Annotated in this window: 51 protein-coding genes (2 of these 51 cut by a window edge); 36 read left to right on the top strand and 15 right to left on the bottom strand. The window is 58.5% G+C overall.

Going from position 1 to position 57,671, the window contains the following annotated elements; genetic code table 11:
- The 6 genes from GOW56_RS00530 to GOW56_RS00505 all read left to right on the top strand — a co-directional run.
- On the top strand, nucleotides 1–117 hold the 3' portion of the coding sequence (locus GOW56_RS00530; protein ID WP_171204623.1) for a hypothetical protein. It extends 42 nt beyond the left edge of the window; 117 of the gene's 159 nt are visible here — the last part of the coding sequence; its start codon lies beyond the left edge, outside the window; its stop codon occupies nucleotides 115–117.
- A 237-nt stretch (nucleotides 118–354) separates the two neighbouring features.
- Entirely contained in the window at nucleotides 355–2,772 is a 2,418-nt protein-coding gene (locus GOW56_RS00525; protein WP_171204622.1) for an FAD-dependent oxidoreductase, read from the top strand.
- A 31-nt stretch (nucleotides 2,773–2,803) separates the two neighbouring features.
- Entirely contained in the window at nucleotides 2,804–3,403 is a 600-nt protein-coding gene (locus GOW56_RS00520) for an NTP transferase domain-containing protein (protein ID WP_171204621.1), read from the top strand.
- 750 nt (nucleotides 3,404–4,153) lie between these two features.
- A complete protein-coding gene (locus GOW56_RS00515; RefSeq protein ID WP_171204620.1) occupies nucleotides 4,154–5,590 on the top strand; it encodes a DegQ family serine endoprotease in 1,437 nt (478 codons plus the stop codon).
- A gap of 180 nt (nucleotides 5,591–5,770) precedes the next feature.
- Nucleotides 5,771–6,451 carry a response regulator transcription factor gene (locus GOW56_RS00510; protein ID WP_171204619.1) on the top strand — a complete coding sequence of 227 codons (681 nt, stop codon included), beginning with the start codon at nucleotides 5,771–5,773 and terminating at the stop codon, nucleotides 6,449–6,451.
- Nucleotides 6,444–7,814 carry an ATP-binding protein gene (locus GOW56_RS00505; protein ID WP_171116302.1) on the top strand — a complete coding sequence of 457 codons (1,371 nt, stop codon included), beginning with the start codon at nucleotides 6,444–6,446 and terminating at the stop codon, nucleotides 7,812–7,814. The genes GOW56_RS00510 and GOW56_RS00505 overlap by 8 nt, the downstream gene beginning before the upstream one ends.
- Here the strand turns inward: GOW56_RS00505 and GOW56_RS00500 are convergent.
- From GOW56_RS00500 to GOW56_RS00490, 3 genes are read right to left on the bottom strand one after another with little or no spacing between them, the layout of a single operon-like run.
- Entirely contained in the window at nucleotides 7,811–8,278 is a 468-nt protein-coding gene (locus GOW56_RS00500; RefSeq protein ID WP_171116304.1) for a CYTH domain-containing protein, read from the bottom strand. The two genes, GOW56_RS00505 and GOW56_RS00500, sit on opposite strands and share 4 nt — an antisense overlap.
- Entirely contained in the window at nucleotides 8,275–9,030 is a 756-nt protein-coding gene (locus tag GOW56_RS00495) for a ParA family protein (protein WP_171204618.1), read from the bottom strand. The genes GOW56_RS00500 and GOW56_RS00495 overlap by 4 nt, the downstream gene beginning before the upstream one ends.
- A gap of 3 nt (nucleotides 9,031–9,033) precedes the next feature.
- Nucleotides 9,034–10,554, bottom strand: coding sequence for a CHAD domain-containing protein (locus tag GOW56_RS00490; RefSeq protein WP_171204617.1), 1,521 nt, complete (start codon nucleotides 10,552–10,554; stop codon nucleotides 9,034–9,036).
- Between the two features lie 305 nt (nucleotides 10,555–10,859).
- On the opposite strand from GOW56_RS00490, the gene GOW56_RS00485 reads away from it, so the two are divergent.
- Entirely contained in the window at nucleotides 10,860–11,207 is a 348-nt protein-coding gene (locus GOW56_RS00485) for a TfoX/Sxy family protein (protein ID WP_171204616.1), read from the top strand.
- A gap of 54 nt (nucleotides 11,208–11,261) precedes the next feature.
- Here GOW56_RS00485 and ndk read toward each other — a convergent pair whose 3' ends face one another.
- Nucleotides 11,262–11,684, bottom strand: coding sequence for a nucleoside-diphosphate kinase (ndk, locus tag GOW56_RS00480; RefSeq protein WP_068334875.1), 423 nt, complete (start codon nucleotides 11,682–11,684; stop codon nucleotides 11,262–11,264).
- A gap of 114 nt (nucleotides 11,685–11,798) precedes the next feature.
- Nucleotides 11,799–13,001, bottom strand: a complete 1,203-nt coding sequence (locus GOW56_RS00475; RefSeq protein ID WP_171205019.1) for a multidrug effflux MFS transporter — start codon at nucleotides 12,999–13,001, stop codon at nucleotides 11,799–11,801.
- A gap of 106 nt (nucleotides 13,002–13,107) precedes the next feature.
- On the opposite strand from GOW56_RS00475, the gene GOW56_RS00470 reads away from it, so the two are divergent.
- The 11 genes from GOW56_RS00470 to GOW56_RS00420 all read left to right on the top strand — a co-directional run bounded on the left by GOW56_RS00470 (nucleotide 13,108) and on the right by GOW56_RS00420 (nucleotide 27,010).
- The gene (locus tag GOW56_RS00470; protein WP_171204615.1) at nucleotides 13,108–14,958 is read left to right on the top strand and encodes an ABC-F family ATP-binding cassette domain-containing protein; all 1,851 of its coding nucleotides are present in this window, start codon (nucleotides 13,108–13,110) and stop codon (nucleotides 14,956–14,958) included.
- Nucleotides 14,955–15,344, top strand: a complete 390-nt coding sequence (locus GOW56_RS00465; protein WP_171204614.1) for an ACT domain-containing protein — start codon at nucleotides 14,955–14,957, stop codon at nucleotides 15,342–15,344. The genes GOW56_RS00470 and GOW56_RS00465 overlap by 4 nt, the downstream gene beginning before the upstream one ends.
- A gap of 2 nt (nucleotides 15,345–15,346) precedes the next feature.
- Nucleotides 15,347–15,964 (top strand): MarC family protein, encoded by a 618-nt coding sequence (locus tag GOW56_RS00460; protein WP_171116313.1) that lies wholly within the window; start codon nucleotides 15,347–15,349, stop codon nucleotides 15,962–15,964.
- Between the two features lie 42 nt (nucleotides 15,965–16,006).
- Complete coding sequence (locus GOW56_RS00455) at nucleotides 16,007–16,588, top strand: TIGR02281 family clan AA aspartic protease (RefSeq protein ID WP_171116315.1); 582 nt, start codon at nucleotides 16,007–16,009, stop codon at nucleotides 16,586–16,588.
- Nucleotides 16,589–16,636: 48 nt separating this feature from the next.
- Complete coding sequence (locus tag GOW56_RS00450) at nucleotides 16,637–17,257, top strand: ImuA family protein (protein WP_171204613.1); 621 nt, start codon at nucleotides 16,637–16,639, stop codon at nucleotides 17,255–17,257.
- A gap of 62 nt (nucleotides 17,258–17,319) precedes the next feature.
- On the top strand, nucleotides 17,320–18,534 hold the full coding sequence (locus GOW56_RS00445; RefSeq protein ID WP_171204612.1) for a CynX/NimT family MFS transporter: 1,215 nt from the start codon (nucleotides 17,320–17,322) through the stop codon (nucleotides 18,532–18,534).
- A complete protein-coding gene (locus GOW56_RS00440) occupies nucleotides 18,531–19,127 on the top strand; it encodes a YceI family protein (protein WP_171204611.1) in 597 nt (198 codons plus the stop codon). Before GOW56_RS00445 ends, GOW56_RS00440 begins: the two co-directional genes overlap by 4 nt.
- A gap of 80 nt (nucleotides 19,128–19,207) precedes the next feature.
- On the top strand, nucleotides 19,208–20,428 hold the full coding sequence (locus tag GOW56_RS00435) for an MFS transporter (RefSeq protein ID WP_171204610.1): 1,221 nt from the start codon (nucleotides 19,208–19,210) through the stop codon (nucleotides 20,426–20,428).
- A gap of 291 nt (nucleotides 20,429–20,719) precedes the next feature.
- Nucleotides 20,720–22,465, top strand: a complete 1,746-nt coding sequence (gene metG / locus GOW56_RS00430) for a methionine--tRNA ligase (protein ID WP_171204609.1) — start codon at nucleotides 20,720–20,722, stop codon at nucleotides 22,463–22,465.
- Between the two features lie 303 nt (nucleotides 22,466–22,768).
- Nucleotides 22,769–23,869 carry an efflux RND transporter periplasmic adaptor subunit gene (locus tag GOW56_RS00425; protein WP_171205018.1) on the top strand — a complete coding sequence of 367 codons (1,101 nt, stop codon included), beginning with the start codon at nucleotides 22,769–22,771 and terminating at the stop codon, nucleotides 23,867–23,869.
- A gap of 3 nt (nucleotides 23,870–23,872) precedes the next feature.
- Nucleotides 23,873–27,010, top strand: a complete 3,138-nt coding sequence (locus GOW56_RS00420; RefSeq protein WP_171204608.1) for an efflux RND transporter permease subunit — start codon at nucleotides 23,873–23,875, stop codon at nucleotides 27,008–27,010.
- A gap of 71 nt (nucleotides 27,011–27,081) precedes the next feature.
- Here the strand turns inward: GOW56_RS00420 and glpD are convergent, their stop codons facing one another.
- A complete protein-coding gene (glpD, locus tag GOW56_RS00415) occupies nucleotides 27,082–28,671 on the bottom strand; it encodes a glycerol-3-phosphate dehydrogenase (RefSeq protein ID WP_371807863.1) in 1,590 nt (529 codons plus the stop codon).
- Nucleotides 28,672–28,845: 174 nt separating this feature from the next.
- Between glpD and GOW56_RS00410 the strand changes: the two genes are divergently transcribed.
- The 6 genes from GOW56_RS00410 (at nucleotide 28,846) to GOW56_RS00385 (ending at nucleotide 33,579) form a co-directional block, all read left to right on the top strand.
- A complete protein-coding gene (locus GOW56_RS00410; protein WP_171204607.1) occupies nucleotides 28,846–29,607 on the top strand; it encodes a DeoR/GlpR family DNA-binding transcription regulator in 762 nt (253 codons plus the stop codon).
- 109 nt (nucleotides 29,608–29,716) lie between these two features.
- Complete coding sequence (locus tag GOW56_RS00405; RefSeq protein ID WP_171116330.1) at nucleotides 29,717–29,872, top strand: DUF5993 family protein; 156 nt, start codon at nucleotides 29,717–29,719, stop codon at nucleotides 29,870–29,872.
- Nucleotides 29,873–29,882: 10 nt separating this feature from the next.
- Nucleotides 29,883–30,452: a disulfide bond formation protein B gene (locus tag GOW56_RS00400; protein ID WP_171204606.1), complete on the top strand. Its 570-nt coding sequence runs from the start codon at nucleotides 29,883–29,885 to the stop codon at nucleotides 30,450–30,452.
- A 35-nt stretch (nucleotides 30,453–30,487) separates the two neighbouring features.
- Nucleotides 30,488–30,850 carry a DUF3302 domain-containing protein gene (locus tag GOW56_RS00395; protein ID WP_171204605.1) on the top strand — a complete coding sequence of 121 codons (363 nt, stop codon included), beginning with the start codon at nucleotides 30,488–30,490 and terminating at the stop codon, nucleotides 30,848–30,850.
- Between the two features lie 21 nt (nucleotides 30,851–30,871).
- The gene (locus tag GOW56_RS00390; protein WP_152457734.1) at nucleotides 30,872–32,017 is read left to right on the top strand and encodes an HlyD family secretion protein; all 1,146 of its coding nucleotides are present in this window, start codon (nucleotides 30,872–30,874) and stop codon (nucleotides 32,015–32,017) included.
- An 11-nt stretch (nucleotides 32,018–32,028) separates the two neighbouring features.
- Nucleotides 32,029–33,579, top strand: coding sequence for an efflux transporter outer membrane subunit (locus GOW56_RS00385; protein WP_253284172.1), 1,551 nt, complete (start codon nucleotides 32,029–32,031; stop codon nucleotides 33,577–33,579).
- Between the two features lie 3 nt (nucleotides 33,580–33,582).
- Here the strand turns inward: GOW56_RS00385 and mprF are convergent, their stop codons facing one another.
- A complete protein-coding gene (gene mprF, locus GOW56_RS00380) occupies nucleotides 33,583–36,192 on the bottom strand; it encodes a bifunctional lysylphosphatidylglycerol flippase/synthetase MprF (RefSeq protein WP_371807862.1) in 2,610 nt (869 codons plus the stop codon).
- Nucleotides 36,193–36,309: 117 nt separating this feature from the next.
- Nucleotides 36,310–36,738, bottom strand: coding sequence for an Lrp/AsnC family transcriptional regulator (locus GOW56_RS00375; RefSeq protein ID WP_152457732.1), 429 nt, complete (start codon nucleotides 36,736–36,738; stop codon nucleotides 36,310–36,312).
- 86 nt (nucleotides 36,739–36,824) lie between these two features.
- On the opposite strand from GOW56_RS00375, the gene rocF reads away from it, so the two are divergent.
- Genes rocF through GOW56_RS00360 form a run of 3 tightly spaced genes read left to right on the top strand, consistent with a single transcriptional unit; the run spans nucleotide 36,825 to nucleotide 39,715 of the window.
- Nucleotides 36,825–37,745, top strand: coding sequence for an arginase (gene rocF, locus GOW56_RS00370; RefSeq protein ID WP_171168506.1), 921 nt, complete (start codon nucleotides 36,825–36,827; stop codon nucleotides 37,743–37,745).
- Entirely contained in the window at nucleotides 37,745–38,665 is a 921-nt protein-coding gene (ctlX, locus tag GOW56_RS00365; protein ID WP_171168508.1) for a citrulline utilization hydrolase CtlX, read from the top strand. Before rocF ends, ctlX begins: the two co-directional genes overlap by 1 nt.
- 9 nt (nucleotides 38,666–38,674) lie before the next feature.
- The gene (locus tag GOW56_RS00360) at nucleotides 38,675–39,715 is read left to right on the top strand and encodes an ornithine cyclodeaminase (protein ID WP_171204604.1); all 1,041 of its coding nucleotides are present in this window, start codon (nucleotides 38,675–38,677) and stop codon (nucleotides 39,713–39,715) included.
- 137 nt (nucleotides 39,716–39,852) lie between these two features.
- Here the strand turns inward: GOW56_RS00360 and GOW56_RS00355 are convergent, their stop codons facing one another.
- From GOW56_RS00355 to GOW56_RS00345, 3 genes are read right to left on the bottom strand one after another with little or no spacing between them, the layout of a single operon-like run.
- Nucleotides 39,853–41,256 carry a TRAP transporter large permease gene (locus tag GOW56_RS00355; protein WP_171204603.1) on the bottom strand — a complete coding sequence of 468 codons (1,404 nt, stop codon included), beginning with the start codon at nucleotides 41,254–41,256 and terminating at the stop codon, nucleotides 39,853–39,855.
- 3 nt (nucleotides 41,257–41,259) lie between these two features.
- Nucleotides 41,260–41,889: a TRAP transporter small permease gene (locus tag GOW56_RS00350; RefSeq protein WP_171204602.1), complete on the bottom strand. Its 630-nt coding sequence runs from the start codon at nucleotides 41,887–41,889 to the stop codon at nucleotides 41,260–41,262.
- A gap of 57 nt (nucleotides 41,890–41,946) precedes the next feature.
- Entirely contained in the window at nucleotides 41,947–42,963 is a 1,017-nt protein-coding gene (locus GOW56_RS00345; RefSeq protein ID WP_171116347.1) for a C4-dicarboxylate TRAP transporter substrate-binding protein, read from the bottom strand.
- Between the two features lie 428 nt (nucleotides 42,964–43,391).
- Between GOW56_RS00345 and acs the strand changes: the two genes are divergently transcribed.
- From acs to GOW56_RS00305, 8 genes are all read left to right on the top strand, one after another.
- Entirely contained in the window at nucleotides 43,392–45,356 is a 1,965-nt protein-coding gene (gene acs / locus GOW56_RS00340; RefSeq protein ID WP_171204601.1) for an acetate--CoA ligase, read from the top strand.
- A gap of 7 nt (nucleotides 45,357–45,363) precedes the next feature.
- Nucleotides 45,364–46,047 (top strand): adenylate kinase, encoded by a 684-nt coding sequence (locus tag GOW56_RS00335; RefSeq protein WP_171204600.1) that lies wholly within the window; start codon nucleotides 45,364–45,366, stop codon nucleotides 46,045–46,047.
- A gap of 181 nt (nucleotides 46,048–46,228) precedes the next feature.
- Entirely contained in the window at nucleotides 46,229–46,513 is a 285-nt protein-coding gene (locus tag GOW56_RS00330) for a DUF4212 domain-containing protein (RefSeq protein ID WP_152459845.1), read from the top strand.
- 5 nt (nucleotides 46,514–46,518) lie between these two features.
- A complete protein-coding gene (locus GOW56_RS00325) occupies nucleotides 46,519–48,303 on the top strand; it encodes a sodium:solute symporter family protein (RefSeq protein ID WP_171116353.1) in 1,785 nt (594 codons plus the stop codon).
- Nucleotides 48,304–48,411: 108 nt separating this feature from the next.
- Entirely contained in the window at nucleotides 48,412–50,235 is a 1,824-nt protein-coding gene (locus GOW56_RS00320) for a DUF294 nucleotidyltransferase-like domain-containing protein (protein ID WP_171116355.1), read from the top strand.
- A 27-nt stretch (nucleotides 50,236–50,262) separates the two neighbouring features.
- Nucleotides 50,263–50,781, top strand: coding sequence for a hypothetical protein (locus GOW56_RS00315; protein ID WP_171116357.1), 519 nt, complete (start codon nucleotides 50,263–50,265; stop codon nucleotides 50,779–50,781).
- A gap of 2 nt (nucleotides 50,782–50,783) precedes the next feature.
- Nucleotides 50,784–52,196, top strand: coding sequence for a PolC-type DNA polymerase III (locus GOW56_RS00310; RefSeq protein ID WP_171168521.1), 1,413 nt, complete (start codon nucleotides 50,784–50,786; stop codon nucleotides 52,194–52,196).
- Between the two features lie 88 nt (nucleotides 52,197–52,284).
- Complete coding sequence (locus GOW56_RS00305) at nucleotides 52,285–52,785, top strand: flavin reductase family protein (protein ID WP_171204599.1); 501 nt, start codon at nucleotides 52,285–52,287, stop codon at nucleotides 52,783–52,785.
- Here GOW56_RS00305 and GOW56_RS00300 read toward each other — a convergent pair.
- From GOW56_RS00300 to GOW56_RS00290, 3 genes are read right to left on the bottom strand one after another with little or no spacing between them, the layout of a single operon-like run.
- Nucleotides 52,782–53,261, bottom strand: coding sequence for a DUF6505 family protein (locus GOW56_RS00300; protein ID WP_171204598.1), 480 nt, complete (start codon nucleotides 53,259–53,261; stop codon nucleotides 52,782–52,784). The two genes, GOW56_RS00305 and GOW56_RS00300, sit on opposite strands and share 4 nt — an antisense overlap.
- On the bottom strand, nucleotides 53,258–53,956 hold the full coding sequence (locus tag GOW56_RS00295; protein WP_171204597.1) for a biotin/lipoate--protein ligase family protein: 699 nt from the start codon (nucleotides 53,954–53,956) through the stop codon (nucleotides 53,258–53,260). The genes GOW56_RS00300 and GOW56_RS00295 overlap by 4 nt, the downstream gene beginning before the upstream one ends.
- Nucleotides 53,953–55,014 (bottom strand): Mrp/NBP35 family ATP-binding protein, encoded by a 1,062-nt coding sequence (locus GOW56_RS00290; RefSeq protein ID WP_152457717.1) that lies wholly within the window; start codon nucleotides 55,012–55,014, stop codon nucleotides 53,953–53,955. The genes GOW56_RS00295 and GOW56_RS00290 overlap by 4 nt, the downstream gene beginning before the upstream one ends.
- A gap of 122 nt (nucleotides 55,015–55,136) precedes the next feature.
- Here GOW56_RS00290 and GOW56_RS00285 point away from each other — a divergent pair, with 122 nt between their 5' ends.
- The gene (locus tag GOW56_RS00285) at nucleotides 55,137–55,865 is read left to right on the top strand and encodes a cytochrome c (protein WP_171204596.1); all 729 of its coding nucleotides are present in this window, start codon (nucleotides 55,137–55,139) and stop codon (nucleotides 55,863–55,865) included.
- On the opposite strand, the gene GOW56_RS00280 is transcribed toward GOW56_RS00285, so the two are convergent.
- Nucleotides 55,859–57,671 carry the 3' portion of a 4Fe-4S binding protein gene (locus GOW56_RS00280; protein WP_171204595.1) on the bottom strand. It continues 140 nt past the right edge of the window, so 1,813 of the gene's 1,953 nt are visible here — the last part of the coding sequence; its start codon lies off the right edge, out of view — the gene reads right to left on this strand; its stop codon occupies nucleotides 55,859–55,861. The two genes, GOW56_RS00285 and GOW56_RS00280, sit on opposite strands and share 7 nt — an antisense overlap.

Genomic DNA, 57,671 nt, shown 5'->3' with positions numbered 1-57,671 from the left:
CCCAATTGCGCTGAACCGGGCGCGGATATTCCGATCATCGCAAAGTCCGGCCCAAGCACGGAGCTGGGCGAGATGGGCCAGTTTGATCACCCCGACTTTGTTTCAGCTGTGCAGTAAAGTGGAAAAGCAGCCTTCAAGGCCGAAAAACCACCGGGCGATGTCGTGCTGAACAAGGCGCAGGCCGTCTGTTTGTTTGCCCTCGGTTACAAGTATCGACGCACTTTGGCTGCGCGAGAAGGCTGTGCAATTCCAAAGCCGGCGCAATAGATGACATGCGACACTTGTTGTCGCTAACAGACGAGTAATATCCCCATCGGCTCGACAGTTTTTTCCATAATCATAGGGAGGAACACTGTGAAAACCACCTGTCAGGTTGCCGTCATCGGGGGCGGCGTCGTCGGTTGTTCGGTGCTCTATCACCTGACCAAGCTGGGCTGGTCCGACGTGATGCTGCTGGAGCGGTCCGAACTGACCAGCGGATCGACCTGGCACGCGGCGGGTGGGTTTCATACGCTCAACGGCGACACCAACATGGCCGCACTGCAGGGCTATACCATCCGGCTGTATAAAGAGCTGGAAGAGATCACTGGCATGTCTTGCGGGCTGCACCATGTGGGCGGCATTACGCTGGCCGACAACCAGGACCGGTTCGACATGCTGCTGGCCGAACGCGCCAAGCATCGCTTTATGGGGCTGGAGACAGAGATCGTCGGCCCCGACGAGATCAAGAAGATCGCCCCCATCACCAACACCGACGGCATCATCGGCGCGCTCTACGATCCTCTCGACGGGCACCTCGACCCCTCGGGCACGACCCACGCCTATGCCAAGGCCGCGCGCATGGGCGGAGCCACGATCGAGACCCACTGCATGGTGCGCGAGACCAACCAGCGCCCCGACGGCACATGGGACGTTGTGACCGACAAGGGCACCATCCACGCTGAGCATATCGTCAACGCCGGCGGCCTCTGGGCGCGCGAGGTGGGCGCGATGGCGGGCATCTACTTCCCGCTACACCCGATGGAACACCAATACCTGGTCACCGACAACATCCCCGAAATCGAGGCGATCATCGACGTAGGCGGCGAGCATCCGCACGTCATGGACCCGGCCGGCGAGAGCTATCTGCGGCAGGAAGGGCGCGGCCTGTGCATCGGCTTCTACGAACAACCCTGCAAGCCTTGGGCGGTGGACGGCACGCCGTGGGAGTTCGGCCACGAGCTGCTGCCCGATGATTTCGACAAGATCACCGACAGTATCGATTTCGCCTATCGCCGCTTCCCGGTTCTGGCCGAGGCCGGTGTAAAATCGGTGATCCATGGCCCCTTCACCTTTGCCCCCGACGGCAACCCGCTGGTCGGGCCGGTGCCGGGCGTGCGCAACTACTGGTCGGCCTGCGGCGTGATGGCCGGGTTCAGCCAGGGCGGCGGCGTCGGCCTGACGCTGGCGCAATGGATGATCGAGGGCGAGCCCGAGCGCGACGTCTTTGCCATGGACGTGGCCCGGTTTGGCGACTGGATCACCCCCGGATACACCCGCCCCAAGGTGATCGAGAACTATCAGAAGCGTTTCTCTGTCGCCTACCCCAACGAGGAACTGCCCGCCGCGCGGCCCAACCGCACCACGCCGATGTATGACATATTCAGCGATCTGGGCGCCGTCTGGGGCCAGCAATACGGGCTCGAGGTCGCCAACTATTTCGCGCAAGCGGGCGAGCCGAGCTATGAAACCCCGTCCTTCCGCCGCTCGGACGCGTTTGCGGCAACGGGCCGCGAGGCGCGTGCCGTGCGCGGGGGCGTGGGTATCAACGAGGTGCACAATTTCGGCAAATACCTTGTGACAGGTCCGCGCGCCCGCGACTGGCTGGATCGGATCTTGGCCGGGCGCATCCCCGCCCCGGGCCGCCTGTCGCTGACCCCGATGCTGTCGCCCAAGGGCAAGCTGATCGGCGATTTCACCGTGTCCTGCCTGGGCGAGGAGGAATTCCAACTCACCGCCTCATATGGTGCGCAGAACTTCCACATGCACTGGTTTCAGCAACATCAGGAAGACGGCGCAACCGTTGAAAACATCTCTGACCGCCGCACCGGCTTCCAGATCGCCGGCCCCAAGGCCCGCGAGGTTCTGGCCACCTGCACCCGCGCCGATGTCAGCGACATGCGCTTCATGGACGTGCGCCGCATGGTCGTGGGCATGACCGACTGCATCGTGCAGCGGGTCAGCTATACCGGCGACCTGGGGTTCGAGATCTATTGCGATCCGATGGCGCAGCGCCAGCTTTGGTGGACCCTATGGCAGGCCGGCCAACCGCACGGCATGGTGCCCTTCGGCATGCGCGCGATGATGAGCCTGCGGCTCGACAAGTTCTTCGGCTCGTGGATGCGCGAGTTCTCTCCCGACTACACAGCCGCTGAAACCGGGCTCGACCGCTTCATTGCCTTCAACAAGCCCGCTGATTTCATCGGCCGCGCCGCCGCCGAGACGGAACGTGCCGACGGCTCCGCGCGCAGGTTGGTGGCCTTCGAGGTCGACGCAGACGACGCCGACGTGAACGCCTATGAACCGATCTGGCTGGATGGCACTGTCGTGGGCTTTTGCACCTCGGGCGGTTATTCGCATTGTGCCCGCAAGTCCGTCGCCATCGGCTTTCTGCCAACCGAACGCGCAGCAGACGGGCTTGGAGTCAAGATCGAAATACTGGGTCAGATGCGCAAGGCAAAGGTCATCTCGACACCCTTGTTTGACGCAGATGGCGCCCGAATGAGGGGATGACTCGCGCTCGGGCCGACGGCATTGTACCGAAATGACTGAAATACCCATTATCCTTCTGGCAGCGGGTCAATCCAGCCGCATGGGCGGCATCGACAAATTGATGCAGCCGATCAACGGTATTCCGTTGGTCGCACGCTCGGCACGCACAGCCTCCGCCGTGGGTCCTGTGATTGTCGCCCTGCCCCCTGAACCAAATCCCAGATATGGCGCACTTGATGGCATGGATGTTCAGATCGTTCCGGTCCGGGATGCGGCAGAAGGCATGAACGCCAGTTTGCGCGCCGCAATCCAAAAACTGCCGCCGGATGCTCCCGCCGCGATGGTTTTGCTGGCCGATCTGCCCGATCTGACTCAGGCTGACTTGGCAACAATCCTGAAAGCGCGACTAACCCATCCCGACTACCTGATCTGGCGTGGTACAACCGAGGATGGAAAGCCCGGTCATCCGGTGGTGTTTGACAGATCCCTTTTTGGTCAACTGTCACAGTTGCAGGGGGACGACGGTGCACAAGAGATCGTGCGGGAGCATAAAGACTTTGTTCATCTGCATCCGCTCCCCGGCCGAAACGCACTTTTGGATCTGGATACCCTGGATGACTGGAAGGCCTGGCGCAAAAAACATGCCCCCTGAACAAACACGGCCCGGTCTTATCGACCGGGCCGGTGCCCAAAACAGGACTACCACTTTGCTCAATCTCCAAAGTGTGGCCAGTGTGCTTTCAGAAACACTCCGACTCCCAAACAGCCAAACCTAAACAAGACCCCCTCGTTAACACGCCGCTATCACTTTTGGTGATCGAGTTAGCCGCCAGCGCCCCCTAGCGCTTTTGGCTCCCCTCACTTGGGCACCTTCATCCTCACTTATCCGATCGCTCGAAACAACGTAAAATTGGAAGGAATGGTTAATTTGGGTCTTCTGCGAATGGCTTTTACGCAACATCGCGCGAGACTAGGATCAACTTAAAGGAGACTCTTCAAATTCGGAAGGGGTAGCGATTCGTGATTAAGCGCAAACTTATTCACCGATATCCGCACTCAAAAAGATTTTTAGTGTGTCAAGCCATGCCTCACACAAACCCACCCACAACCATTGGAAGAGCAGCTTTTTTCTCCATCATTCGGAAGGATGATTGTCAACAAAACAAAACAAATTCAATATTTTTGAAAGTTTGACGCCATTTTTAGCAACAATCCTCCGATTCGCTCTGGTGCGGATCGGTGAAATTCCGCGAATCCCCATCGACGTCGACCGCAACCCAACACCGGCTTTGTGGCAAAATTAAGATTTATTAATTGATCAGTCAGGAAACGCCAATTCTGAGCATGCAACTGTTGTCTCAACGCGCAGCCGCAACTGCGTGACGATAATCAGGAGACACAAATGAGCATCCGCAAATCCTCGCTTCTACTTCCCCGCACTTCCAACTGGGTCGGTGTCAGTACGCTCGGCGCGGCCCTACTGGCAACGACGGCTATCCCGTCCATGGCGGACGAGGCATTGGCCGATCTGGTTGAGACCGTTTCACCCTCGGTCGTAACCATCATCGCTGAACAAGATACAGCGCCGACCCCAACCCAGGGGCAAAACTTTGACTTCGAAGGACACCCTTTTGGTGAATTCTTCAAACGCTTCGGCGGCCCCGAAGGGTTCAACATGCCGCAACGCGGCCCGTCCCAGGGCCTGGGTTCGGGATTTGTTCTGGACGAAGCCGGATACATTGTCACCAATCACCATGTCGTCGACAATGCCTCGACCGTGACCGTAAGGCTCAGCGATGACCGTACCTTCGAAGCCGAAGTGGTCGGAACGGACCCGTTGACGGATATCGCGGTTCTGAAAATCGACGCAGGAACTGACCTGCAAGCCGTGGAGCTTGGCGACAGTGACGAGATCCGCGTAGGTGAAGATGTGGTCGCCATCGGCAACCCCTTCGGCCTGAGCTCGACCGTGACCACAGGCATCGTTTCGGCAAAAGGCCGCAACATCTCGGAAGGCCCTTATGCCGAGTTCATCCAGACAGATGCAGCGATAAACAAAGGCAACTCGGGCGGTCCCCTGTTCAACATGGATGGCGAAGTGGTCGGTGTGAACTCGGCCATCTATTCACCCAGCGGTGGTTCTGTGGGGCTTGGATTTGCCGTCACGTCGAACATCGTTGAACACATCGCGGCCGATCTGCGGGATGACGGACAGGTGAGCCGCGGCTGGCTGGGCGTGTCGATCCAGAACGTAAGCCCACAACTTGCGGCAGCGTTGGGAATCGAGGCTTCCTCGGGTGCGCTGGTGTCTGACGTGGTTGCCGGCAGCCCGGCAGACGGCGCCCTGAAGCAGGGAGACGTTATCCTGAGCTTTAACGACGATGCCGTGGAGTCCAGCGGTGACCTTCCCATCCTTGTGGGCACGACCAAGGTCGGCACCGACAGCACTCTGACCGTTTTGCGTGACGGCAAGATGGAAACTGTGACCTTGACGGTTGGCCAGCATCAGGCCGCATCGGCCGAGGCCGACAAACCGGTCGAGGCGGAAGTTGCGGGAACAACACTGGGTGTGACCGTGGCCCCCCTGACCGAAGCGGTTCGGGCAGAAAATGGTGTTGCTGAAACCGTCGAGGGCGTTGTCGTCACCGACCTGAAGCCCGACAGCCCTGCGGCAAAGGCCGGCCTGCAACGCGGCGATGTGATCGTCAAGCTCGGCAATCAGGACACTGTCACTCCGGATGCTTTGAAGGCTGCGCTGGACAGTGAAAAAACCGATCCTGCCCTGGTGCTGATCAACCGTGGCGGCAGCCAGATTTTTGTCGCGGTCGAACTGGCCTGACCTTGAACATGCGTGCGCCGCTTGATGGGGATTTTCGGCGCACGCCTCACCCGGCGGATCAGAGTTGTCCACTATCCGCCGGGCTTGCCGGGTGCCGGCCCAGCACCCGGCAAGAACTTCTTCTAACCATATGCTTTAGTTAAAATTTGTGTTTAAATATCAAAAGAAAGGATCCCGACCATGAGCCGCCGTCTGTTGATCGTCGAAGATGATGCTGACACCAGGGACTTCATCGCCAAAGGTTTTGGCGAAGAGGGGTATGTGGTCGAAACCGCTGCTGACGGTCGTGAGGGGTTGTACCATGCCACGGACGGTGGGTTTGACGCCATTATTCTTGACAGGATGCTACCCGGTCTGGACGGGCTGTCGCTGATCAAGTCGATGCGGGCCGCCGGTTTGAAAACCCCGGTTTTGATGCTGACGGCGATGAGCGCCGTGGACGAAAGGGTAAAAGGGCTGCGCTCGGGCGCTGACGACTACCTGGTCAAGCCTTTTTCGTTTCAGGAGTTGCACGCCAGAATCGAAGCCCTTTTGCGTCGCCCTCAGGAATCCGAAGAGACGCCGACATTGACTTGCAAAGACCTTCAGATGGACTTGTTGACTCGCAAAGTCACACGCGACGGGCACGAGATCACCCTGACACCGCGTGAGTTTCAGATTCTCGAATTTTTCCTGCGCCGCAAAAACCGTGTGGTGTCGCGCACCATGTTGCTTGAAGGGGTTTGGGATTATCATTTTGACCCGAACACCAACGTCGTGGACGTGCATATTTCGAAGCTGCGACGCCAGTTGGACGAAGGCGGTGACGCGCCGTTGATTGAAACTGTCCGCGGAGCGGGTTACATGATGTCCGATGGATAACCTTCGGCTTTCCCTGAACAATTCCCGCACAAGGCTGGTTGCAACCAGCATGTTTCTGAGCACGATTCTGACGGCGTCTGTACTCGCCATCGTCTATGTGACCGCCAATCGAAGCATCGAGGCCGAAACCCGCTCGGTCGTGTCAGCCGAGTTGACAGGGCTTGCGGATGAATACGAAAGGCGTGGGCTGATAGGTTTGATCACTGCAATTGAGCGCCGTTTGCCAAGTGCCGCCGAGCGGGACGCGCTGTATCTTTTGACAGACAGGTTGGGGGTCAAACTTGTCGGCAATCTCAAGTCTTGGCCGGTGAACATTGCCGCTGGAAGCGGTTGGGTGGACTTGGAATTGCGCCGGGCCGACAATGATCAGCTTGTGCCGGTTTCAGCTGCATCCATCCGCCTTCCGGGCGGCGAGCGCCTGCTGGTTGGACGGGATGCAGCGTCGCGCCAGCAATTCGACAGGGTTTTGTTTCGCTCGGTTGCGTTGGCGCTTGGGATTGCTTTGGTTCTGAGCGTCATCACCGGCTGGTTGTTCACGCGTTTGGTGTTTTCGCGCCTTTCGGATATCGCCAGTACGGCCGAGAATATCGTTTCAGGCGATCTGTCAAAACGGATGCCGCTGCGCGGAACCGGGGACGAATTCGATCAGGTTTCAGGCACATTGAACAACATGCTTGACCGGATCGAGGAGTTGATAAGCAACCTTCGGACCACATCTAATTCGATTGCTCATGATCTCCGCTCACCTTTGTCTCGCCTGCGCCAAAGGGTCGAGGCCCTCTCTGAACCCGACAAAAGCGACTTGGATCGCGAGATCGACATTGCGCGGGCGACGGGTGAAATCGATCACGTCCTGCGGGTTCTGGGGCAGCTCACCGAAATTTCTCGGGCCGAGGCCGGCCTGGGGCGCGAGCAATTCGAAACCATCGATTTGCAGCAACTTGTTGGTGATGTTGTCGAGCTTTATGACCCGGTAGCCGCCGATCAAGGCGTGCAGCTTGAAGTCAAGGGTTCCGCCCCTGCCATTCAGGGGCACCGGCCCCTTCTGTCGCAAGCTCTTTCCAATCTGTTGGAAAACGCAATGCGTTACGCGCCGGAACATACTGCAATCACGATCTCGATCGGTACTCGCGACGGTTTCACCCAACTGAGCGTCAGGGATCGTGGCCCCGGCGTGCCTCCTGAAGAACTGGATCGCCTTCAGCTTCCTTTCGTGACACTTGACCCCGCGCGGACGGAACGGAATGCGGGATTGGGCCTGGCTCTGGTGGCCGCAATCTCACATATGCACGGCGGAAAATTCGCCGCCCGGAACTGCGACCCCGGGCTGGAAACCACGATCAATCTGGCACAACTGCGTTAATCCGGAACGCCGTATATCGCCATGGTCTTGTTCTTGTATCGCGTGTCGGCGGTGACATCTGCACCGAACCAATCCGGTGGCACGTATCCTTTGGCCTGCTCCTCCGAGGTGAACTCTACCTCGACCAGGCGCAGCGGCGCCAGATCGCCTGAAAAGACGTCCAGCTCGAACAGCAAGCCATCCGGCAAATGGCCGGTGTAGCGCTCTTTTTCAACCCTGCGCCCTTCGGTTTCCGGCCAGAAGGTTTCGAACTGATCCGCGGTGATCTCTGCCTCTCGTTCTACCCGGACCAGGCCACCGACCCCTTTCAAGGTCAGGAAATACGCATCGTTCTTTTGCCTCAGCCGAAGCTCGGTGGAATCGTCGGGGGCCGTCAGATAACCCTGTCTTACAACGGCCTTTTTCGCTTCGCTCAGGTCCGGCAGGCTTGAAACCAGAAACTTGCGCTCGATTTCCTTGCTCATTGGTTCGAAATCACTCCGTTTTCCAGCTCTTCAAACAGCGCCCTGTAAGACGCACAGGCCGCACTGCGCCCGGCATAGGTACAGACCGGGGCACGATACTGACCCATCTTTTCAATATCCGCAGCGAAAGGAACCACCGTCTGCAAAAAGCGTTTCGGATACAGCTTGCGCATCTCCTTCATGGTTTCCTGATGCAAAACCTTCCGGTGTTGCACCATCGAAAAAAAGGCGCGCAGCTTTTTCTTGCGCAGCTTGTGTTGTTCAAAAAAGCTTACCAACTGATCGAAACTCCGCTCGGACAGGGTTGTCGGCATGACCGGCACGACGATTTCATCGGCAGCTTTGAAGACATTCTCGGACAAAGTTGAAAAGTTGGGCGGGCAATCCAGAATGATCACGTCATAGTCGCTGCCCGCGGCCATCAAAGCTTTTTTCAGCCGCGAGCGTTTGTTTCGCATCCGCGACAGGAACACGTCGAAGTCGCGAAAGGTCAGGTTCGCCGGCAGCACGTCCAGCCCTTCGAAATCACTGGCCCGGATTGCCTTGATAAACCGCCCCACATCATCGAAAAACCGCGCATCCTTCAGTTTTTTTGATGGCTTCACCCGAAAGTAGAACCCTGAAGCGCCCTGGGGGTCGAGATCACACAACAACACCTGTTGCCCCGCCTGCGCATAGGAATAAGCCAGGTTCACCGAAGTAGCGGTTTTGCCAACACCGCCCTTGTTGCTGTAACAGGCAATGATCTTCATTCCTCACTCCTCTTTTCGGTGAAACAAGTTCTGAAACAGGTGCCGGGTATCTGGACCGTCAAACTTCTGAAAGCTGGCAATCACGCGGCTCCGCTCGGCCTTTTGGCGCTGATCCAGAACCGCAATCAATCCCCCAACGGCCAAGCCCATCCGCGCATCCACATGGCCCCGCGTGTCGCTGTGCTGCGCGACAAAGGCCAACAAGGACTTTTGCTGAACAGAGCAGTCGTTGAACACGCCCAGATTGTCCTGTAGCTTTTTCAATGGCTTGATGATGTTCTTGAAGCTCTTTTCATCGAACAGAGGCCCAAATATCTCCATCAGATAGCGCAGTTTCTTGCAATCGATACGAAGGTCATGCACGATTTCGTCCGGAGTTTCGTCAGTGACACCGCGTGCGATTTTGCAGAGCTTGCGATACCGTTTCCAGATCAATGTGCACGCGTATTCATGTGCTGCCCGTTTCGCGTTTGATCCGGGCGTCAGGTGATCCGTTCCGTTGAACATCGCCGTCAGATCGGACATACGGGCGTTGTATTCGTCACTGCGCAACCGGCGGGACAAGCGTGACAGTTCCTTGGCGCGCTCCTTCTCGAAAAGGTCGAACATCTCTTGCAGGCCCGCGTGAAGACTGGGCGGCACAAGACTGAAGTATTTATCTTTTTCCAGAAGGTAGACATCCAGATCACGCATACGCCCGGTGGCGGCCATGAGATCGGAAAAGACACGCTTCAATTGCACTGTCTGCGCGTCTGAAAATACGCCTTTGAACAGGCTGATCACGGATCGGACCTTTCGCAATGACACCCGGTAATCATGCAGAAACTCTGTGTCGATATCGGCTATCACCCCATATTCGTTTTGCCGGGCAACTTGCAGATATGTTTGAATGATATCTGCCGCGACCTGAATAGATGGCTCAGCTTTTCCCAACTTGATCTCTGGCTTGGCGCGATAGGCGGCCATGCCCGGAAAAAGTCCGGCACAAAGCGCTTCGACACCCGGCCCGCCCCCGGACAAGGCGGATATCGCGGTGTTCACTTTTTGAAATTCTTTCTCATACCCCCGCAGCCGCTGAAGCTGAACGATTGCTGCCTGACCCGTCTGCGAAGACAGGCACCAAACCGTTCCCCTGACCAGTGTTTTCTCCAGCTCATCCAGTACGACGAGGGGTTTCGTCTGAATCTCTCCGGTTCCGATCTGCATCAGCGCACGCAGTTTGGGGAAACCCTTCAAAGCCCTTGTCACCGGACCCCGCGGCAGGTCTTGAACAAACCGCCCCTGCCCCTTGCCGCGTTGAGACAGCGGCGCACGGCCATTCTGGAAAAGCCACAGTGTTTCTGCGACCTCAACCAGAACACGACCTGAATTCCGCAACGATTGATCGTGGCAATCCAAAAGCACGAAAGATCTCGATTCCGTTGGTGGGTCGATCCTGATCGTGAACCCGGGAATGAGCTTTTCAACATGCGCTTTGTCAATGGATCGGGACAGAATGCACTGAACACCTGAAGGTTCGGTCATGATCCACCAATCCGGGGCGTTTTCAGGTGTTCAATGACATTTGTCTCAACGATCTTCTGCACGCTGGTTCCTTCTTCGACGGTTCTGATCCTTCATCACGTTCAGCGTATTCGGCTTTTACCTTGGTCAGCAGTTTGTCTGGCCCTGGACCCACCCGCTTTTGGTATCTGTTGGCTTTTGAAACCCGGACCGCCGAGGCAGCATGACTTCATGAGAGCGGAAACACCAGAAGACAGCAAGACATTATGTTTCGCCAACGCGCAAACATGGGTGACAGACCCCAGAGGTGCAATTAAGACAGGCTCATGAGCGATCCAGTTTCTTCGATCCGCAACCTTGGCCCGGCTTTCGAGCAGGCCTGCGCGCGCGCCGGCATCCGCTCGGCTGATGAACTGCGACAGCTGGGACCGGATGAAGCCTATGCCCGGCTTTTGCGGGCTGGTACCAAAGCACATTTCATCGGCTACTATGTTTTGGTGATGGGGCTTCAGGGACGCCCCTGGAATGATTGCAAGGGTGAAGAGAAAAAGAAGTTGCGACAACGTTTCGACGCGATCAAGGCCGGCAACAGCGCCGCGCCGGAAAACCGGATGGTTGCCGATCTGGATGCCATCGGGGTCCGCGTTGCACCCAAAGATCTAAAGCAGGTCTGAACAAAAAAAGGCCGCTCCTGGCGGAGCGGCCCGATCTTTCGGCAAAAAACCGGCTTAACCGACCAGTTCGATGCCCGAGAAGAAATATGCGATCTCAACAGCCGCGGTTTCCGGTGCATCCGAACCATGGACCGAGTTTTCGCCAACCGATTCAGCAAATTCCGCGCGGATGGTGCCCGGTGCTGCGTCCGCCGGGTTGGTTGCACCCATGACTTCACGGTTCTTCGCAATGGCACCTTCGCCTTCCAGAACCTGAACAACGACTGGAGCCGACGACATGAATTCGCACAGTTCGTCATAGAACGGACGCTCGGCGTGTACTTCGTAGAACTTGCCGGCTTGTTCCTTGGTCATGTGGATGCGCTTCTGCGCAACGATACGCAGCCCGGCTTCTTCGAACTTGGCGTTGATCTTGCCAGTCAGGTTGCGGCGCGTTGCGTCGGGTTTGATGATCGAGAATGTACGTTCCAGTGCCATGTCGGCCTCTCCTTACAATGTGGCGCGGGACCGCGCCGAAATCCATCGCGCGCCGCGTACCACGGTCTTTCGCTCATGAAAAGTGTTATGATGGTTTGCCTGCCGCTTTGGCGCTCAGAATGTATCCGGCAAAGGGTCTACCCGGTCCAGACGCCGAACGTAAAGCACTGCAAGCAAACCTGCAAAGCTGCTGGCCCACATCATGCCCAGAACCAGAAACGGCCCGTTTTCAGGGCTGACAAACGCACCCGTCATCGAGGTCAGGATCGCGCCAAGCCCGACCACCATCGCCCCAGACAACCCTGCCGCGCTGCCTGCCAGTTTGGGTCGCACGGACATGACCCCTGCCGAAGCGTTTGCATTGGTCAGCCCATTGCCGAACCCAACGCAGATGGCCGAACCGAAGAATACCCAGACTGACCCCAGCCCGGCGATGAACAGAAGCAATCCGCAGAATGGCCCGGTCGAAGCCACAACGCGGCCGATCAGGATCATTGTGGTCAGACGTGTCCGTGCCGCGATCCGACCAGTAACGAAGTTACCGACCATGAACCCGCCTGTTATGATACCAATCCCAAGTCCCAACATGGCAGGGCTCAGATCAAACCATGCGGCAGCAACCAATGGCGCGCCGGTGATGAAGCTGTAGAACCCACCAATCGAAAACGATGCGCATAAGGCATAGCCCCAGAATCGGCGGGCGCGGAACAGATCCGGATACTCGCGCAATTGGGCTGTAAAGGTTGAAGAGCGGTTTGTATTGGTCTCGCCCATGTCGAACCAAAGCAAAACCAGCAGCCCTGCCCCCAGCACAGTGTAAAGAACAAACCCCGAGCGCCAGCCAAAGAGCATGTCGAGTGTCCCACCCAGCATAGGGCCAAGCATTGGGGCCAAAGCCATGGCCATCGCCACATACCCCAGTTTGCTTGCAGCCTCGTTCGGCGGATACCGATCTCTGATCGATGCGCTGGAAAGAACCGACCCAGCCACCACCGCGGCCTGCAAAAGGCGAAAGCCCAGAAAGGTCCAAATGGCCTCGGCCAGAGAGCATCCGATTGAGGCGATGACGAAGATGGTGATGCACATCAAAAGTATCGGTCTGCGCCCGTAACGATCGGAAAGCGGACCCATGATCAGCTGCAACACGGCTGAGACCGCCAGATACCCGGCAACCGACAGGTTAACCAAGCCATAATCCACACCGAAATCCATACTCATGTGGGCCAAAGATGGCAGGAACATGTTCAGTGACAAAACCGACAGTGCCGTGGCAAAAATCAGAGTGACCAAGTGCGGAGGTGTCCGGGCCGCGCGCATGTGAAAACCGTTCTGAATAGCAAACGACACAGCGCTATCACATTGCTGAAAGATTGAACATGCCGAGCCGCTGGCGGAGGCAACACAGCTCTGCTAAGAGCGCCCCATGTTACGGATCGAAGACATCACTTATGCCGTTGAAGGTCGCCCGTTGTTTGACGGCGCAACCGCGACAATTCCCGATGGTCACAAGGTTGGCCTTGTCGGTCGGAACGGAACCGGAAAGACCACGCTGTTCCGCCTGATCCGGGGCGAGTTGGCTTTGGAATCGGGAAATATCTCGGTCCCGAAACGCGCTCGGATCGGTGGCGTGGCGCAAGAGGTGCCCTCCTCTGACGTCTCGCTGATCAATACGGTTCTGGCCGCAGATACCGAACGCAGTGCGTTGATGGCCGAGGCCGAAAGCGCCGAAGACCCGACACGTATCGCTGAAATTCAGACACGTCTGGCCGATATCGACGCCTGGTCCGCCGAGGCCCGCGCAGCTTCGATCCTCAAGGGGTTGGGCTTTGACGACGAAGACCAGCAGCGCCCCTGTTCGGATTTCTCGGGCGGTTGGCGGATGCGCGTTGCACTGGCGGCGGTGCTGTTTTCTCAGCCCGATCTGCTGCTGCTGGACGAACCGACCAACTATCTGGACCTCGAAGGCGCGCTGTGGCTGGAAAGCTATCTGGCCAAATATCCGCACACTGTGATTATCATCAGCCACGACCGAGGCCTTCTGAACCGCGCCGTGGGGTCGATCCTGCATCTGGAAGACCGCAAGCTGACCTATTACGCGGTGCCATACGACAAGTTCGCGGAACGCCGTGCGGAACGGCTGGCACAGGCGGAATCGGAAAACGCCAAGGCCAAGGCCCGCATCGCACATCTGCAAAGCTTTGTGGATCGGTTCCGCTACAAGGCCTCGAAGGCCGTTCAGGCCCAGTCGCGCCTGAAGATGATCGAACGCATCCAACTGGTCTCGACCCCGCAAGAGGCCGCCCTGCGCGCCTTCAGCTTTCCGGAACCCGAGGAACTGTCTCCACCGATCATCCAGATCGAAGGCGGCGTCACCGGCTATGGCGAAACCGAAGTGCTGCGCCGCCTGAACCTGCGTATCGATCAGGATGACCGTATCGCGCTGTTGGGCAAGAACGGACAGGGCAAGTCGACCTTGTCCAAGCTACTGTCGGACCGGCTGCCCCTCATGGCGGGCAAGATGACCCGAAGCAACAAGCTGCGCATCGGGTATTTCGCACAGCATCAGGTGGATGAGCTTTACGTGGACGAAACGCCGCTGGACCACCTGCGCCGTCTGCGCCCTGACGAAGCGCCGGGCAAGTGGCGATCGCGACTGGCCGGGTTCGGGTTGAATGCGGATCAGGCGGAAACCGAGGTCGGGCGCCTGTCGGGCGGACAGAAAGCGCGGCTTTCACTGCTGCTCGCCACGATCGACGCGCCCCATATGCTGATCCTTGACGAGCCGACCAACCACCTTGACATCGAAAGCCGCGAGGCGCTGGTCGAGGCGCTGACGGCTTATTCCGGCGCGGTGGTTCTGGTCAGTCACGACATGCACTTGCTGAGCCTTGTCGCGGATCGACTTTGGCTGGTTTCGGACGGTACGGTCAAACCTTTCGACGGCGACCTTGAAGCCTATCGGTCCCTGCTGCTGGCGCGCGACAGACCCGTCAGGGAAAAGCCCCGGGCGGTCAAATCGAAACGCCCCCCGCGCGAGACGATACTGGCCTTGCGTGCGGATCTGCGCAAATGCGAGGACCGGATCGAGAAGCTGACGGAAATGCATGACAAGCTTTCGACCAAACTGGCCGATCCGGAGCTGTACGAGGACGACAAGATCAACGATCTGGAAACCTGGAACCGCAAGTTCACCGAAGTCACCGAGGCCATGCAAAAAGCCGAGGCTTTATGGGTCGCCGCCGCCGAACGGCTTGAACAGGCAGAAACAGCATGAAAACACCCGTCAAAGACACCGACGCTATGATTGCCGGTATGCATCCCGATTTGCAGCCCGGTGAATTTGCCTTTGTCGTATGGCCAGAAGACAAGCCCTGGCCACAGGGCACGCGGTCCAGCTGCACCGAGGCCGAAGGGCTGTCTCTTGTCGTCCCGATCGCTGCGGCACCGCAAGATGCCGTCGCGATGCGGTGCATCACGTTGCAGGTTCATTCCTCGCTGGAAGGTGTTGGTTTGACCGCGGCCGTTTCCAGCGCGCTGGCTCGGGCCGGCATTCCCGCGAACATGGTCGCGGGGTATCACCACGATCACGTCTATGTCCCATCAGGTTGTTCGCAAGATGCCCTGCGTATCCTGCAAGACCTGCAACGGAGCAGCAGATAACAATGGACAGTGCATTTCTGATTACCGCGTTCACAACGCTTTTCGTGGTCCTTGATCCGCCCGCGCAAACGCCGATCTTCGTGGCGCTGACACAGGGTATGGACTGGCACACGCGCCGGTCCATTGCCATTCGGGCCTGCCTGACAGCAGGCTTCATCCTGGCCCTGTTTGCCGCCTTTGGCGAAGCCCTTCTGGGGTTTGTTGGCATCTCGATGGAAGCGTTCCGCGTTGCAGGAGGTGTCCTGCTGTTCCTGACCGCGCTGGATATGCTGTTTGAACGCCGCACCAAGCGACGCGAAAGCAGCGCCGAGGAAGAGGAACACCCGGACCCGTCCGTCTTTCCCCTGGGCATTCCGCTGATTGCAGGCCCCGGATCGATTGCAACGATGATTCTGCTTGCGGGCCAGCAGCCGGGCATTCAGGGCCTTGCCATTGTCATCGGCGTGATGCTGGTTGTGCTGGCGATGGTCTTCGTGATGTATCTGACCTCTGGCGCGGTCGCGCGGATTTTGGGCAAAACCGGGCTGAACGTGTTGACCCGGCTGCTGGGGATGCTGCTTGCGGCCTTGTCGGTGCAGTTCATTCTCGATGGCCTCAAGGCCTTTGGTTTTGCGTCTTAAACCCCCATATATGTGACGTGCAACTTGAGTGGGGTGAACCCTGTGGACAGCGTCGATATCGGACAATTGGTCTATCTGGTCGTGCTTGGGCTGGCCGTCGCGTTCTGGTTCGTTTCGCAAAACCGCCAGACCCTGAACAAGACGTTGCAGCAGGTGATGGCCTGGGTGTTCATTTTTGTTGGCGTCATCGCCGTCATCGGCCTGTGGGAAGACATCCGGTCTTCGGTTGGCCCTGCCCCGCAGATGACCGTCACCGGCAACGCGATCGAGGTGCCTCGTGCCTATGATGGTCACTATTACCTGCCGGTTTTGGTGAATGGTGAGCCGATCAACTTTCTTGTCGACACCGGCGCCAGCCAGATCGTTCTCAGTGCCCGGGACGCAGAACGTGTGGGCATCGATCCCGATCAACTGAACTATTTCGGCCGCGCCCTGACCGCCAACGGCGAGGTACGCACAGCGCCGGTGCGGCTTGACACCCTGACCGCAGGCCCCATTACCGACCAGAACGTATCGGCCTGGGTCAATGAGGGCGAGCTGGATAAATCGCTTTTGGGAATGGAATACCTGCATCGTTTCTCGAGCGTCCAATTTGCAAATGGCAAGTTGATCCTGTCTCGTTGACGGCCCTGACCACTTGAGAACAAAAATAGAACATGCTAATGTTCCGGCATGTCCACTCAGCTTCTTGGCCACAAACCTGCGCGTCAGGCACCGGGGGTAAACCTCCATCCGCAGATCACCCTGCAACTGGGCCGCGTGCACGAGGCATGCGGCCCCGCCCGGCGCAGCTTTGCCATGTGGCTGGCCAGTCAGACACAGGGGCCGGTCTTGTGGATTTCCCCCGCGTGGGAACCCGGCCAGCTGAACCCCGATGGGATGATGGCCTTTGCCGATCCGGCCCGGTTCATCTTTGTTCAGCCCACCCGTGCCGAGGATCTGCTGTGGTGTCTGGAGGAGGCGCTGCGCAGCGGGGCCATTCCGCTGATCGTCGGCGACCTGCCCGGCGCGCCGGGGCTGACACCGATACGCCGGATGCATCTGGCCGCCGAACAAGGGGGGGCGATGGGGCGGGCTCCGCTTGGTTTGCTGCTGACACCCGGAGACGGTGGCGCGCAAGGGGTTGAAACGCGCTGGCACATGGCGGCCACCCATCGGGATGAGGCTCGGATCTGGACCCTGACCCGCCGCCGCGCCCGCGCCCTGCCCCAGGTCACATGGCAGGCCACCATGACCGCCGCCCGTGCCGGGTTGCATCTGGAACGGATCGAAACCGAAGACACACCGGCATAAAGCCACGCGGATCACGCAAGATGTGACTGGTCAAAACCCGGGCCGCGCCCTAGCGTCACCACATGAGCCATCCGATCCATGACAGCCGCTATTCCTGGCTTCGCCTTCTGATCACGCTCGCCATTGCAACAGTGGCGAATGTGGGCATGTGGGCGGTAATCGTGGTCATGCCCGCAGTTGAAGCCGAATTCGGGGCCGGTCGTGCCGAAGCCTCGATGCCGTACACTCTGGCGATGATCGGTTTTGCCCTGGGCAATATGTGGTTGGGACAGGTGGTGGACCGGCTGGGCGTCACCAGCGCCCTGATCGGAGCAGCCGTCTTGAGCGCGATGAGCTATGTGCTGGCAACGCTGGCACCCAGCATAATGTTGTTATCCGCGGCGCATCTTTTGCTTGGGCTGGGCACGTCGATTGGGTTTGGCCCGCTGATCGCCGATATCTCACATTGGTTCATGAAACGGCGCGGCATTGCCGTCGCATTGGTCGCCAGTGGGAATTACCTGTCCGGCGCCATCTGGCCCACCATGCTGTCCGGAATTCTGGCGCGGGATGGGTGGCAACAGGTCTATCTGACGCTCGCCGTGCTGACGCTTGTCGTCGTCATTCCCCTGTCGCTGCTGCTACGCCGCAGGGTTCCGGTCGAGGCACACAGCACCGCCGCAGCATCCGCCCAAATCAATGCACGAAGTGTCGGTGTGTCACCGCGCGCGCTGCAATATATTCTGGGCCTGGCCGGGATCGGTTGTTGCGTCGCCATGTCGATGCCACAGGTTCATATCGTCTCCTATTGCGTCGGGCTGGGATATGGGCCCGCGGTCGGGGCCGAGATGCTGTCACTGATGTTATTGGGTGGTGTTGTCAGCCGGATCATCTCGGGTCTGCTGGCTGACCGGCTGGGCGGAGTCATGACGCTTTTGATCGGTTCGCTCCTGCAATGCATCGCCCTGTTCCTGTTCCTGCCCTACGATGGAATGGTGTCGCTTTATGCCATCAGCCTGCTCTTTGGTCTGGCACAGGGCGGCATCGTGCCCAGCTATGCGTTGATTGTCCGCGAATACATGCCGCCGCAAGAAGCTGGTGCGCGGGTCGGGTTCGTCATGATGATGACCATTCTTGGCATGGCACTCGGTGGCTGGATGTCAGGATGGATCTACGACCTCACCGGAAGCTACCAACTGGCGTTCGTGAATGGCATCTTTTGGAATGGTCTGAACATTGCGATCATTCTGATGCTGCTCAGAAGATCCCGCCCCACACGGGAAAGCGTCATGGCATGATCCTTCTGACCCGTCGCAACCTGCTTGCCGGGCTGGCAACCCTGCCCCTGACCCAGGCGGCACAAGCCGCATTGCGGCCATACATCCTGTCGGATGAAGGCACCCGGGTCGGGTTCACGTTTGATCTTGCGGGGGTGACACAGTCAGGGACGATGCCGATCCGGACCGCCAATGTTCAGATTGACACAGGTCGGCTACAGAACAGCCAGGTCACGGTGACACTGGACGTCAGTAAAGCCCAAACGCGGCTTCCCTTTGCCCGTATGCCCATGCTCAGCCCCAGCGTTTTGGACGCGAAGCAGCACCCAACGATCCGGTTTGTGTCAACGGACATACAGCTGGGCGCGGAAGGACGAATATCAGATGGCGCTCGGATCACGGGTGATCTGACGGTCTGCGGCGTGACCCGCCCGATCACGTTGGAGGCCAATCTGTACCGGCAGGCAGGAAGCGCAGTGAACGATCTGAGCCGTCTGACCATTGGCCTGAAGGGCGCTTTGAACCGGCACGACTTCGGAGCTTCGGGCTATCCTGACCTGGTTGACGACACTGTCGGCCTGGACATCCGCGCCGAGATCATACGCGCGACCTGATCGCCGAACGGCAAAAAACGACTCGTTAAAGTCGAATTGATGCGCGCATTGTGCGGCGACCCTGCCAATCTGAGACCACCATGCGCACGATCATTTCATTTGCCGCCCTGTTTCTTTCGGTCATTCTGCTTCAGCTTTCGACAGGAGGCGTCGGACCTCTCGATGCCATTTCCGGCATCACGCTGGATTTCACGACCGAACAGATCGGTCTTTTGGGGTCTTCGCACTTTCTGGGGTTTTTCATCGGCTGCTGGTGGGCACCACGTCTGATGGGCAATGTTGGTCATTCGCGCGCATTTGCAGTTTGCACCGCGTTGGGCGCGATGGGCCTCATCGGACATACGCTGACCGAAAACCCATATATCTGGGCCGCCCTTCGTGTGGCCTCGGGCACCTGCGTCGCAGGCGCATACACGGTGATCGAGGCCTGGCTGAACGCGAAGGTCACCAATGAAACCCGAGGGCGTGCAATGGGAACGTACCGGATCGCGGATATGGGTGCGTCCCTGTGCGCCCAGTTGATTATCGCCGTTCTGCCCCCGGCCTCTTACGTTTCGTACAACCTGCTGGCGATCCTGTGCTGTGCGTCACTGCTGCCGCTGACGCTGACCAAAGCAAGCCAACCCAAAACACCTGACGCGCCCCGCCTGAAACCCAAGCTGGCTTGGCGCAGCTCACCCTTGGCCGTGGCAGGCGTGATCGTGGCCGCGCTCAGTTCGGCCTCGTTCCGAATGGTGGGTCCGGTTTACGGGCAAGAGGTCGGACTTGGCGTCGATCAGATCGCATTCTTCCTAGCCTCTTTCGTACTGGGTGGTGCGCTTGCTCAATACCCCGTCGGCTGGCTGGCTGATAAATATGACCGGCGCTGGGTCCTTATCTGGCTGTCGGCTGCCGCGGTACTCAGCTGCGGCGTCACCATGGCAGCCAGCGGCACCGGAACGATCGGGGTTATGTCGGCGGCCGTGTTCTTTGGCCTGACAACCTTTCCGATCTTCTCGGTCTCATCCGCCCACGCAAACGACTTTGCCACGACCGAGGAACGGGTGGAACTCTCGGCTGCCCTGATGTTCTGGTTTGCCTTGGGGGCAATTGCATCGCCCTACATAACCTCGACCCTGATCCAGAAATTTGGCCCGGGTGCCCTCTTTGCCTTCGTGGCGTTCGGGCATGTCTTCCTGATCGTGTTTGGTCTGGCGCGGATGCGGTCACGCCCCACCCCCGAGGAACGCACGAATTATGTTTACGCCCCGCGCACCTCATTCACGATTGGTCGCCTTCTGAAACGGTCGCGGGAAGAGTGAAAAACTGGGCGCCCCCGCTGTTCTTTGGATGTCTTTTTTGATCACCCCGGCCTTTTCGGTTGGTTCGGTATGGAACAAGGACGGGGCACTGCGACTCGGATTTAAGGCGTTGGAGTCCCTCTGCTTGCCCCAAAAGCTTTGGGCATGTCCCCGGAACGCGATCCAGATCGTTGCGGCAGCACGATTTTCGTTGCCTTCGGGGTCTAAATCGACAAGCAGGTCAATGCCGGGCTTTTGCTGGGCGATCACATCATGTAGACGGGCGCGCAGACAGTTACGCGGAAACGGATCATGGCTCGGATTCTCATCACCTCGGCGATCCCCTACATCAACGGGATCAAACACCTCGGCAATCTGATCGGCTCGCAATTACCGGCTGATTTGTACGCGCGTTACCAGCGTGGCCGGGGGAACGAGGTCATGTTCCTGTGCGCCACGGATGAACACGGCACACCCGCCGAGCTGGCCGCCGCCAAGGCCGGCAAGCCGGTGGCGGAGTATTGCGCCGACATGTATGCGATTCAGGCTGATATCGCCAACCGGTTTGGCCTCAGCTTCGATCACTTCGGCCGTTCGTCCAGCGAGCAGAACAAGCGCCTGACCCAGCATTTTGCGGGCAAGCTGGATGACGCGGGCCTGATCCGCGAAGTCAGCGAGAAACAGGTGTATTCCAACGCCGATGGTCGCTTTCTGCCTGACCGCTATATCGAAGGCACCTGCCCCAATTGCGGCTATGATCGCGCGCGCGGCGACCAGTGCGAAAACTGCACCAAGCAGTTGGATCCGACGGACCTGATCGAGCCGCGCTCGGCCATTTCCGGATCGACCGACCTGGAAGTGCGCGAGACCAAGCACCTGTATCTGCGTCAATCCGCGATGAAGGACAATCTGGATGCGTGGATCGACAGCAAGACGGACTGGCCGGTCCTGACCACTTCGATTGCCAAGAAGTGGCTGCATGACGGCGACGGCTTGCAGGACCGTGGCATTACCCGCGATCTGGACTGGGGTGTACCGGTCAAGAAAGGCGATCAGGATTGGCCTGGGATGGAAGGCAAGGTCTTTTACGTCTGGTTCGACGCCCCCATCGAATACATCGCCTGCACCAAGGAATGGGCCGATGCCAACGGCAGGACCGAAGCGGATTGGGAACGCTGGTGGCGCACCGACAAGGGCGCGGACGACGTGCGCTATGTCCAGTTCATGGGCAAGGACAACGTGCCGTTCCATACGCTGTCCTTCCCGGCCACCATCCTGGGCACCAACGCGCACAATGAAGAGACCGGATCACCAGAACGCTGGAAGCTGGTGGATTACATCAAGTCGTTCAACTACCTGAACTATGACGGCGGCCAGTTTTCGACCAGCCAGGGCCGTGGCGTTTTCATGGATCAGGCGCTGGATATTCTGCCTGCCGATTATTGGCGCTGGTGGCTGCTGAGCCATGCGCCCGAAAGCAGCGACAGCGAATTCACCTGGGAGAACTTCCAGCAATCGGTGAACAAGGACCTTGCAGACGTTCTGGGCAACTTTGTCAGTCGGATCACCAAATTCTGCCGCTCGAAATTTGGTGAGGCCGTGCCCGAAGGTGGACAGTTCGGCCCCCGCGAGCAGGCCTTGATCGAAGAGCTCACCAAACGCGTCCGCGCCTATGAAGGCCATATGGAGGCGATGGAGGTTCGCAAATCCGCGCAGGAGCTGCGGGCAATCTGGGTCGCAGGAAATGAATATCTACAGGCCGCAGCTCCGTGGTCCACATTTAAAGAAGACCCCGAGCAGGCCGCCGCACAGGTACGTCTTGGCCTGAACCTGATCCGGCTTTACGCCGTTCTCAGCGCACCGTTCATCCCCGAAACCTCGGCCCGCATGCTGAGCGCGATGAACACGCTGGATACCAGCTGGCCCGAAGATGTTGCCACCGCGTTGAACGCCTTGCCGTCCGGCCACGACTTTACCGTGCCAGACGTTCTGTTCGCCAAAGTAACGGATGAACAGCGCGAAGAATGGCAGGACAGGTTTGCCGGAGCCCGCGACTGATCGGTCCGGCACAAATAACCCGGGGGGGCCCATTTCGGGCTTCTCTTGCTCAGGCCCCGCGGCCACGTCAGTGCCTAAGCCAGCATAAGTGCTTGAACTTTTGACATCCGTCCCGACCGGCGCGGGACTCATCACGCTTGAGATATCGGCGCAAAAAAGTCATCCTGAGACCAGGTTCCTCCGACTCACGTCGCCGTGGCGACTGGGTCGGCATCTTTTGTTTCTGCATCGAACGAGGCTTTCGCCATGTCCCCAGCATTCCTTTCACCCAACAAGATCAGCAGGCATTTGGCCGCCGCATTCATGCTGATGTCCTTGGGTTTGGCGCATCCGGCGACCGCGCAGGAAGAAGGGGCACCACCAAAGGTTTCCATAGCGGCGGCCTATACCGAGGAAATCACCGACGAAGCCACGTTCATCGGACGTGCCGAGGCAATCAACAAGGTCGATATCGTGGCGCGGGTGAACGGGTTTCTCAACAGCCGCGAGGTCGAGGATGGGGCGACTGTCAAAGAAGGCGATCTGCTGTTCACCATCGAACCCGACCTGTACGAGGCGACGCTTGAGGCCCGAAAGGCCGATCTGAACCGGGCCGAAGCAAATCTTGAACTGGCAAAGGTCGATCTGGCGCGTAAAGAAGAGCTCTACAAACGCGACGCGACGCCAGAGTCAGAACGCGACATTGCCCGCGCCAACGAACTGGTCGCCGAGGCAGAGGTGAAGGCGGCCAATGCTGCGATCCAGCAGGCCGAGCTTGACCTGAGCTACACGCAGATACATGCGCCATTCGACGGCCGTATCGGCAGGATCACGACCAGCGTCGGAGATGTGGTCGGACCAAACAACCCTCCTCTGGTCAATATCGTCAGCGAGACGCCCATATATGTGAATTTCTCGTTGAACGAAAAGCTCTTCACCTCAGTCTTACAGACTTATGGTGAAAACTCGGCATCGCTGGCGGAAAGCCCGCAAAGCCCGAACGTGCACGTCATCCTGCCCAATGGCACCGAGATGGATGAAGTCGGCAGACTTGTATTCGTTGACAACCGTATCGACCCATTGACCGGCGCAATTACCGTTCGCGCCCAGTTCGACAACGCGGACCGGCTGATTCTGGACGGCGCCTTTGTGAATGTGCAGATCGAAGCGCTGGAACCGACCTTGCAGGTTCTGGTGCCTCAAGCCGCCTTGCAGCGCGATCAGCGGGGCGAGTTTGTCCTGGTCGTCAACGACAAGCAGATGGTTGAACAGCGTTACATCACCACCGGTGACACGGTTGGAACCGCGATTATTGTGCTGGACGGGCTGCGCGAAGGCGAAAGCGTAATTGTCGAGGGCCTGCAACGGGTTCGCCCCGGCGTCGCTGTTGACGCAGTCGTCGCCTCTGAGCAACCGGGAGAGTAACAGATGTTCTCAGCCCTGTTCATCAGCCGGCCCAAGCTGGCGCTCGTCATTTCGCTGGTGCTGACCATCATGGGCGGTATCGGATACCTGGTGCTGCCGGTCGCGCAGTTCCCCGATATCACGCCGCCTGTGGTCAACGTCTCGACCACCTATACAGGCGCAAACGCCGAGACCGTTGAAAACACTGTTGCCGCGCCGATTGAGGCGCAGGTCAACGGTGTGGACGACATGATTTACATGACGTCCAGATCATCGGACAACGGGTCCTATTCGCTGGATGTGACCTTTGAGGTCGGCACCGATCCCGACATCGCATCGGTCAACGTTCAAAACCGGGTGGCGCAGGCCATGTCATCGCTGCCAGCCGAAGTGACTTCGTCCGGTGTGGTGACACAGAAATCTTCGACCAACATGCTGATGCTGGTCACTCTGACCTCACCCAATGGGACCTATGACAGTGTGTTCCTGTCGAACTATGCCTCGATCAATCTGCGCGATGCGCTGGCGCGGGTGCAGGGCGTCGGCAAAGCCGATGTTCTGACCAACCTTGAATACGCCATGCGGATCTGGATGGATCCGGACAAGATGGCGGCACTGTCCATCACACCGGGGGATGTCATCAATGCGATCCGGGAACAGAATATCGAAGTGTCCGCCGGTTCGATCGGTGCGCCACCCGTTCCCGAGGGGCAGACGTTTCAATACACGATCAAATCCAAAGGCCGCCTGACATCCGCAGAGGAATTCGGTGACATCGTGATCCGAACAGGTGACGCCGGTGCCATCGTCCGCGTCAAAGACATCGCCCGGGTAGAGCTTGGCGCAGAATATTATGCGGCTTCGGGCTATTTTCAGGCGGTTCCAGCCACGGTCATCGGCATCTATCAGGCCCCCGGTGCAAACGCTTTGGCGGTTTCAGAACGTGTGCAGGCGGAATTGGCGCGGCTGTCCCGCGCCTTTCCGACGGATGTCGAATATGATGTCCCCTTCAACACGACCGACTTTGTCGAGGCATCTTTGAACGACGTGGTCTCGACCCTGATCCTGACCTTCATTCTGGTTATTTCGGTTGTGTTCGTGTTCCTGGGAAGTTGGCGCGCAACGATCATTCCAGCCGTGGCAATCCCGGTATCCCTGATCGGTACTTTTGCCTTCCTGCTAGCGTTCGGGATGTCGCTGAACACCATCTCGCTGTTCGCCTTGGTGCTGGCCATCGGTATCGTGGTGGATGACGCCATCGTCGTCGTCGAGAACGTGGAGCGCATCATTGCGGATGAAGGGTTGCCCCCTGCTGAAGCGACCCGAAAAGCCATGGGCCAGATCACGGGTCCGGTCATCGCGACCACACTGGTTCTTTTGGCGGTGTTCGTGCCGGTCACGTTCATGCCCGGCATCTCGGGGCGGCTGTATTCCCAATTTGCCATAACGATCTCGACCGCTGTCGTAATCTCTTCCATCAACGCTCTGACCCTTTCGCCTGCCCTGTGCGGCTTGGTTCTTCGCCCCCGGTCCGGCCCTCCCAAAGGGGTGCTTGCGATGTTCGAAAACTTCATCGGCACCGTGCGCAACGGCTATGTGGCCATTGTACGAAAGCTGTTGGTTTTTCCGGCCATTGCGCTGGCCATCGTGGTTGGGCTTGGCATGGGAACCGGGACAATCATGTCCAACACCTCGGCCGGATTCATTCCGCTTGAAGACAACGGGTATCTGTTCGTTGATGTACAGTTGCCTGATGCCGCAACATTGGAACGGACCGAGGCGGTGACCGCACGTCTGGATGAACAGATAAGTGAAATCCCGGGCGTCGCGAGCACGGTTCTGGTCAACGGTTTTTCGATGCTGAACGGCACGATCACCAACGGCGCTGCGATTTTCGTCAACCTCGAAAACTGGAGCGAACGGCAGGAAGACGATCTGAGCGCGGACGCCATTCTGGCCAAAGTGCTGGCGATCGCGAACGGTGAATCAGCGGCTTCGGTCCTTGCTTTCAACCCACCGCCCATCCAGGGCCTTGGTATGTCCGCCGGTGTCGAGATGGAAGTTCAGCAAACCGGCGGTGGCACACCGCAGGATCTGGCCTCGGCCGTGGGTTCGTTCGTGTATTCGGCCAATCAGAGACCCGAGATCGGGCAGGCCTATACAACCTTCCGCGCCAACGTCCCGCAGCTGTTCGTTGATCTGGACCGCGAAAAAGCCAAAACGCTGAATGTCTCGGTCGCCGAGATTTTTCAGACCATGCAGGCGCAGCTGGGGTCTTACTATGTCAATGACTTCAACCTGTTCGGCCGTGTCTATCGCGTGATGATTCAGGCCGATGGGACCTATCGGGACAATGTCGAAGATATCGCGAACCTCTATGTCCGTTCTCAAAACGGAGACATGGTGCCGCTGGGGACACTGATCGACGTTGAAAACGTGCTGGGTCCGGTCCTTCTGAAGCGCCACAACCTGTTCCGGTCGGCCACGGTGACGGCGGTCCCTGCACCCGGCTTGTCCAGCGGCGATGCAATCAGCGTGATGACCGAAGAATCCGCAACCGCCCTGCCCCCGGGCTATGCGTTCGAATGGACGGGGACAGCGCAGCAGCAGCTGGCTTCGGGCAGTCTGGTGATCATCATCCTCGGGCTTGCCATCCTGTTCGGTTACTTGTTCCTGGTGGGTCAGTACGAAAGTTGGACCTTACCTGTTTCAATCCTGCTTTCCGTTGTCGTGGCCTTGTTTGGGGCCGTGGCGGCGGTGGCCATCGTGGGCAGTGACATCAACCTCTATACACAGATCGGTATGATCATGCTTGTCGGGCTGGCCTCGAAGAACGGTATTCTGATCGTCGAGTTCGCCATGGAGCAACGCGCCAAGGGGCTTTCCATCAAAGAGGCCGCCGCAGAGGCTGCGTATCAGCGTTTTCGCGCTGTGATGATGACTGCGCTGTCCTTCCTACTTGGCGTTGTCCCCCTGCTGGCCGCGAACGGAGCCGGTGCCGCCAGCCAGAAGGCGATTGGTGTCGCGGTATTTGGCGGGATGCTGGCGGCAACGCTGGTTGGTGTGATCGTGGTGCCCGTGCTCTATGCCCTGATGCAAGGCATGCGGGAATGGTTGAAGGGCAGCAAGAGCGACCCCGGCCCTACGGAAAAAGCCGCCTGAACACAGAAAGCCCCATCTGAACTGATGGAGCTTTCTTACAAATCCGCTGACAACATCAAGGCGTTTTCAGGCTATCCCTTATGCTCGGACCGTTCGGACATCCATTGATCGATCCGCGCAATCTGCTCGGCACTCAGCCGCAAGCCCAGCTTGTTGCGGCGCCAAACCACATCTTCGGCTGAACAGGCATATTCCTTGTCCATCAGCCACGCGACCTCTTTCGCTGTCAGGGTTGCGCCAAAATCCTCTCCCAGATCGGATACCTGTTTTGCATCACCCAAAACATCCCTTGCTTCGGTCCCGTAAGCTCTGATCAGGCGGGCAGCCCAGCTTTGGGTCAAAAAGGGATAGGCCGCCAAAAGATCGCTTTTCAGGGTTTCGACGGCATCCACCGGAAAATCCCCCCCCGGCAGTGCGACACCAGCGGTCCAGGGGCCGGGCAGGTTCGGAAAAAACTCACCGACCTTCTCAAGCGCGCTTTCTGCAAGCCTGCGATAGGTCGTGATCTTGCCGCCGAACACATTCAAAACAGGTGCCCCGCCCTGCGCATCGACTTTCAACGTGTAATCCCGTGTCGCAGCAGTGGCACTGCTTGCGCCGTCATCATAAAGAGGCCGCACGCCGGAATAGGTCCATACGACATCGTCACGCGTTATGCTGTTTTTGAAGTACTTTGATGCGAAGGCGCACAGGTAGTCCTTCTCGGCCTCGGTGCAGACCGGTTTGGTCGACGGGTCCGGATGATCCTGATCCGTTGTCCCAATCAAGGTAAAATCCTGCTCGTATGGTATGGCGAAAATGATGCGGCCATCTTCGCCCTGGAAGAAGTAGCATTTTTCGTGATCGTAAAGCCTGGGCGTCACGATATGACTGCCCCGAACAAGCCGCACGCCCTCGCGAGAGTTCACGCGGATCTTGGATTGAATGATGTCGCCCACCCAGGGCCCACCCGCATTGATCAGCATTTTGGCCCGGACCACACGAGTCTCACCACTGTTCCGATCCCGAACGGACACTTCCCAAAGATCACTGACCCGCTCGGCCGAGGTCACTTCGGTTCGGACCATGATCTGCGCGCCGCGCGACTCGGCGTCACGCGCATTCAGGACCACCAATCGCGAGTCTTCGATCCAGCAGTCGGAATATTCATAAGCGGTTTCGAACTTGTCCTGCAACGGGCCCCCCTCGGGTGCTGACCGCAGGTTCAATGACGTCGTGCCCGGCAGGATTTTGCGCCCGCCCAGATTGTCATACATGAACAGGCCCAACCGGATCAGCCAGGCCGGACGTCGCCCGCGCATCCACGGCATGACCGTGCTGAGCAACCGCGAGGTCGGCGTTTCGGAATCAAACCGCATATCCTTGTGGTAGGGCAGCACAAAACGCATGGGCCAGCTGATATGCGGCATCGCGCGCAGCAGGGTTTCACGCTCGATCAGGGCCTCACGCACCAGGCGAATTTCAAAATACTCAAGATACCGCAATCCGCCGTGAAACAACTTGGTCGAGGCAGAGGATGTGGCAGAAGCGAGATCGTTCATCTCGGCCAGCGTCACCGAAAGACCTCGCCCGGCGGCGTCCCGCGCTATTCCACAGCCATTGATCCCGCCGCCGATGATGAAAAGGTCTGTGATCTGGTTGTCCGTTGACTGCATATCCATTGATTCCCTGCCTGACACGGTTGCGGGCATTAGCCAGAATGACTTTCGCTTCGTCAATGTTTATGTTCGTTTTTTTTCTTTTTGCAACACTGGTATGATTTTCAAGCAAGTTGGCTTGCCAAAATCGACAAAAAGAACAAAAACGAAAATCAATCCTCTACACCGGAACTGCCCATGTCCTTGTCCTTTCGCCAATCCGACATTCTGGAAATCGTCAGCACCGAAGGGCGCGTTACCGTCGAGGGGCTGGCTGAACGCTTTGGCGTCACCGTTCAGACGATCCGGCGCGACCTGACCGAGCTTGCAGATGCGGGCAAGCTGGACCGGGTTCACGGGGGCGCTGTTCTCCGCTCGGGTGTTTCTAATATCGGATACGAGGACCGCCGCGCGCTGAACGCGGACGCCAAGACCCGCATCGCTCAGACCTGCGCGGCTGATATCCCGGATGGCGCATCAATTTTCATGAACATCGGAACCTCGACCGAGGCCGTGGCAAGGCAGTTGCTGAACCACAAGAACCTGCTGGTGGTGACCAACAACATGAACGTTGCAAACATTCTTGTCGAAAACCCGGACTGCGAAATCATCATGGCCGGCGGCGTTTTGCGTCGGACAGACGGGGGGCTGATCGGCAACCTGACCGTATCGGCCATCCGGCAGTTCAAATTCGACATCGCCGTCATAGGATGTTCGACCCTGGACACGGATGGCGATCTTTTGGATTTCGACTTTCAGGAGGTTCAGGTCAGCCAGGCCATCATCGAGAAGGCGCGCCGCACTTTTCTGGTTGCCGATCATTCGAAGTTTCAACGCTCGGCCCCGGCGCGGATAGGATCAATTGCCGAGCTTGACACGGTCTATAGCGACCTGCCCCTGCCCGGCAAGCTGCCAGAGCACTGTCGCGAGTGGCAGACAGATGTCATCATCTGCGACTAGAGGCGGGCAAATAACAACGTCCGCGCGAGTTGCGCGGCTTGCCAGATCGAACTTGGCCTGACACTATCCTTAATACAAGAATTTGTGCACGGGAGGGGAGGACCGGGCCATGATTGCGCTTTTATTTTCGTTGTTTATCGCCACGATGGGGCTGAACTATTTCAAGTTGACCAAGGCTGGCAACGCTTTGTTTTTCGTCACGTTGGCCATGTGTATCTACTGGCTGAAATTCCACGCCACCACACCGCTGACTATTCAACTCTGAGGGGCTTGTCATGACACCTGAACTGTCCCGCACCCTCAACGCGATCGGTATGCTTGCCGTCTGCCTTGTACTGGCCCTGGCGTTTTTCTATCAGCTCGTCCTCTATGAACTGCCCTGCCCGCTTTGCCTGCTGCAACGTGTTGGGTTCGTTGCCGTCGGTGTGGGGCTTGGTTTGAACCTGCTCTACGGTCCACGGCCGCAACACTATGCCATCGTGCTGATTGCGGCCTTGTATGGCGGCACTGTATCGATCCGCCAAATTCTTCTGCATATCGTACCCGGCACCGGGCACTACGGCTCTCCTGTTTTGGGCCTGCACTACTATACCTGGGCCGGGATCGCCTTTTTCCTTGTGTTGCTGGGCACGTCGATCATGCTGTTGTTTGATCGCCAATACGCCGACCCGTCTCGTCAGGAACCAAGGTTCGGCGGAAATGCTCTGGCCAAGATCGCGTTTTTCGTCATGCTGGCTTTGGCGGTGCTGAACGCGGGTTCAACCTTGCTGGAATGCGGGCCGGGTATCTGCGCCGACCCGCCGACAAGCTACAAGTTGATTGACGAATTGGACGCCGGCAACTGAAGATACCGTAACCTTCCCCAAAAGGAGGCGCGAGCATGGGATTACTGGGACAACCGCTTGGCTATTATGACTATCTGACTTTCGTGGCATTGATCCTGCTTCTGGCGGCGGTGATGGCACTGTTTCTCTTTCTCATGGGTCTTCCGGGTCGGATTGCCATCAAGCGCAACCATCCCCATGCCGAGGCCGTAAAGATCATGGGCTGGATGGGATTTCTGGCCGTGGTGCCCTGGGTCCATGCCTTCATGTGGGCGTTCCATGATGGCGTTACGGTCGACGTTCGCCGTGGCCCTGACGAGGAAAAAGACGCCATTCGTGATGAAATCAAACGTCTGGGTGGTGATGTCCGACCTGAATATCAAGGCCGTCTGGACACAGACGATCCGCAGCAAAGCTAAGGCCAGAGGAAGTCACAAAACATGTTTGTCGCCCTTGGCATCACGCTATTTTACATCATTTTCGTCTGGCTTATTTTCTTCAAGCTGGAACTGCTGAAATTCAACATCGCCTGGGGCATCGTATCCTTTTGGGTTGGCGCGCACCTGTTGCTGATTTTTCTGGTCGCATTGCGGTTCTTTCAACCCTTCTCGGCCGACAGCCACGTGGTGCGTTCGACCATACAGATCATTCCCAAACTGACACAGCCGACGATCCTGACCGAAGTTCTTGTGGAACCGAACACACCGGTCACCAAGGGTGATCCGCTCTACCGCTTTGACGACACCGTATTTTCACTGGCGGTAGACAATGCGCAGGCGCAATTGGTCGCAGCTGAACAGAATTCCAAGATTCTGGAACAGGATGTGATCGCGTCGACCGAAGCTGTTGAACGCGCAAACGCGCAGCTGGCCTATGCGCAGACTCAGCAAGCCCGGTACGAAACCCTTGTGCCCGCCGGCGGAGCGCGGCAAGACGAACTGGACCGCTGGAACGAGCAGGTGACCGAAGACCTTGCTGCTGTCAAACAGGCCGAAGCAAATCTGGAAAAGGCGCAACTGGCCGTGGAGTCCCAGATAGACGGCGTGAACACGGGTATTCTCCAGGCAAGGGCGCAGTTGGCCGAGGCTGAGTATTTTCTTGAAAACACAACAATCTACGCGCCTGAAAACGGCATGATCGTATCGCAACAAGCCCGCCCCGGTCTGGTCGTCGGCGATGTTCGACTGGGCGCGATTGCCAGTTTCGTGACCGAGGACAGCCCCTATATCCTTGCGACCTTTCGACAGCAGAACCTGAAATTCGTGGAACCGGGGCAAGAGGTCGAAGTGGCGCTGGATCTTTACCCGGGCGAAATCCTGACAGGCAAGGTCGAGGCGATCTGGTGGGCCACGCGCCAAGGGCAACTGATCCCTTCAGGCCGCCTGCCCGGCTTTGAACTGCCGAAACTGCCCGGTCGAATTGCCGTGCAGATCACCGTCGATATCCCGGAAGGGCACACTTTCCCGGCTGGCGGCCACGCCGCCGTAGCGATCTACACCGGCATGGGCAAAAGCTTTGAGTTCCTGAGACGCATCAACATCCGTCTCTATTCCTTCGCCAACTTCATTCGACCGCTGGATATCTGAGGATGCGCGCCATGACACTCCGCCGGTTGATGGGAACTGCACTTTGCGCCGCCACCTTCGCGGCCTGCACGCCCGTGGGGCCCGATTTCGTGCGCCCGAACTCTCCGGTCGTCAAGCAATGGATCGAGGTAAACAGCCCCAGCGTCGGTCAAAGCGGCCTGACATCGCGCAGCGCACCCGTGGTCAAATGGTGGGAAACATTCAATGACCCGACCCTCAACCGTCTGATTGCCGAAGCTTATGCCCAGAACCTGACGCTTCAGGTCGCGGGAGCGCGGGTGCTTCAAGCGCGGGCACAGTTGGGGATCGCTTTCGGCGAATTGTACCCGCAATCCCAGGCCATAGGCGCGTCTTTGCAGCGGCGGCAAATCAGCGACAATCTTGGGCCTGTTGCCGATATCAACCGGATCATCCCCCTGGATACCGAATTCTCGACGTCTCAGGTTGGGTTCGACGCCCAATGGGAGCTGGATGTCTGGGGCGCACAACGGCGCGGCGTGCAGGCGGCGCGGTCGAATCTGGCTTTGCAGGTCGCAAACTATGATGACGCATTGGTGACACTGACCGGCGACGTGGCCGCGCTCTATGTCAATATCCGCGCGTTGCAGGAATCGTTGGCGGTCGCCCGGGAAAACATCAAATTGCAGCAGGAATCGGCGGACCTGACCCAGCTGCGGTTCAACAACGGGGTCACGACCGAACTGGACGTTCAGGAATCCACTGCGCTGCTCAACAATACCAAGGCCTTGGTGCCCGAGTTGGAAAGCGACCTGCAACAGACCAAGAATGCGCTGGCCGTGCTGCTGGGGGCCACGCCGTCCCGGATGACCAACCTACTGGGGAATTCCGGCCGTATCCCGTCAGCGCGAACAAATGTGGCCGTTGGGGTGCCGGCAGAATTGCTGCGCCGCCGCCCGGATGTCCGCGCGGCGGAATTGGCTGCTGCGACTCAATCGGCGCAGGTGGGTATCGCGATGGCTGACCTGTATCCTCAGTTCGTGCTGTCGGGCGCAATCGGTTTGCAGGCATCGGGCGGGCGCGATCTGTTCAGCGGCAACAGCACCACCGGTCTGGCCAGTGCCGGCGTGGTCTGGAACGTGCTCAACTATGGCCGCATCAAAAACAATGTCCGCGCGCAGGATGCGGCATACCAAGCGCTGATTGCCAATTATCAGAATACCGTTCTGACCGCGTATTCCGAGGTGGAAAGCGCAATGGTCGCCTATGCGCAAGCGCGAAAACAGGTTGGGTTCTATCAGAAAAGCGTCGAAGCTTCGCGCAAGGCCGCGGATATCGCCGTAAGCCAGTACAAGGATGGAATCGCCAGCTATTCTCGCATTCTGAACACGCAGACCGCGCTTTTGCGGTCGCAGGCAAATCTGATCGAAGCGCGGCAGCAGGTGTCCAGCAATCTGGTTGCCGTTTACAAGGGTCTGGGCGGCGGATGGCAGATCCGGCAAAACCAGGAATTCCTGCCTGAAACCGTGCTGGCGGAAATGGCCTATCGCACCGATTGGGGCGATCTGCTTGAAAAAACCCCGACCCGGGCCAGCCTGAACTAGGCGCTACTTGGTCAACCCGCGCAGCCCACCCGAGATCAAAATATTGACCTCGTAAAGGATGCGGGGCGCAGCCAGCCCGCCGGGGCTAGCCAGATAGTTGGGGCTCCATTCCGGATCGAATTTCTGTTTGAAGGCGCGCAAACCTTCAAAATGATAGAACTGCTCACCATGTTCATAGACAAAGCCGCCGATGCGGTTCCAAAGTGATGCAAGCTGACGGTTTTCGATGCCTGAGAACGGCGCCGCACCCAATGAGAACCAGTGGAACCCCTGCTGCGATCCCCAGTTCATCATCTCGGCAAAAAGCGCATCCATGACAAAGCTCGGGCTGTCAGGCTCATAGCGCATCAGATCCAGCGACAACTCGGATTTGTTGCCGCCCTGAAACAGGTTGGCAAAGGCCATGATCTTGCCTGTCTTACCGTCACGCAGAACCGCATGATCGAAATATGACAGGTACTGATCGTCAAAGCCCCCCAACGCAAAGCCCTTTTCGGCACCCGCCTTTTGCGCCAGCCAATGGTCTGAAATCGCGCGCAGTTCCGGCAAAACCGGGGCCAGGTCTTCTTTCGGGACGATCTCGAATACATAGCCCTCCCGCTCGGCCCGGTTTCTGGCCTGTCTGAACCGCTTGCGTGACTTTCCGTCCAGCGAGAAATCCTTGAGCGGAACCCGCGCGACCTCACCAATCTTCAGGATCGACAGGCCCAGGTCCAGAAATGTCGGCAGGTACTTGGTTGAAACACTGTAGAAGGCACACAGTTTTCCTTCTCGGTCCGCCATTTCCCTGAGTTGCCAGATCAACTGCCGCCCCGCCGTTTCATCACCAACCGGCTCTCCCTTCGAGATCAAAGCGTTGCCCGTGTCTGCATAGGCAATGAATGCGGTCTCATCCGGTGAGATGAGGAACTGTTTGTCACCGGTAAGCGAGATTTGGGATTCGGTGTCCTCGCACTCCATCACAAGCCGTTCAACGACCTCGGGGATTTCCGTGCGCACAGGCGTCGGAATCTCTCGCCCGAACAGAGAGTTCACGGCCACAATACCCACGATCACCGCCACGATGAGGCTGGAGCGCAAAAAGCGCGAAGCGTCTCCGTTCCAGGCAAACTCCCACCACAGGGCGTTCTGGTACTCGACATGGGAATAGGCGAACAGTCCGATCCAGAATATCACCGCCAGCAGCGCCACGACACTGACCAACCAAGGAATATTCAGCCTGAAGATCGACGCGCCACTGACCCGATAAAACGCCCCGCGGAACATCGCCAGAAGGCCAATCGTGCCCAGCATCGACAGCGCTTCGTGAGTGTCCAGCCCCTTTGCCAGCGAGGCAAAGAACCCGGCCACCATCAACAGCATTGCCACCACCCATGCGCGGTACAGCTTTCGAAACAAACCGCGGGACACCAGCAAAAGCAGCACGCCGACAGCACTGCCGGCAAGGTGCGATGCCTCGACAAACGACAACGGCAAGACCTCTCTCAGAACACCAAGGTTCTGCGTGCCCGCTGGCAATGCGCCGGACACCAGCAGGACCACCCCTGCCACGGCCGCAACTCCGGCTGCCACCATGGGAACAATGGGGCGGGTGACCCGATAGACCCATGTCGCGGCGCCACCGATCCTGTGCCTTTGCGTCAGTGCGGACGCGACCGCAATCGACACGCTGGCGATTCCGAACGGCAAGAAGGTGTAAACGACGCGATACAGCAACAAGGCTGCGATCACATCCGAACGTCCCGACGCCCCAAGCCCCGCGATCAGCGTGGCTTCGAATACCCCGAGCCCGCCCGGCGCGTGGCTGAGGATTCCAACGGCGATGGCGGCGATGTAGACCGTGAAGAAATAGGGATAGCCTACGCCCAGATCGTCCGGCATCAGGACATAGAGCGCCATGGACGCGCCAACCAGATCTCCGATGGCGGCCAGTGTCAGAAGGCTGGCCAGTTTGCCACCCGGCAAGTCAAACCCGATACCGGCGACGGCCAACCGCCTGCCCCCGCTGGACAACCATATGAACATCGCAACCAATGCCCCCAAAAGGCACAGCCCGAAGACGGTTTCCACCGTTTCGCTGACAGGCATCACTTTCGAGATCCCATCCGGATGCACGGTCAGCAACACACCCAGAACCAGAACAAGCCCCATCCAGAACGCGACCCAGGACGTTGCGATAACCCCGGCCACCCGCCCCAGATCCAAGCCCAGCGACGCATATATCCGATACCGGATCGCCGTTCCGGTAATGTAGGAAAAACCCAGACAGTTCGACACGGCATAGCCGCTGGCCCCTGCCATTCCGGCAACAGGCAATGGCACTTTGCCGCCCGCCACACTTTGCACGGCAAACACATCATAGAGCGACAGCGACAGGAAACTGAACGCGGTCCAGCACAAGGCGAAAAACATCAGTTTCCACGACGTCGTTGCGATATCGGTCTGGACATCTGACCATTTCACATGCGCCGACAAATCATGCAGAACCGTCAGCGCGATCCCGGTCACGAGAACCGGTATCGCAATCCGCAGCCAGGGTTTTTCCAACATGGCCGTAAGCTTTTCGGCCCAGTGTACGGCCAGAGGTTCACCGTCACTTTCCGCATTGGTCATGCTGCACGTCCCCGCCAGTTTCTGATCGCAGATACCACGCGCGGCTCACCCGCCCGTCGATGATTCAGACATCATCTGCCAACGGACTCTGGCACATTTTGGTTTTATCTCAAAGCGCTAGAGCCGCCCCTTGCGTGTTGACAGCAAAAGGTTCGTTTCCGAACGCGTCACGCCGTCGATCCTTCGGATCTGAAACAGAACCTCATCCAGTTCAGCCAGGGTTTCCGTACTGATCTCGGCGATCAGATCCCAACTGCCATTTGTCGAATGAACTGCCGTCACCTGACGCATGGCACCGATCCGGGCCATGACGCGTTCCGTCCCGCGCCCCTCAATCTCGAGCATCATCAACCCGCGCACCGGGCTTTGCGCCAGATCGCGACGCGTCAGGACGGTAAAGCCGACGATTTCACCGGACTGTTTCAGCCGCTGCAACCTGCTGCGGACCGTGGTGCGGGTCACGCCCAGTGTTTCCGACAGCTCTGACAGGCTTGCCCGAGCATCCCGCTGCAACGCATTGAGCAGTCGATTGTCCAATTCGTCCATAGCGCTTTCTCATAAAGAATTTTCCGAGACCATTTTGAGCATTTTGCCGACTTCACGCAAGACAGTCGGACGGCCTAAATGAACACATGGAAATCAAGGATATCATACTGGTTGGCGCCCCAATGGACGCCGGGAAGCGTCGTCAGGGATGCCGGATGGGACCTGATGCGTATCGCGTGGCAGGGTTGGATCAAGCGCTGTCTGATCTTGGTCACACCGTTCACGATTGGGGCGACGTGCAGGCCGAAAACGTCGACATTCCCCAACACCCGCACCTGTTCGCCCTGCCCGAATGCGTGGGGTGGACGCACGCTCTCAGCAAAGCTGCGCAAGACGCGGCGGGTCAGGGCATTCCGATTTTCATGGGGGGTGATCACGCCCTGTCCATGGGTACGGTGGCCGGGATGGCCGCCCATGCCGCTCGGATCGACCGCCCTCTCTTTGTGCTATGGCTTGACGCCCACAGCGACTTTCACACTCCGGACAGTACCGGCAGCGGCAATCTGCACGGCACGCCGGTGGCGTATTTCACCGGCAGACCCGGATTCGAGGATTTCCCACCTTTGCCCGCCGTCATACCGACGGATCGCGTCGGCATGATCGGATTGCGTTCTGTCGACCCGGCGGAACGGGCGGCGCTGGAGCAAGACCGCGCCATGCTGGCGGATATGCGCAGCATTGATGAAAACGGTATCAAAGCCCCCCTTTTGGCCTTTCTTGATCGCGTGAAAGCGGAAAACGCTCTGCTACATGTATCTTTGGATGTCGATTTCCTCGACCCGGCAGTGGCGCCCGCAGTCGGCACGACTGTGCCCGGCGGTGCAACCGAGCGCGAAGCCCACCTGGTGATGGAACTGCTGCATGAAAGCGGACTTGTCTGCTCGCTGGACCTGGTCGAGTTGAACCCGTTTCTGGATGACCGGGGCCGAACCGCAAAACTGATGGTCGATCTGGCCGCCTCGTTGATGGGTCGCCGTATCTTCGACCGTCCCACCCGGAGTTTCTGATGCTGTCTCTTCAAGCGCCATCTGCCGCCGTCATGATCCGGCCGCACGCTTTTGCGTCGAACCCGGAAACACGCGATGACAATGCCTTTCAAACGCTGAGCACCGCATCCGCCCAGGCCACGTCGGAAGCGGCCAGGGATGAACATGATCGGGCGGTGCAGCAATTGCGCGACGCCGGAGTCACTGTTCATGTGTTTGACGATTTCGGCGACCTCAACACACCTGACAGCGTTTTTCCAAACAACTGGTTCTCGACGCATCCCGGCGGCCATGTGGCGATCTACCCAATGTTCGTACCATCGCGCAGACGCGAACGCCGGACCGATGTAATCGAACTGCTCAAACAGGAATACCGTGTACAGGATGTCATCGACTATTCCGGGCTGGAACAAGACAACCTGGCCCTGGAAGGGACCGGCGCGATGGTGTTGGATCATGTGGCCCGTATCGCCTACACGGTGACGTCCAATCGCGCCGATCCGGTCCTGTTGGAACGGTTCTGCACACATTTCAACTATGAACCAATCGCCTTCGAAGCCCGCGATGCCAAGGGCCGAGACGTTTATCACACCAACGTTTTGATGGGTATCGGCACGCATTACGCCCTGATTTGCCTCGACATGATTTCGGACCCGGCCCGCCGCATGACCGTTCGCAATCGGCTGGAAGAATCCGGTCGAACGGTCATTGACCTGACGCACGACCAGATCGCCGAGTTCGCAGGTAACGCCATTGAACTGACCGGACGGGATGGGTTGGTTCTGGCCCTGTCCAGCAGGGCACTTGCCGCCCTCACACCAGACCAAATCGCAACAATCCAGGACAGTTCAACACCGTTGCCGCTGTCCGTTCCAACAATTGAAACCGCCGGTGGGTCCGTGCGCTGCATGATTGCCGGCGTTCACCTTGCCCGCCGATAGGAGAGCACCATGCAACCTTCAGACAAGGCCCTGGTACCATTCGTTTCCGTCGACAACATGATGCGACTGGTACACCACATTGGCGTCGAGCAGATGATCACGCAGATTGCCGCTCAGATCGAGGCCGATTTCAAACGATGGGAAAGCTTCGACAAGACACCTCGCATTCCGGCGCATTCTCCTCATGGCGTAATTGAGTTGATGCCAACTTCGGATGGTGAGGCGTACGGGTTCAAATACGTAAACGGCCATCCCAAGAACACCTCCGAGGGATTGCAAACCGTTACCGCATTCGGCCTGCTGGCGGATGTCTACACCGGATACCCGACGCTGTTGACCGAAATGACAATGCTGACCGCGCTGCGCACGGCTGCGACTTCGGCATTGGTCGGGCGCTATCTGGCCCCGAAAAATGCAAGGACAATGGCCATGATCGGCAATGGCGCACAGTCCGAATTCCAGTGCCTCGCCTTCAAGGCAATGTGCGGGATCGACACCGTTCGGCTTTATGATATCGATCCGAATGCCACGTCGAAATGCGCTGCGAACTTGCAGGGCAAGGGCCTGACCGTCATCCCTTGCAAGACGCCGGAAGACGCCATTGAAGGTGCCCAGATCATCACCACCTGCACGGCAGACAAGAAATACGCAACGATCCTGACCGACAACATGGTCGGGCCCGGCGTGCACATCAACGCCATCGGAGGCGATTGCCCCGGCAAGACCGAGTTGCATCGCGACATCCTGTTACGTTCGGACATCTTCGTCGAGTACCCCGAACAAACACGGATCGAAGGCGAAATTCAGGCGCTGGACGCCGATCACCCTGTGACCGAGATGTGGCAGGTCATCACCGGCGCCGCCAAGGGGCGCATCGATGAGCGGCAGATCACTTTGTTCGACAGTGTAGGCTTTGCCATCGAGGATTTCTCGGCCCTGCGCTTTGTGAAACAGGCGATTGAAGGCACAACCTTCTTTGAACCTCTGGACATGTTGGCCGACCCGGACGATCCGCGCGATCTGTTCGGAATGTTGATGCGAGCTGGATAGCGCGCGATCTTGGGGGCTCTGCCCCCGTCGCGCTGCGCGCGCCTCCCCCGGGATATTTTCAGCCAGATGAAGCAAGGGATCCGAACTTCATCTGGCCACAAATATCCCGGAGCGCGAGGCAGAGCCTCGCTTCCGAGCTATCCCGCAAGCGATGGCAGGTAGAGGACAATACCCGGGAATGCCACAAGCATCGCGATGGTCAGGGCGTCCGCGATGAAAAAGGGCGTGACGCCTTTGAACACATCTTGAACGCTCAGGTCCGGGCGCACACCGGCAACGACAAAGCAGTTCAGCCCGATGGGCGGTGTAATCAGGCAAAACTCGGCCATCTTGACCACCAGAATGCCAAACCAGATCGCGCACATCGGGCCGGACATTCCAAAAGCGCTGTCGGCGGCACTGACGGTCTCACCACCATTCAAGGCCATTACCGCCGGATAGACGACGGGCAAAGTCAAAAGCAGCATCCCGATCGCGTCCATGAACATGCCTAACACCGCGTATGCCAGCAGAATGCAGATCAGGATCATCATGGGCGACATCTCGAGCCCCGTAATCCAATCCGAGAAGGCACCCGGTAGGTCGGCGAACCCAAGAAAGCGCACATAGATCAGAACGCCCCAGATGATCGAAAAGATCATCGCCGTCAGTTTGGCGGTTTCCAAAAGTGCGGATTTGAGCTCGGCCCAGCGCATTCCGTGGAACAAGGCGAAACAGAATACGATGAAGGCACCAATGGCACCGCCTTCCGTCGGAGTGCCCCATGCTTTTTCACCAAACGGATTGTAGACAAAGCAAATGATGATCAGGATGACGGCGACAATCGGAATGGCACCGGGAAGTGCTGCAAAGCGCTGTTTCCAGGAAAACCCCGTGACCGGCGGGCCAACGGATTTGAAGATCACTGCAATCCCAATGATCAGAAGGCCGTACACGATTGCGGAAAACGCACCCGGAATGAAACCCGCCAACAGCAGTTTCCCGACATCCTGCTCGACGATGATCGCGTAGATCACCAGAATGGCCGAAGGCGGGATCAGGGAGGCCAGCGTCCCGCCCGCGGCAACCACACCTGCTGCAAAGCGTTTGTTATAGCCCACCTTCAGCATTTCCGGAATCGCGATACGGGCGAAGACGGCGGACGTCGCAACCGAAGCTCCGGACACCGCAGCGAAGCCGGCCGTGGCGAAAACGGTCGAAACCGCCAACCCGCCGGGCACCCATGCGACCCAGCGTTTTGCGGCTTCGAACAAAGCGCGGGTAAGTCCCGCGTAATAAGCCAGATACCCGATCAGGATAAAGGTCGGAATCAAGCTGAGAGTGTGGGACGCGACCTTGGAATGTGGCACCTGCCCCGCGGTCTTGACCGCCACTGTCAGCGCCTTGCCAAACCGTTCCGGATCGTAACCGAACTTGGCCCAGAAAATCCAAACCAGTCCGACAAGCCCTGCCAAACCGGCTGCAAAGGCAACCCGCATGCCCGCCACGACAAGGACCAGAAGGCCGCCAGTGACCCAGAGGCCAATCTCAATCGTGTCCATCTATCAGTCCTGCCCTTCGAACTGTTCGGCCTCGGCCGCCGCCTGCGCCGCTACATCCTGTATCAACGGAACGGCCGCCGGAGCGCCCAGCCCCAGCCAGAACGCCCGACCATACCCCCAGACTTGCAGCGCAAGGCGCAGGCAGAGAACGGAAAATGCAACGGGTGCCAGCAGCTTGGCCGGCCACAAGGGTATGCCGATGTCGATCGAACTGTCCCGGCTCCACATTGGGGCGCCAAAATCAAAGGACCGGTCGAAATGAGACCAACTGCCCCAAACCAGAGCCAGCATCAGGATCAGGATCAGAACCACCGAGAGCAGTTCGAACAGCCACAAAGCCCGACCGTGCAAGCGGGATATGACGATATCCATCCGGATATGCCCCCCATCACGCTGAACATATGAAATGCCCAGAAAAGCGATGAGAGGCATCGCCTGTTCGATCCAGTCCACATAGCCCGGCAAAGGAGCATTCAGCGCATTTCGACCACTGACCGACACAACGGCCAATACCATCAGTGAAAAAACCGCCAATCCGCTGATCAGTGCCAGAAACCGTTCGAGCACGAGCAAACGCTGATCCAACTGGCTCAGACGGCTGCCGTCTACCAGAACCGTGGCTTGTCCTGCCATTCCGGTGTTTCCTTGTTGTTTGTTGCCGGGCGCCTTGAAAGCACCCGGTCGTGTGGATCAGTTGCCGCCGCGCTGTTGCTTCAGCGTCGTCTGGACAAGATCGTAAAGGTCCTGCGCCGGCAGGCCCTGTGCGGTCATGTCCGCAATCCATTTTTCACGGATCGGATCAGCGGCCTTTGTGCGGAACTCTTCAATTACCGCTTCGTCGATCATGACCTTCTGGACACCCTTTTCTTCCAGGACACTGTCCCATTGTTCGAGCAAGCCGCCGTAATTCGCCAGGTAGTGATCGATCGCCTCGTCAATCGAGCTGTCCAGGGCTTCACGATGTTCGGCTGGCAGGGCCTCGTAGGCATCGATGTTGACGACAACCGGGCAGTTCACCGTTCCCGGATTCAGGTTCGCGGTCCACCAGTCCGCTTCGTTGATCGTTCCGAATGACAGGTGCGCGTGCTGGGCAAAGGCCACGGTGTCGACGACGCCCGATTCCATCGCATTGAAGGCTTCGGTCGCCGGAACCGATGTCGGCACCCCTCCGACCGCCTCGAAGGCCTGACCAAGGCCACCGGTCGCCCGGACCCGCATTCCGTCAAATTCAGCCAGTTCATCCCGCGGCTCGCCCGTTCCGACAAGGTTATACTGCGGCATTGGCGAGGTCATGATGATGCGGGCGTTCCATTGCGCCATCTCTTCCTTGACCGCCGGATGGTCGTATACCGCATGGCTTACCGCAACTTCTTCCTGCAGGTTGTTCACACCCAGGAACGGCAGTTCCAAAACGGTGATCGCCCGGTTCTTGTCGCGGTGATAGCCGGCACAGAACTGCGCCATCTCAAAGGCGCCGATTTCGATCCCGTCCAGGTTTTCCCTGGGTTTGGACAACCCGCCATAGCTGACATTGATTGTGAATTCGCCACCGGTTTTTTCGCTGACCAGTTCGGCCAGCTTTTCAACATGTTCCGTAAAGGCGCGGCGCTTGCCCCAGACGGATGCGTTCCATTCTGTCGCCGCGGCTTCGGTCACAAAAGCAACGCCAAGGGCGGCGACTGCGGCACCGCTCAACATCTTTTTCATAGTATCGTCTCCCATAGGTGCGCCCCCTACCGAGGCGCTTGCCGATCAAGCTAGCGCCAACATTCGATTGTGCCAACCCTAACCGGTATTTGCGTATTTTGCAGAATAAGCCCCAGAAATGACCCAAGACGACAGAAGCCTTGAGGTCACCTGTCGTTGCAACCACAATTGACACACAGCGCCCTCAATTCTCGTTACTTTTAAGTGGCTGTTTTTGTTATATTTTAGTGACTCTTTTGCCGATTTTTTTACAGTTTTGGCCATATTGTTGAAATTTCTTTACAAAGAAATCCAAGGATTACACCAATTTATTTATTTATTTTCAGAACGCGGTAATATTCAAACTTGGGGAGGAACAGGATCGACATTGCCTGAATGACAGGCAAAAAATCCACAAGCAATCCAGTCCAGAGGGAGGAGCCTCAAAGATGACCACCGCTGCCCAGGCAGATGCCAAGACTTATCCGCCATCCGCAGAAACTGTCGCTCGTGCGCATGTCGATGCGGCAAAGTATGCTGACATGTACGCAGCCTCAATCAGCGACCCCGACGCGTTCTGGGGCGAGCAAGGCAAGCGCATCGACTGGATCAAGCCCTTCACCCAGGTCAAGGACGTCAGTTACGAGTTTGGCTCGGTCAAGATCAACTGGTATGCCGATGGCACGTTGAATGTGTCGGCCAACTGCCTGGATCGCCATCTGAAAACCCGCGGCGACCAAACCGCGATCATCTGGGAGCCGGATGATCCGAATGACCCGGCCCAGCATATCTCTTACGCAGAATTGCACCGCCGCACCTGCCGGATGGCCAACATTCTGGAATCCCTTGGCGTGCGCAAGGGCGATCGCGTGGTCATCTATCTGCCGATGATCCCCGAAGCCGCTTACGCCATGCTGGCCTGTGCGCGGATCGGCGCAATTCATTCGATCGTTTTTGCGGGCTTCTCGCCCGACGCTCTGGCCGCGCGCATCAACGGGTGCGACGCCAAGGTCGTGATCACTGCGGATGAAGCGCCGCGTGGCGGCCGCAAAACGCCGCTGAAATCCAACGCAGACGCCGCCCTGCTGCACTGCAAAGACACGGTAAAATGCCTTGTGGTCAAGCGCACCGGCGGTCAGACCACCTGGATCGACGGTCGCGACTTTGACTACAACGAAATGGCGCTCGAGGCTGACGACTATTGCGCCCCAGCCGAAATGAACGCCGAAGATCCTTTGTTCATCCTTTACACGTCAGGTTCGACCGGTCAGCCCAAGGGCGTTGTGCACACCACGGGGGGGTATCTTGTTTACGCCTCGATGACGCAAGAGATCACATTCGATTATCACGAAGGTGACGTGTACTGGTGCACCGCTGACGTGGGCTGGGTCACCGGGCACAGCTATATCGTCTATGGCCCGCTGGCCAATGGCGCGACCACGCTGATGTTCGAAGGCGTACCCACCTATCCCGACGCCTCGCGTTTCTGGCAGGTCTGCGAAAAGCACAAGGTCAACCAATTCTACACCGCCCCCACTGCGATCCGCGCTCTGATGGGTCAGGGCAATGAGTTTGTCGAAAAATGCGACCTCAGCGATCTTCGCATTCTGGGCACCGTGGGTGAACCGATCAACCCCGAAGCCTGGACCTGGTACAACGAGGTTGTCGGCAAAGGCAAATGCCCCATCGTCGACACCTGGTGGCAGACCGAAACCGGCGGCCACCTGATGACGCCGCTGCCCGGTGCACATGCGATGAAGCCCGGATCGGCGATGAAGCCGTTCTTTGGCATTCAGCCCGTCGTTCTGGACCCTCAGTCGGGTGTTGAAATCGAAGGCAATGGCGTCGAAGGCGTTCTGTGCATCAAGGACAGCTGGCCCGGTCAAATGCGTACCGTTTGGGGTGACCACGAGCGGTTCGAAAAGACCTATTTCTCGGATTACAAAGGCTACTACTTCACGGGTGACGGCTGCCGCCGCGACGAAGATGGCGACTATTGGATCACCGGTCGTGTAGATGACGTGATCAACGTGTCCGGTCACCGCATGGGCACAGCCGAGGTGGAAAGCGCGCTGGTTGCACATGCTGCTGTGGCCGAGGCTGCGGTGGTTGGATACCCTCATGAAATCAAAGGGCAAGGCATCTATTGCTATGTCACGTTGATGAATGATCGCGAGCCTTCGGACGAGTTGATGAAAGAGCTGCGCACATGGGTCCGCACCGAGATCGGTCCAATTGCATCCCCGGATGTGATCCAGTGGGCACCCGGCCTACCGAAAACGCGCTCGGGCAAGATCATGCGCCGTATCCTGCGCAAGATCGCCGAGAACGATTTCGGATCCTTGGGCGACACTTCGACACTGGCCGATCCGTCGGTGGTCGAAGACCTGATCGAAAACCGTGCGAACAAGTGAGGGTATGATGGACGCTGCCACGATCACCACGCCCGCCGTTCTCATCCTTCTCGGCCCTCCGGGTGCCGGGAAGGGCACACAGGCCCGGATGCTGGAAGAGAAATTCGGACTTGTACAACTCAGCACCGGAGACCTGCTGCGCGAAGCGGTCGCGGCCGGAACCGAAGCCGGCAAAGCGGCAAAAGCCGTTATGGAAGCCGGCGATCTGGTCAGCGATGAAATCGTCATCGCCATCCTGCGTGACCGCATGGCACAGCCGGATTGCGCCAAGGGCGTCATTCTGGACGGTTTCCCGCGCACGACGGTTCAGGCGGAAGCGCTGGACAGCCTGCTGGCATCGAACAACCAGAAGATCAACGCCGCAATCAGCCTCGAGGTGGAAGACGCGGAAATGGTGACCCGCATTTCGGGCCGCTACACCTGCGCCGGCTGTGGTGAAGGCTACCATGACCAGTTCAAGAAGCCTGTCGAAGAAGGCAAATGCGACAAGTGTGGCCATACCGAGTTCAAGCGCCGCGCGGATGACAATGCCGAAACGGTGGCCTCGCGCCTTGCAGCGTACCACGCGCAGACGGCACCACTGATCGCCTACTATGACGGTCAGGGCGTGCTGAAGCGTACAAACGCCATGGGCAGGATCGAAGACATTGCCAATGACCTTGAAGGGATCGTTAGTAAAGTCATGAAATAGGGGGTGGATTTAGGGCCGCAAGGCTCTGATCCCAAACAGAATACTTCAAAAGACCGCTTTGGCGGACTGGAGGAGTTTTGCCTGACGTCACATGGCGTCTGGCGCAAGTGAGAAGCGGCCCGACGCACTGGAGGATGTGGGCATCGGGCCGTCCAACGAGGAAGCGAAGGAGGAACCCGCGATGGCGGATCATTCAACAAACTCCGCGCAGACTGCCGAGTCCGACAAGGGCTATTGGCAGGCCAACCTGCGCCTCATCTACATCAGCCTCGCGATCTGGGCGCTGGTGTCGTTTGGATTCGGCATTCTGCTGCGTCCATTGCTGTCCGGCATCGCCGTTGGCGGCACCGATCTGGGCTTTTGGTTCGCTCAGCAGGGATCGATCCTGGTCTTTCTGGTGCTGATCTTCAACTACGCCTGGCGCATGAACAAGCTGGACGCTGAATTCGGCGTGGACGAGGAGTAAGCAGCATGGACCAGTTTACCATCAACCTGCTGTTTGTTGGCGCATCATTCGCGCTATACATCGGCATCGCGATCTGGGCCCGCGCGGGTTCCACATCGGAGTTCTACGCCGCCGGTCGCGGCGTTCACCCGGTCACCAACGGTATGGCGACAGCGGCGGACTGGATGTCTGCGGCCTCGTTCATCTCGATGGCGGGCCTAATTGCCTTCACCGGCTATGACAACTCGACCTTCCTGATGGGGTGGACCGGTGGCTATGTGCTGCTGGCACTGCTGCTTGCGCCCTACCTGCGTAAGTTCGGCAAATACACCGTCTCGGAATTCATCGGCGACCGTTTCTACAGCCAGACCGCACGTATCGTTGCTGTGATCTGTCTGATCGTTGCTTCGGTGACTTACGTTATCGGTCAGATGACCGGCGTGGGCGTGGCCTTCGGCCGCTTTCTTGAGGTGTCGAACACCTCCGGTCTGCTGATCGGTGCCTGTGTGGTGTTTGCCTACGCGGTGTTCGGTGGGATGAAAGGCGTGACCTATACTCAGGTCGCTCAGTACTGCGTGCTGATCACCGCCTACACCATCCCGGCGATCTTCATCTCGCTGCAGTTGACCGGTACGCCGGTTCCGGCGCTGGGTCTGTTCAGCGATACCGCCAGCGGTGAGCCTCTGCTGACCAAGCTGGACGCGATCGTGACCGAGCTGGGCTTTGCCGAGTATACAGCGCATCATTCGAACACGCTGAACATGGTGCTGTTCACGCTGTCGCTGATGATCGGTACTGCCGGTCTGCCGCACGTGATCATGCGCTTCTTCACCGTGCCTAAGGTGTCTGACGCCCGCTGGTCCGCTGGCTGGACGCTGGTCTTCATCGCGCTGCTGTATCTGACCGCCCCAGCGGTTGGCGCAATGGCGCGTCTGAACATCACCGACATGATGTGGCCCAACGGTGGCATCGAAGGTGGTGCCGTTTCCGTCGAGGATATCGACAACGATCCACGCTATGACTGGATGCAGACGTGGCAGAAAACTGGTCTGCTGGACTGGGAAGACAAGAACGGCGACGGCAAGATCCAGTACTACAATGACCAAAATGCCGACATGCAGGCACTTGCGGAAGAAAAAGGCTGGGTCGGTAACGAGCTGACCAAGTTCAACCGCGACATCCTGGTTCTGGCCAACCCCGAGATCGCCAACCTGCCGGGTTGGGTGATCGGTCTGGTCGCTGCCGGTGGTCTTGCAGCTGCTCTGTCGACCGCTGCGGGCCTGTTGCTGGCGATCTCGTCGGCGGTGTCCCACGACCTTGTCAAAGGCGCGATCAACCCGCAAATCTCTGAAAAAGGAGAACTGCTGGCCGCTCGTATCGCAATGGCTGTGGCCATCGTCGTTGCAACCTATCTGGGTCTGAACCCACCGGGATTTGCTGCGCAAACCGTGGCCTTGGCCTTTGGTCTGGCGGCTGCCTCGATCTTCCCGGCGCTGATGATGGGGATTTTCTCGACCCGCATCAACAACACCGGTGCCGTCGCAGGTATGCTGGCTGGTCTGATCGTAACCCTGGTTTACATCTTCCTGCACAAGGGCTGGCTGTTCATTCCGGGCACCAACTCGTTCACTGATGCTGATCCGCTGCTGGGTCCGATCAAGTCGACCTCGTTCGGCGCCATCGGTGCAATGATCAACTTCGGCGTCGCTTACGTCGTCGCCGGAATGACCAAAGAGACTCCGCCGGAGATCGTTGAATTGGTCGAAAGCGTGCGCATTCCCCGTGGTGCGGGCGCAGCTCAGAATAAGTGAGCTTGATGCGGTCGTTGGTTCTTGCCTTCGACCGCGTCTTTCGATCCACTGTTCCCGCCCGGCACACCACTGGGCGGGATTTTTTAACCAGAACACCGGAGACAACACATGCCCCTGTCCCATGATGAAATTGCCCGGTTTCTGAAATCCGTTCACCCCTATGACGTGTTGCCTTCCGACGCCCTGGATCAGATCGTCAAACAGATCGAGGTATGGGAAGTTGAGGAGGACGCTTCTGTCTATGAGCTGGGTCACAAGTTGCCCGGGGTTTTCTTGATCTACGAAGGACAGGTTGAGATTACCGATGAGAACGGGGCCATCGTCTCTCATCTGGGGCTGCGCAACTCCTTCGGCGAGAGGGGCCTGCTGAAAGACGGCAAAGCCGCCACCAAAGCCCGTGCTCATACGCCGTCGGTCCTGATGGTTCTGCCACCGGATTTGGTGCGCAGTTTGATCGACAACCACGACGTCGTTGCCAAATTCTTCAATCGAACCCGTGGAGATCGCAGTGGCCCGCAAAGCCTTGCGACCAGTTCGATTGACGTTTTGATGGCGCGCGATCCCGCCACCTGCCCTGCGGACACGACAGTTCAGGAAGCGGCACAGATCATGCGCGACAAACACATCTCGTCGCTATGCGTGACAGATGGAGAGAAGTTGAAAGGTATCGCCACCCTGCGGGACATTTCGGGCAAATATGTTGCCAACGGGTTGCCCGAAACCACACGGATTTCCGAAATCATGACTGCAAATCCCGTAACCCTGTCGCCCAGCGATATCGGCTCGGACGTTCTGCATATCATGATGGAGCGCGGCATTGGCCACATCCCGGTTTCCGAAGGCGGTCGTCTGGTCGGGATCGTGACGCAGACCGATCTGACCCACTATCAGGCCGTCAACTCGGCCGAATTGGTTGGTCGGATCGCAAAGGCTGACAGTGCCGAAGAGATGGCGAGGGTGACGGCGGAAATTCCGCAGTTGCTGGTTCAGTTGGTTGCCGGCGGGAACCGGCACGAGATCGTCACGCGGCTGATCACCGATATTGCAGACACGGTTACCCGCCGCCTGCTGAAATTGGCCGAATCTGAACTGGGGCCGCCGCCTGTACCCTATTTGTGGCTGGCCTGCGGCTCACAGGGACGGCAAGAACAAACCGGCGTATCGGATCAGGACAATTGCCTGATGCTGGACGATAGCGTCACCGACGCCGATATGTCCTACTTCACCAAACTGGCCAAATTCGTCTCTGACGGGCTGGACGTCTGCGGGTACTTCTACTGCCCCGGCGACATGATGGCGACCAATCCGCGCTGGTGCCAGCCGGTTCGTGTCTGGCGCGACTATTTCAAAGGCTGGATTGCCAAGCCAAACCCCGAGGCGCAGATGCTGGCCTCGGTCATGTTCGACCTGCGCCCCATCGGCGGCGCATTTGAGTTGTTTGGCGATCTGCAAGCGGACACTCTGGCAGTGGCCAGGGCAAACTCGATCTTCGTCGCACACATGATTTCGAACTCGCTGAAGCACACGCCCCCCCTGGGCCTGCTGCGCGGTTTCGCGACGATCCGCTCGGGCGAGCATCGCAATACGCTGGATCTGAAACACAACGGAGTTGTGCCCGTCGTCGATCTGGCGCGCATCTATGCACTGCAAGGCGAGCTGACCGAGGCCAACACCCGCGCCCGCCTGAAAGCAGCCGAGGCCAGTGGCGTGCTCAGCCCTTCTGGTGCGCGTGACTTGCTGGACGCCTATGATCTGATCGCTGAAACCCGGCTGGAGCATCAGGTGCGGCTGGTTAAATCCGGAGCGATGCCCGACAACTACCTGCCACCGTCTGAATTGTCGGACTTTGAGCGAAGTCATCTGCGTGATGCTTTCGTGGTGGTAAAAACGATGCAATCGGCAGTTGGCCACGGCAAGGGAATGCTGGGCTGACATGCGACTGACCAACGGAGAGACCACATGTTTCTGGAACTGATCGGCACGATTTTCGCAGGGGTCGCATGTGCCGGAATCGTTCTTCTGCTGAACAAGCTGACCGGAGGGCGTTTGCCAAAATGGACAACGCCGGTTGCGGCCGGTCTTGGAATGATCGCGATGACCATCAACAGCGAATATTCCTGGTACGATCGCACGCGCGACCAACTGCCGGAAGAGATGACCATCGTGCAAGAGGTCGAAAGCCGCGCGTTTTATCGTCCCTGGACCTACGCGGTGCCGTTCGTTGACCGGTTTGCCGCAATCGACACCGTATCGGTGCGCACAAACGAAAACGTTCCGGAACAACGGCTTGTCGATCTTTACTTCTTTGGCCGCTGGGCTCCGGTTTCGAAACTGCCGGTGGCCGTGAATTGTGCAGAAGGCCGCCGCGCCAACCTGGCGGATGGTGCCGAATTTGCCGAGGACGGGCGTCTGGTGAACGCTGACTGGATTGCAGCCGGAACCAATGACCCCGTCATCGCAGCCACTTGCGGGGTGTGATCATGCTGACCGGATTGAGTTTGAGGCTCAGGATTTTTCTGTTCTTCTGTCTCCTCGCCCTTGGCGGGGTTGCCATCAGCGCCACCGCTCTCTGGATCACCTATTCCCGTGCGGGAAACCCCGGTCTGCTGAATGATTTCGTCTTCGCCGAAATCCTGATCGGATTTGGATTTCTGGCACTGGTCGCGGGTGTTTGGCTGCTGTTCGACGACAACGTCGCCAAACCGATCGAACGGCTTTCCGCCCAGCTGCGTGCCCGTGCACATGCCGGTGTAAGCACCGACCTCGACATGCAGGCCGCGCGGTATCTGGGTGATCTTGCCCCGGCAGCGGCGGGATTGGCGGAACAACTGGCCTCGAACGCCATGCGCACGGCCGAGGCCGTGGCCGCCGAAACCGCGCATCTGGCCGCCGAAAAACAGCGCCTGACCGCGCTGCTGACGGAAATCCCTGTGGCCATGCTGCTGGCCAGTCCGAAACATCAGATCGTTCTGTACGACGGGCAGGCCGCCGAGGTTCTCGCACAAATCGCGCATCCTCGTCTGAACGCATCTCTTTTCGAATATCTCGAAGCCACCGGCCTGACGGACGCATATGCCAAGATGTGCAAAACCGGAAAGGACGTCTATTGCACCCTGTCCAGCGTGGACGGGCGGCAGACATATTCCGCCCGGATGAAACCCTTGGGCGATGCACCCGGATATATGCTTGTCTTCGAAGACAGCGCGACACATATGTCACCGGACGATGCCCGCCCGCTGGTCTATGATTTCGAACTTCTCAATACACCGGGGGATGATGCGTTCGAGAACCGCCCCCTGTCGGATCTATGTTTCGTGGTTTTCGACACGGAAACAACCGGTTTGCTACCTCACAAGGATGAGATCGTGCAGATCGGCGCAGTGCGCGTTCTGAATGGTAAAATCGTTCAGGGTGAACATCTGGACATGCTGGTTGATCCCGGCATTCCGATTCCCCCGGCGTCGACCAAAGTACACAAGATCAGCGATCGTATGGTTCAGGGGGCGCCTGATATCGCCGAAGCCGGACGCGTTTTCCATCAGTTTTCGCGCGACGCCGTGATCGTGGCGCATAATGCCCCGTTCGACATGGCGTTCCTGCGCCGCCATGCCAAACGGATGGGTGTCGAGTGGGATCATCCGATACTCGACACGGTTTTGCTGTCTGCGGTGCTGTTCGGGGCAAGCGATACGCACACACTGGATGCCTTGTGTGAACGGCTGGAAATCACGATCCCCGAAACGTTGCGCCATACCGCACTGGGCGACGCGGTTGCCACGGCCGAGGCATTGATCAAGATGCTGCCGATCCTGCAAGCACGCGGCCTCACGACTTTTGGCGAGGTGATCATGGAAACCCGCAAACATGGTCGTTTGCTGGAAGATCTGAACTGACGGCATAAATTGCACCCGGCAGTCAGCTTTTCATGGACAATCCGGGCCACGCATGGCACCTGATGCGCGGCCAAGGATTAAGCGCGCAATGACCGAAAAGACCTTCAGACCGACCCCGGATCAAAGCCCCGCCTTTCGGGAAGCGCTGGGATGCTTTGGCACCGGTGTCACGGTGATTACCGCGCAATCCGACAATGGCCCGCGTGCCATAACGGTGAATTCATTTGCCTCAGTCTCATTGGATCCGCCACTGGTCCTGTGGTGTCTGGCCAAGGAATCATTCCGATTTGATACGTTCAGTACCTGTGATCTCTATTCGATCCACGTCATGGCGCAGGATCAGCAGGATCAGGCGTTGCGGTTTGCACGCGATGGGGCGGATTTCTCACATGCCGACTGGACCGAGGATGAGGCCGGGCGTCCACATCTGGCCCAGTGTCTGGCCCGGTTCGATTGCCGCCTTCATGCCCGTCATGACGCCGGGGATCATCTGATCATCGTGGGTCAGGTAGAGCAGGTCATGTATCGCACCGGCAAAGGGCTGATTTTCAAACGCGGGCAGTTCGGCGGGTTTGTCGACCTGATCTAATCGTCCAGCGCCCCGTGAACCGCCAACGCCTCCAGTTCCGCGTCCTGCGGAGTGATCACGCGAAAGGCTTCGTGCACGCCTGTCTCTGTCAATTCCCTTGCGACGGTCAACAACGTGTTGGCCGGATGGTCTTCGCACAACTCTGACATGTGGTCGATTTCAGCTTGCGCAACGCCCAATGCGGCCTCGACCGAGGGTGCGCCATAGAACTGCACAAAATGTTCGGCCAGGTTATGCGTAATCTGATCTTTCTCTGCGGCTTCGATCTGCGTCACGGCGACAAAAGTCACCCGGCCAAAGGTTTCCAACCCCAGCCAACCGTTCGCAAATGCCTGTCGAGCCTTGCCTTCAAGATCGCCCTGCCCCCAGTTGGAAAACTCAAACCCGCCCGAAACGCACCACTCTCCGGTGCGCGCCGGGGAATGAAACACGTTCATGTCGCTTTCGTCGAAATGGATCGCTCGGGCCAGTTTCATTCTCGGTTCTCCAACAAGTCAGTCAGGGGGCGCAGATACGTATCGGCCCCGTCGCGGATCAGCATCCCGAAACGTTCATCCGTTCCAAGGAATACGCCTCCATCGATCAGCGGTTCGCCCACACCGCGCAGCAGGCCCATCCATTCGGCGTGCAAGGTCGCGTTGCCATCCTCCTGCCAACGGTTGAGCCAGGTCAACATGTGTCGTGACCAGTTTTCCACCAGCTGCGTTGCAGAAACCTCGGCACAGCCTTCATCGTACAGCGCGGTGATATCAGGGGTTTCACCCGGCGCATCACTGGTTTGCAACAGCGTCAGCTCCCAACCGACGATCAGCCAGTCCGGCTCTTCCTCGGGCATTGATGTTGACGCAGCCGCGCGGAACCGGCCGCACCGCGCCCCGTTCACGCAAATCAGACCATCCCAACCCAGATGCACCGCAACCTCTGGTGGGGCCAAAGCGCCCAGCGCGTTCTGGAACCCCACAGCACAAAGCGGCAGCATCGCCACGGCATCCTGCAACGGTACCTCGGGGGCAAAAACAATTGCCACGCGCAGGAAATCCGCCTGAATATTGTAGACAACCGTCCCCGCATCACAGCCTAGCGCAGCCATGGCCTGCGCGCGCTCGAACGGGTCTTCCCCACCCTGAACCGGGTGGCCCGTCAGCAAGGGTGGGAAAACCGGCTGGCTCATGCGTTGCCTTTGGCGATCATGTCGCGGGCGATCTTGCGGAATGCCTCGGCTTGCGGGCTGTCAGGTTTGCTGACAACGATGGGCGCGCCCCCGTCAGCGGCGACGCGGATGTCCAGATGCAACGGGATTTCACCCAGCAGCGGCACGCCCAGCGCCTCTGCCTCGGACTTGACACCACCATGACCGAAAACATGTTCTTCGTGCCCACAGTTCGAACAGATATGCGTGGACATGTTTTCGATCATCCCGACAATGGGTGTCTTGAGCTGGTTGAACATGTCGATCCCTTTGCGGGCATCAATCAGGGCCACGTCCTGCGGCGTTGAGACGACAATGGCACCATCCACCTGGAACTTCTGGCTCAGCGTCAGTTGCACGTCACCGGTGCCGGGCGGCAGATCGACGATCAGAACATCCAGCGCGCCCCATTGAACCTGGCTCATCATTTGTTGCAGCGCACCCATCAGCATCGGCCCGCGCCAGACAACCGCCTGACCTTCGTTGGTCATCAAACCCATCGACATCATGGTGACCCCGTGGTTGCGCAGCGGCAGGATTGTCTTGCCGTCAGGGCTGGCCGGACGGCCCGAGACACCCAACATCCGGGGTTGCGACGGCCCGTAAACATCCGCATCCAGCAGACCTACACGCCGGCCTTCCGCAGCCAATGCGCAGGCAAGGTTGGCCGAAACGGTGGATTTGCCAACCCCACCCTTGCCGGAGGCAACGGCGATGATCCGATCCACACCTGGCACTGCCTGCGGCCCGGTTTGCGATGGCTTGGGTTTCGGTTTCAGATCCGGCGGTGCCTTGTCGGAATGCGCGGTCATCAAGGCCGAAACATTTGCCACGCCTTCCACCATCTGAGCGGCCTTTTCAGCCGTGGCGCGGACGGGTTCCATCTTTTCCGCATATTTCGGATCGACCTCAAGCACGAAGCGTACCGTGTCGCCTTCCACATTCAAGGCGCGCACGATGCCTGCGCTTACGATGTCCTGCCCGGATACCGGGTCGGTGATCTTTTTCAGGTTCGCCAGAACCGCGTCACGAACACTCATGCTTGTTCCCCTTGATCCGCCCTGATGACAGGGGCGTGCGTATCGACTCGCCGCTCATTGCACGTGTCTCCGTCTTTGTCTGTACATTTGACGCATCCCGCCCCGCGAAGTTACGTTGAGCCATGCGCTTTGTCCTCTTGTGCCTGAGCCTGACGCTCTCTGCCACCCCCTCTTGGTCGCAAGAGGCGATTGGCCTTGCGGCCCCGGCAGAGGTAAAAGACTCCGGCCTGTTGCAACATATCCTTCCTCGCTTCTCTCTCAAGACCGGGATCCGTGTTATTGCAGACGACGCCGGGGTCATGGTGCTGGAAACCGCGCCGCCCGGTGATCCGGTCTTTGCCCGCAACGACGTGATCTATCACCTGCGTATCGAAGACAGTGACCGCCAAGCCCGTTTTCTTGAATGGCTGAAGTCGGATATCGGCAAGCGCACGGTGGAAAGCTTTGCTCCGGCAGACGGAGGGCCCTACTCTGCCAATTTTGATATTGCCGTGGTTGAGTCCGGTGACATCGTCGAGGGCGACACCCAACTTGGCGAAGAACTTTCGATGACCCATTGCGGGCGTTGTCATGTCATCGGGCCAAGGAACCGCATGAATGGCCTGGGGTCGACGCCCTCTTTCGCCGTTCTGCGCGCAATGCCCGACTGGTCGCAGCGATTCGAAGCGTTTTTCGCCCTGAACCCCCACCCCGCATTCACACAGATCGACGGTCTGACACCGCCTTTCGATCCCGAACGCCCGTCTCCTATTCACCCGGTTGAGATGACATTGGACGATCTTGACGCGATCCTGGCGTTCGTATCGCGCATCGACGCTGCGGATCTGGGTGCACCTCTGAAACTTCAGTGATCCTTTCTGTCTGAATAGTAATCCTCGGTCGTGACGACCCGAGGCTTGGGCTTTGACTGGAAAGGATTGTCTTGCTGTTGGAACTGCACGTTCACCCGGCAATTGTCACACATCTGGATCATCCGCGCCTGATCCGACGTTGCGAACATCGGATGCGTGCCCGACAGCTTCTCCATGATCCGCTCAACCGTGGACTTCACGCCGAACAATGCCCCGCATTCCACGCAGGCAAAAGGTTCTTCTTCGTTCAGAACCTGCTGTGACAGGGCCGCATCGCTGAGATCAAGTTGTGGAACAAGCGTGATCGCATCCTCGGGGCATATGGTCTTGCACATCCCGCATTGCAGACAGGCGTCTTGTTGGAAGTTCAATTGCGGCATATCCGGATTGTCGATCAACGCACCGGATGGGCACAGCGACACACAGCTGAGGCACAGGGTGCAGCTGTCGGTATTCACTGCAACTGCCCCGTAAGGCGCATTTTCAGGCAGCGGCAAAGGCGATTCAGCCTGCGGGTTCAGCGCCTGTGCTGCCAGCCGCGCGATTTGCCGGCGATTGCCCATAGGCAAGACCGGATCGGACAAAGGCCGGGGCACCGCCTGCCCGTACAGCAGATCGGACATCGCATCGGGGTCTGTTTCGTCAATCAGGCCTATACCCTCGGGGCCAGCAATGGCATGTGCCAATTCAAGCTCCCGGTTCAACGCCTCGCGTTCAGTCGTCGGCGCCAACAGCACAACCACCCGCGCGAACCCATGCGCCAGAGCCGCCAGCATCTCGGCATGGCCAAAGCCAGATATCACATTCAATTCCAATGGAATCACATCCGAAGGTAATCCACGCCCGAAACGCGCCGCCAACCGGATCATTTCGGCCCCGTGGGCGTCATGTACAAGCAACCGAGGCGCGGTGCCGCCGGCCCGTCGATAGGTACGGGCCAGAATATGCATCCGCGACAACAGCGCCGAAACAGGTGGGTCTTCGTAGGTTATGGCCGTTGAAGGGCACAGCGCGGCGCAAGCACCACAGCCTGCACATACCATCGGGTCAATCGCCACATGCTCGCCCGCCGGGGAAATCGCACCGGTTGGGCAGATATCCAAACAGTTGGTACAGCCCACCTGCTCGGCCCGGGAATGGGCACACAGGGTTTCTTCCACGCGCACATAAAGCGGCTTTTCGAATGTCCCCACCAATTGCGCGGCTTCAAAAGCCAGACGTTCCACGGAAACCGCATCCCTGGGATCAGCCCGCAGATAGCCTTCGCGCTTGTCCGGGGCCTGAACAAAGGGCGTTTCTCCTGCCAGATCGATGACAATGTCACACGATGAAAGCGCACCGTCCTTTGGATCGGTCCAAGCAAACGCGCCGCGCCCACCGGGCACGACCTGCTGAAGCGCGTCCAGACGCAACGAAAACCCACCGAGCGCACCGGAAACCGAACGCAGCCGCCCCCGTACCACGTCATAGGCGCGCGAGAGAGGCTCTGACAAATCGGTCGTCATGACGGTCACTGCCAACGAATCCGCCAGACGCTCTGCCAGATCAAAGGCCACCGCACCGGGCCCGATGATGAAACAGGTGCCTTCACTGAAGACATCCACGCTGGGTGTGACCGGTTGCGCCAGAACGGCCTCGGCCGCCAATGCCGCCATCTTGGGGGTCGCATCCGCACCTTGGTCTGACCACCCGGCCCGATCGCGCAGATCGACAAATCCGGGCACGTCGATATTCAGGTCTTCGGCCAGTGACCTGAAAACGTCATGCTCTTGCGCACAAGCGATGACGGTATCACCTTCTTTCATC

This window comes from Ruegeria sp. HKCCA0235A, from assembly GCF_013033235.1.
Taxonomy (GTDB): Bacteria; Pseudomonadota; Alphaproteobacteria; order Rhodobacterales; family Rhodobacteraceae; genus Ruegeria.
Note: the sequence above shows the minus strand (reverse complement) of the source record. Positions and strands in the feature narration are given on the sequence as shown.

Bases quoted from the DNA above. Each gene is read 5' to 3' on its own strand.
- GOW56_RS00520 (WP_171204621.1), top strand. From the start codon at position 2,804: ATGACTGAAATACCCATTATCCTTCTGGCAGCGGGTCAATCCAGCCGC.
- GOW56_RS00515 (WP_171204620.1), top strand. From the start codon at position 4,154: ATGAGCATCCGCAAATCCTCGCTTCTACTTCCCCGCACTTCCAACTGG.
- GOW56_RS00510 (WP_171204619.1), top strand. From the start codon at position 5,771: ATGAGCCGCCGTCTGTTGATCGTCGAAGATGATGCTGACACCAGGGAC.
- GOW56_RS00505 (WP_171116302.1), top strand. From the start codon at position 6,444: ATGGATAACCTTCGGCTTTCCCTGAACAATTCCCGCACAAGGCTGGTT.
- GOW56_RS00500 (WP_171116304.1), bottom strand. From the start codon at position 8,278: ATGAGCAAGGAAATCGAGCGCAAGTTTCTGGTTTCAAGCCTGCCGGAC.
- GOW56_RS00495 (WP_171204618.1), bottom strand. From the start codon at position 9,030: ATGAAGATCATTGCCTGTTACAGCAACAAGGGCGGTGTTGGCAAAACC.
- GOW56_RS00490 (WP_171204617.1), bottom strand. From the start codon at position 10,554: ATGACCGAACCTTCAGGTGTTCAGTGCATTCTGTCCCGATCCATTGAC.
- GOW56_RS00485 (WP_171204616.1), top strand. From the start codon at position 10,860: ATGAGCGATCCAGTTTCTTCGATCCGCAACCTTGGCCCGGCTTTCGAG.
- ndk (WP_068334875.1), bottom strand. From the start codon at position 11,684: ATGGCACTGGAACGTACATTCTCGATCATCAAACCCGACGCAACGCGC.
- GOW56_RS00475 (WP_171205019.1), bottom strand. From the start codon at position 13,001: ATGCGCGCGGCCCGGACACCTCCGCACTTGGTCACTCTGATTTTTGCC.
- GOW56_RS00470 (WP_171204615.1), top strand. From the start codon at position 13,108: ATGTTACGGATCGAAGACATCACTTATGCCGTTGAAGGTCGCCCGTTG.
- GOW56_RS00465 (WP_171204614.1), top strand. From the start codon at position 14,955: ATGAAAACACCCGTCAAAGACACCGACGCTATGATTGCCGGTATGCAT.
- GOW56_RS00460 (WP_171116313.1), top strand. From the start codon at position 15,347: ATGGACAGTGCATTTCTGATTACCGCGTTCACAACGCTTTTCGTGGTC.
- GOW56_RS00450 (WP_171204613.1), top strand. From the start codon at position 16,637: ATGTCCACTCAGCTTCTTGGCCACAAACCTGCGCGTCAGGCACCGGGG.
- GOW56_RS00445 (WP_171204612.1), top strand. From the start codon at position 17,320: ATGAGCCATCCGATCCATGACAGCCGCTATTCCTGGCTTCGCCTTCTG.
- GOW56_RS00440 (WP_171204611.1), top strand. From the start codon at position 18,531: ATGATCCTTCTGACCCGTCGCAACCTGCTTGCCGGGCTGGCAACCCTG.
- GOW56_RS00435 (WP_171204610.1), top strand. From the start codon at position 19,208: ATGCGCACGATCATTTCATTTGCCGCCCTGTTTCTTTCGGTCATTCTG.
- metG (WP_171204609.1), top strand. From the start codon at position 20,720: ATGGCTCGGATTCTCATCACCTCGGCGATCCCCTACATCAACGGGATC.
- GOW56_RS00425 (WP_171205018.1), top strand. From the start codon at position 22,769: ATGCTGATGTCCTTGGGTTTGGCGCATCCGGCGACCGCGCAGGAAGAA.
- GOW56_RS00420 (WP_171204608.1), top strand. From the start codon at position 23,873: ATGTTCTCAGCCCTGTTCATCAGCCGGCCCAAGCTGGCGCTCGTCATT.
- glpD (WP_371807863.1), bottom strand. From the start codon at position 28,671: ATGGATATGCAGTCAACGGACAACCAGATCACAGACCTTTTCATCATC.
- GOW56_RS00410 (WP_171204607.1), top strand. From the start codon at position 28,846: ATGTCCTTGTCCTTTCGCCAATCCGACATTCTGGAAATCGTCAGCACC.
- GOW56_RS00405 (WP_171116330.1), top strand. From the start codon at position 29,717: ATGATTGCGCTTTTATTTTCGTTGTTTATCGCCACGATGGGGCTGAAC.
- GOW56_RS00400 (WP_171204606.1), top strand. From the start codon at position 29,883: ATGACACCTGAACTGTCCCGCACCCTCAACGCGATCGGTATGCTTGCC.
- GOW56_RS00395 (WP_171204605.1), top strand. From the start codon at position 30,488: ATGGGATTACTGGGACAACCGCTTGGCTATTATGACTATCTGACTTTC.
- GOW56_RS00390 (WP_152457734.1), top strand. From the start codon at position 30,872: ATGTTTGTCGCCCTTGGCATCACGCTATTTTACATCATTTTCGTCTGG.
- GOW56_RS00385 (WP_253284172.1), top strand. From the start codon at position 32,029: ATGACACTCCGCCGGTTGATGGGAACTGCACTTTGCGCCGCCACCTTC.
- mprF (WP_371807862.1), bottom strand. From the start codon at position 36,192: ATGACCAATGCGGAAAGTGACGGTGAACCTCTGGCCGTACACTGGGCC.
- GOW56_RS00375 (WP_152457732.1), bottom strand. From the start codon at position 36,738: ATGGACGAATTGGACAATCGACTGCTCAATGCGTTGCAGCGGGATGCT.
- rocF (WP_171168506.1), top strand. From the start codon at position 36,825: ATGGAAATCAAGGATATCATACTGGTTGGCGCCCCAATGGACGCCGGG.
- ctlX (WP_171168508.1), top strand. From the start codon at position 37,745: ATGCTGTCTCTTCAAGCGCCATCTGCCGCCGTCATGATCCGGCCGCAC.
- GOW56_RS00360 (WP_171204604.1), top strand. From the start codon at position 38,675: ATGCAACCTTCAGACAAGGCCCTGGTACCATTCGTTTCCGTCGACAAC.
- GOW56_RS00355 (WP_171204603.1), bottom strand. From the start codon at position 41,256: ATGGACACGATTGAGATTGGCCTCTGGGTCACTGGCGGCCTTCTGGTC.
- GOW56_RS00350 (WP_171204602.1), bottom strand. From the start codon at position 41,889: ATGGCAGGACAAGCCACGGTTCTGGTAGACGGCAGCCGTCTGAGCCAG.
- GOW56_RS00345 (WP_171116347.1), bottom strand. From the start codon at position 42,963: ATGAAAAAGATGTTGAGCGGTGCCGCAGTCGCCGCCCTTGGCGTTGCT.
- acs (WP_171204601.1), top strand. From the start codon at position 43,392: ATGACCACCGCTGCCCAGGCAGATGCCAAGACTTATCCGCCATCCGCA.
- GOW56_RS00335 (WP_171204600.1), top strand. From the start codon at position 45,364: ATGGACGCTGCCACGATCACCACGCCCGCCGTTCTCATCCTTCTCGGC.
- GOW56_RS00330 (WP_152459845.1), top strand. From the start codon at position 46,229: ATGGCGGATCATTCAACAAACTCCGCGCAGACTGCCGAGTCCGACAAG.
- GOW56_RS00325 (WP_171116353.1), top strand. From the start codon at position 46,519: ATGGACCAGTTTACCATCAACCTGCTGTTTGTTGGCGCATCATTCGCG.
- GOW56_RS00320 (WP_171116355.1), top strand. From the start codon at position 48,412: ATGCCCCTGTCCCATGATGAAATTGCCCGGTTTCTGAAATCCGTTCAC.
- GOW56_RS00315 (WP_171116357.1), top strand. From the start codon at position 50,263: ATGTTTCTGGAACTGATCGGCACGATTTTCGCAGGGGTCGCATGTGCC.
- GOW56_RS00310 (WP_171168521.1), top strand. From the start codon at position 50,784: ATGCTGACCGGATTGAGTTTGAGGCTCAGGATTTTTCTGTTCTTCTGT.
- GOW56_RS00305 (WP_171204599.1), top strand. From the start codon at position 52,285: ATGACCGAAAAGACCTTCAGACCGACCCCGGATCAAAGCCCCGCCTTT.
- GOW56_RS00300 (WP_171204598.1), bottom strand. From the start codon at position 53,261: ATGAAACTGGCCCGAGCGATCCATTTCGACGAAAGCGACATGAACGTG.
- GOW56_RS00295 (WP_171204597.1), bottom strand. From the start codon at position 53,956: ATGAGCCAGCCGGTTTTCCCACCCTTGCTGACGGGCCACCCGGTTCAG.
- GOW56_RS00290 (WP_152457717.1), bottom strand. From the start codon at position 55,014: ATGAGTGTTCGTGACGCGGTTCTGGCGAACCTGAAAAAGATCACCGAC.
- GOW56_RS00285 (WP_171204596.1), top strand. From the start codon at position 55,137: ATGCGCTTTGTCCTCTTGTGCCTGAGCCTGACGCTCTCTGCCACCCCC.